Annotated in this window: 54 protein-coding genes, 1 tRNA gene and 1 pseudogene; 31 read left to right on the forward strand and 25 right to left on the reverse strand. The window is 64.6% G+C overall.

Annotation, left to right across the window (positions count from 1 at the left end):
- Positions 1–132: 132 nt before the first annotated feature.
- The 5 genes from yddG to BAC01S_RS27255 all read right to left on the reverse strand — a co-directional run bounded on the left by yddG (position 133) and on the right by BAC01S_RS27255 (position 5,743).
- A complete protein-coding gene (gene yddG / locus BAC01S_RS27235; protein ID WP_027797598.1) occupies positions 133–1,059 on the reverse strand; it encodes an aromatic amino acid DMT transporter YddG in 927 nt (308 codons plus the stop codon).
- Positions 1,060–1,123: 64 nt separating this feature from the next.
- Positions 1,124–2,032 carry a dihydrodipicolinate synthase family protein gene (locus tag BAC01S_RS27240; protein ID WP_027797599.1) on the reverse strand — a complete coding sequence of 303 codons (909 nt, stop codon included), beginning with the start codon at positions 2,030–2,032 and terminating at the stop codon, positions 1,124–1,126.
- Between the two features lie 85 nt (positions 2,033–2,117).
- Positions 2,118–3,449, reverse strand: coding sequence for an MFS transporter (locus BAC01S_RS27245; protein WP_027797600.1), 1,332 nt, complete (start codon positions 3,447–3,449; stop codon positions 2,118–2,120).
- A 156-nt stretch (positions 3,450–3,605) separates the two neighbouring features.
- Positions 3,606–4,925 carry an NAD(P)/FAD-dependent oxidoreductase gene (locus BAC01S_RS27250; RefSeq protein ID WP_027797601.1) on the reverse strand — a complete coding sequence of 440 codons (1,320 nt, stop codon included), beginning with the start codon at positions 4,923–4,925 and terminating at the stop codon, positions 3,606–3,608.
- Positions 4,926–5,011: 86 nt separating this feature from the next.
- Positions 5,012–5,743, reverse strand: a complete 732-nt coding sequence (locus BAC01S_RS27255; protein ID WP_027797602.1) for a GntR family transcriptional regulator — start codon at positions 5,741–5,743, stop codon at positions 5,012–5,014.
- A gap of 268 nt (positions 5,744–6,011) precedes the next feature.
- On the opposite strand from BAC01S_RS27255, the gene BAC01S_RS27260 reads away from it, so the two are divergent.
- Entirely contained in the window at positions 6,012–6,239 is a 228-nt protein-coding gene (locus BAC01S_RS27260; protein WP_027797603.1) for a hypothetical protein, read from the forward strand.
- A 30-nt stretch (positions 6,240–6,269) separates the two neighbouring features.
- Here the strand turns inward: BAC01S_RS27260 and BAC01S_RS27265 are convergent, their stop codons facing one another.
- Complete coding sequence (locus BAC01S_RS27265; RefSeq protein ID WP_027797604.1) at positions 6,270–9,572, reverse strand: autotransporter outer membrane beta-barrel domain-containing protein; 3,303 nt, start codon at positions 9,570–9,572, stop codon at positions 6,270–6,272.
- 327 nt (positions 9,573–9,899) lie between these two features.
- On the opposite strand from BAC01S_RS27265, the gene imuA reads away from it, so the two are divergent.
- Genes imuA through BAC01S_RS27280 form a run of 3 tightly spaced genes read left to right on the forward strand, consistent with a single transcriptional unit; the run spans position 9,900 to position 15,751 of the window.
- Complete coding sequence (gene imuA / locus BAC01S_RS27270) at positions 9,900–10,748, forward strand: translesion DNA synthesis-associated protein ImuA (protein WP_027797605.1); 849 nt, start codon at positions 9,900–9,902, stop codon at positions 10,746–10,748.
- Entirely contained in the window at positions 10,642–12,255 is a 1,614-nt protein-coding gene (locus BAC01S_RS27275; protein ID WP_043203875.1) for a Y-family DNA polymerase, read from the forward strand. Before imuA ends, BAC01S_RS27275 begins: the two co-directional genes overlap by 107 nt.
- Positions 12,256–12,265: 10 nt before the next feature.
- Positions 12,266–15,751 carry an error-prone DNA polymerase gene (locus tag BAC01S_RS27280; RefSeq protein ID WP_043203878.1) on the forward strand — a complete coding sequence of 1,162 codons (3,486 nt, stop codon included), beginning with the start codon at positions 12,266–12,268 and terminating at the stop codon, positions 15,749–15,751.
- Here the strand turns inward: BAC01S_RS27280 and BAC01S_RS27285 are convergent.
- Positions 15,745–16,659 (reverse strand): dTDP-4-dehydrorhamnose reductase family protein, encoded by a 915-nt coding sequence (locus BAC01S_RS27285; RefSeq protein ID WP_027797608.1) that lies wholly within the window; start codon positions 16,657–16,659, stop codon positions 15,745–15,747. The genes BAC01S_RS27280 and BAC01S_RS27285 overlap by 7 nt on opposite strands.
- An 11-nt stretch (positions 16,660–16,670) precedes the next feature.
- The gene (locus BAC01S_RS27290) at positions 16,671–16,895 is read right to left on the reverse strand and encodes a heavy-metal-associated domain-containing protein (RefSeq protein WP_027797609.1); all 225 of its coding nucleotides are present in this window, start codon (positions 16,893–16,895) and stop codon (positions 16,671–16,673) included.
- Between the two features lie 170 nt (positions 16,896–17,065).
- Between BAC01S_RS27290 and cueR the strand changes: the two genes are divergently transcribed.
- The 3 genes from cueR to BAC01S_RS34165 all read left to right on the forward strand — a co-directional run bounded on the left by cueR (position 17,066) and on the right by BAC01S_RS34165 (position 18,531).
- Positions 17,066–17,491: a Cu(I)-responsive transcriptional regulator gene (cueR, locus tag BAC01S_RS27295; protein WP_027797610.1), complete on the forward strand. Its 426-nt coding sequence runs from the start codon at positions 17,066–17,068 to the stop codon at positions 17,489–17,491.
- Positions 17,492–17,782: 291 nt separating this feature from the next.
- Complete coding sequence (locus BAC01S_RS34160) at positions 17,783–17,929, forward strand: DUF3563 family protein (protein ID WP_084168922.1); 147 nt, start codon at positions 17,783–17,785, stop codon at positions 17,927–17,929.
- A 248-nt stretch (positions 17,930–18,177) separates the two neighbouring features.
- On the forward strand, positions 18,178–18,531 hold the full coding sequence (locus tag BAC01S_RS34165) for a hypothetical protein (RefSeq protein WP_084168924.1): 354 nt from the start codon (positions 18,178–18,180) through the stop codon (positions 18,529–18,531).
- A 12-nt stretch (positions 18,532–18,543) separates the two neighbouring features.
- On the opposite strand, the gene BAC01S_RS27305 is transcribed toward BAC01S_RS34165, so the two are convergent.
- Positions 18,544–19,389 carry a 23S rRNA (adenine(2030)-N(6))-methyltransferase RlmJ gene (locus tag BAC01S_RS27305; RefSeq protein WP_027797611.1) on the reverse strand — a complete coding sequence of 282 codons (846 nt, stop codon included), beginning with the start codon at positions 19,387–19,389 and terminating at the stop codon, positions 18,544–18,546.
- Between the two features lie 238 nt (positions 19,390–19,627).
- Entirely contained in the window at positions 19,628–20,599 is a 972-nt protein-coding gene (locus BAC01S_RS27310) for a potassium channel beta subunit family protein (RefSeq protein WP_027797612.1), read from the reverse strand.
- Positions 20,600–20,803: 204 nt separating this feature from the next.
- Here BAC01S_RS27310 and BAC01S_RS27315 point away from each other — a divergent pair, with 204 nt between their 5' ends.
- Positions 20,804–21,607, forward strand: a complete 804-nt coding sequence (locus BAC01S_RS27315) for a 3-hydroxybutyrate dehydrogenase (RefSeq protein WP_027797613.1) — start codon at positions 20,804–20,806, stop codon at positions 21,605–21,607.
- 13 nt (positions 21,608–21,620) lie between these two features.
- Positions 21,621–22,883: a patatin-like phospholipase family protein gene (locus BAC01S_RS27320; protein ID WP_027797614.1), complete on the forward strand. Its 1,263-nt coding sequence runs from the start codon at positions 21,621–21,623 to the stop codon at positions 22,881–22,883.
- A 98-nt stretch (positions 22,884–22,981) separates the two neighbouring features.
- Here BAC01S_RS27320 and BAC01S_RS27325 read toward each other — a convergent pair whose 3' ends face one another.
- Positions 22,982–24,181 (reverse strand): amino acid aminotransferase, encoded by a 1,200-nt coding sequence (locus BAC01S_RS27325; protein WP_027797615.1) that lies wholly within the window; start codon positions 24,179–24,181, stop codon positions 22,982–22,984.
- A 268-nt stretch (positions 24,182–24,449) separates the two neighbouring features.
- On the opposite strand from BAC01S_RS27325, the gene uvrB reads away from it, so the two are divergent.
- From uvrB to BAC01S_RS27355, 6 genes are all read left to right on the forward strand, one after another.
- Positions 24,450–26,531 (forward strand): excinuclease ABC subunit UvrB, encoded by a 2,082-nt coding sequence (uvrB, locus tag BAC01S_RS27330; protein ID WP_027797616.1) that lies wholly within the window; start codon positions 24,450–24,452, stop codon positions 26,529–26,531.
- 213 nt (positions 26,532–26,744) lie between these two features.
- A complete protein-coding gene (locus tag BAC01S_RS27335) occupies positions 26,745–27,293 on the forward strand; it encodes an iron transporter (protein WP_027797617.1) in 549 nt (182 codons plus the stop codon).
- 28 nt (positions 27,294–27,321) lie between these two features.
- On the forward strand, positions 27,322–27,666 hold the full coding sequence (locus BAC01S_RS27340) for a cupredoxin domain-containing protein (protein ID WP_027797618.1): 345 nt from the start codon (positions 27,322–27,324) through the stop codon (positions 27,664–27,666).
- A gap of 62 nt (positions 27,667–27,728) precedes the next feature.
- Positions 27,729–28,571, forward strand: a complete 843-nt coding sequence (locus tag BAC01S_RS27345; protein WP_027797619.1) for an FTR1 family iron permease — start codon at positions 27,729–27,731, stop codon at positions 28,569–28,571.
- Positions 28,568–29,986 (forward strand): 4Fe-4S binding protein, encoded by a 1,419-nt coding sequence (locus tag BAC01S_RS27350; RefSeq protein ID WP_027797620.1) that lies wholly within the window; start codon positions 28,568–28,570, stop codon positions 29,984–29,986. The genes BAC01S_RS27345 and BAC01S_RS27350 overlap by 4 nt, the downstream gene beginning before the upstream one ends.
- 30 nt (positions 29,987–30,016) lie before the next feature.
- Positions 30,017–30,424, forward strand: coding sequence for a GlcG/HbpS family heme-binding protein (locus tag BAC01S_RS27355; RefSeq protein ID WP_027797621.1), 408 nt, complete (start codon positions 30,017–30,019; stop codon positions 30,422–30,424).
- Positions 30,425–30,573: 149 nt separating this feature from the next.
- On the opposite strand, the gene hemP is transcribed toward BAC01S_RS27355, so the two are convergent.
- The 4 genes from hemP to BAC01S_RS27375 all read right to left on the reverse strand — a co-directional run bounded on the left by hemP (position 30,574) and on the right by BAC01S_RS27375 (position 32,871).
- Complete coding sequence (gene hemP, locus BAC01S_RS27360; protein WP_027797622.1) at positions 30,574–30,852, reverse strand: hemin uptake protein HemP; 279 nt, start codon at positions 30,850–30,852, stop codon at positions 30,574–30,576.
- A gap of 144 nt (positions 30,853–30,996) precedes the next feature.
- Complete coding sequence (locus tag BAC01S_RS27365) at positions 30,997–31,479, reverse strand: SRPBCC family protein (protein WP_027797623.1); 483 nt, start codon at positions 31,477–31,479, stop codon at positions 30,997–30,999.
- A gap of 45 nt (positions 31,480–31,524) precedes the next feature.
- The gene (locus BAC01S_RS27370; RefSeq protein WP_027797624.1) at positions 31,525–31,926 is read right to left on the reverse strand and encodes an OsmC family protein; all 402 of its coding nucleotides are present in this window, start codon (positions 31,924–31,926) and stop codon (positions 31,525–31,527) included.
- A gap of 63 nt (positions 31,927–31,989) precedes the next feature.
- Positions 31,990–32,871, reverse strand: coding sequence for a pirin family protein (locus BAC01S_RS27375; protein ID WP_027797625.1), 882 nt, complete (start codon positions 32,869–32,871; stop codon positions 31,990–31,992).
- 122 nt (positions 32,872–32,993) lie between these two features.
- On the opposite strand from BAC01S_RS27375, the gene BAC01S_RS32810 reads away from it, so the two are divergent.
- Positions 32,994–34,073: a LysR family transcriptional regulator gene (locus BAC01S_RS32810; protein WP_084168912.1), complete on the forward strand. Its 1,080-nt coding sequence runs from the start codon at positions 32,994–32,996 to the stop codon at positions 34,071–34,073.
- A 372-nt stretch (positions 34,074–34,445) separates the two neighbouring features.
- Here BAC01S_RS32810 and BAC01S_RS27385 read toward each other — a convergent pair whose 3' ends face one another.
- From BAC01S_RS27385 to BAC01S_RS27425, 9 genes are all read right to left on the reverse strand, one after another.
- Complete coding sequence (locus tag BAC01S_RS27385; protein WP_027797626.1) at positions 34,446–34,865, reverse strand: ExbD/TolR family protein; 420 nt, start codon at positions 34,863–34,865, stop codon at positions 34,446–34,448.
- A 14-nt stretch (positions 34,866–34,879) separates the two neighbouring features.
- The gene (locus BAC01S_RS27390; protein WP_027797627.1) at positions 34,880–35,599 is read right to left on the reverse strand and encodes a MotA/TolQ/ExbB proton channel family protein; all 720 of its coding nucleotides are present in this window, start codon (positions 35,597–35,599) and stop codon (positions 34,880–34,882) included.
- A 52-nt stretch (positions 35,600–35,651) separates the two neighbouring features.
- Positions 35,652–36,380 carry an energy transducer TonB gene (locus tag BAC01S_RS27395; RefSeq protein ID WP_027797628.1) on the reverse strand — a complete coding sequence of 243 codons (729 nt, stop codon included), beginning with the start codon at positions 36,378–36,380 and terminating at the stop codon, positions 35,652–35,654.
- Between the two features lie 238 nt (positions 36,381–36,618).
- The gene (locus BAC01S_RS27400) at positions 36,619–36,870 is read right to left on the reverse strand and encodes a (2Fe-2S)-binding protein (RefSeq protein ID WP_027797629.1); all 252 of its coding nucleotides are present in this window, start codon (positions 36,868–36,870) and stop codon (positions 36,619–36,621) included.
- 246 nt (positions 36,871–37,116) lie between these two features.
- Positions 37,117–37,986: a glutamate racemase gene (murI, locus tag BAC01S_RS27405; protein WP_027797630.1), complete on the reverse strand. Its 870-nt coding sequence runs from the start codon at positions 37,984–37,986 to the stop codon at positions 37,117–37,119.
- A 70-nt stretch (positions 37,987–38,056) separates the two neighbouring features.
- Positions 38,057–38,536, reverse strand: a complete 480-nt coding sequence (gene bfr / locus BAC01S_RS27410) for a bacterioferritin (RefSeq protein WP_027797631.1) — start codon at positions 38,534–38,536, stop codon at positions 38,057–38,059.
- A gap of 214 nt (positions 38,537–38,750) precedes the next feature.
- Entirely contained in the window at positions 38,751–40,274 is a 1,524-nt protein-coding gene (locus BAC01S_RS27415) for a fumarate hydratase (RefSeq protein WP_027797632.1), read from the reverse strand.
- Positions 40,275–40,326: 52 nt separating this feature from the next.
- Positions 40,327–40,935 (reverse strand): TIGR00645 family protein, encoded by a 609-nt coding sequence (locus BAC01S_RS27420; protein ID WP_062859427.1) that lies wholly within the window; start codon positions 40,933–40,935, stop codon positions 40,327–40,329.
- A gap of 196 nt (positions 40,936–41,131) precedes the next feature.
- The gene (locus BAC01S_RS27425) at positions 41,132–42,019 is read right to left on the reverse strand and encodes a DMT family transporter (RefSeq protein WP_027797634.1); all 888 of its coding nucleotides are present in this window, start codon (positions 42,017–42,019) and stop codon (positions 41,132–41,134) included.
- A gap of 275 nt (positions 42,020–42,294) precedes the next feature.
- Between BAC01S_RS27425 and acs the strand changes: the two genes are divergently transcribed.
- From acs to BAC01S_RS27450, 5 genes are all read left to right on the forward strand, one after another.
- Positions 42,295–44,277: an acetate--CoA ligase gene (gene acs / locus BAC01S_RS27430; RefSeq protein WP_027797635.1), complete on the forward strand. Its 1,983-nt coding sequence runs from the start codon at positions 42,295–42,297 to the stop codon at positions 44,275–44,277.
- 90 nt (positions 44,278–44,367) lie between these two features.
- A complete protein-coding gene (locus tag BAC01S_RS32815; RefSeq protein ID WP_027797636.1) occupies positions 44,368–44,733 on the forward strand; it encodes a DUF4212 domain-containing protein in 366 nt (121 codons plus the stop codon).
- Positions 44,730–46,748: a sodium:solute symporter family protein gene (locus BAC01S_RS27440; protein WP_027797637.1), complete on the forward strand. Its 2,019-nt coding sequence runs from the start codon at positions 44,730–44,732 to the stop codon at positions 46,746–46,748. The genes BAC01S_RS32815 and BAC01S_RS27440 overlap by 4 nt, the downstream gene beginning before the upstream one ends.
- Before the next feature lie 144 nt (positions 46,749–46,892).
- Positions 46,893–47,726 carry a MoaF C-terminal domain-containing protein gene (locus BAC01S_RS27445; RefSeq protein WP_027797638.1) on the forward strand — a complete coding sequence of 278 codons (834 nt, stop codon included), beginning with the start codon at positions 46,893–46,895 and terminating at the stop codon, positions 47,724–47,726.
- A complete protein-coding gene (locus tag BAC01S_RS27450) occupies positions 47,723–48,526 on the forward strand; it encodes an SDR family oxidoreductase (protein ID WP_027797639.1) in 804 nt (267 codons plus the stop codon). The genes BAC01S_RS27445 and BAC01S_RS27450 overlap by 4 nt, the downstream gene beginning before the upstream one ends.
- 62 nt (positions 48,527–48,588) lie before the next feature.
- Here BAC01S_RS27450 and BAC01S_RS27455 read toward each other — a convergent pair whose 3' ends face one another.
- Positions 48,589–49,374 carry an SDR family NAD(P)-dependent oxidoreductase gene (locus BAC01S_RS27455; RefSeq protein ID WP_027797640.1) on the reverse strand — a complete coding sequence of 262 codons (786 nt, stop codon included), beginning with the start codon at positions 49,372–49,374 and terminating at the stop codon, positions 48,589–48,591.
- 181 nt (positions 49,375–49,555) lie between these two features.
- Between BAC01S_RS27455 and BAC01S_RS27460 the strand changes: the two genes are divergently transcribed.
- The 10 genes and pseudogenes from BAC01S_RS27460 to BAC01S_RS27505 all read left to right on the forward strand — a co-directional run bounded on the left by BAC01S_RS27460 (position 49,556) and on the right by BAC01S_RS27505 (position 55,137).
- The gene (locus BAC01S_RS27460; RefSeq protein WP_027797641.1) at positions 49,556–50,284 is read left to right on the forward strand and encodes a helix-turn-helix transcriptional regulator; all 729 of its coding nucleotides are present in this window, start codon (positions 49,556–49,558) and stop codon (positions 50,282–50,284) included.
- A 179-nt stretch (positions 50,285–50,463) separates the two neighbouring features.
- Positions 50,464–51,402 (forward strand): helix-turn-helix domain-containing protein, encoded by a 939-nt coding sequence (locus tag BAC01S_RS27465; RefSeq protein ID WP_027797642.1) that lies wholly within the window; start codon positions 50,464–50,466, stop codon positions 51,400–51,402.
- A 245-nt stretch (positions 51,403–51,647) separates the two neighbouring features.
- On the forward strand, positions 51,648–51,836 hold the full coding sequence (locus BAC01S_RS27470) for a hypothetical protein (protein ID WP_027797643.1): 189 nt from the start codon (positions 51,648–51,650) through the stop codon (positions 51,834–51,836).
- Positions 51,836–52,105 (forward strand): annotated as a pseudogene (locus BAC01S_RS27475) (MFS transporter); the annotation flags it as partial. The gene BAC01S_RS27470 and the pseudogene BAC01S_RS27475, both read left to right, overlap by 1 nt.
- An 86-nt stretch (positions 52,106–52,191) precedes the next feature.
- Positions 52,192–52,282 (forward strand) — tRNA-Ser (locus tag BAC01S_RS27480).
- 218 nt (positions 52,283–52,500) lie between these two features.
- Positions 52,501–52,875, forward strand: a complete 375-nt coding sequence (locus tag BAC01S_RS27485; protein ID WP_027797645.1) for a hypothetical protein — start codon at positions 52,501–52,503, stop codon at positions 52,873–52,875.
- A gap of 135 nt (positions 52,876–53,010) precedes the next feature.
- Positions 53,011–53,412: a hypothetical protein gene (locus tag BAC01S_RS27490; protein ID WP_027797646.1), complete on the forward strand. Its 402-nt coding sequence runs from the start codon at positions 53,011–53,013 to the stop codon at positions 53,410–53,412.
- Positions 53,413–53,543: 131 nt separating this feature from the next.
- Positions 53,544–53,828: a hypothetical protein gene (locus BAC01S_RS27495; protein WP_245616707.1), complete on the forward strand. Its 285-nt coding sequence runs from the start codon at positions 53,544–53,546 to the stop codon at positions 53,826–53,828.
- Positions 53,829–54,419: 591 nt separating this feature from the next.
- Positions 54,420–54,623, forward strand: a complete 204-nt coding sequence (locus tag BAC01S_RS27500) for a cold-shock protein (protein ID WP_027797648.1) — start codon at positions 54,420–54,422, stop codon at positions 54,621–54,623.
- 289 nt (positions 54,624–54,912) lie between these two features.
- Positions 54,913–55,137: a hypothetical protein gene (locus BAC01S_RS27505; protein WP_027797649.1), complete on the forward strand. Its 225-nt coding sequence runs from the start codon at positions 54,913–54,915 to the stop codon at positions 55,135–55,137.
- The last annotated feature ends 68 nt before the right edge of the window (positions 55,138–55,205 follow it).

Consider the following 55,205-nt stretch of genomic DNA (forward strand, 5'->3'; position numbering starts at 1 on the left):
AACGCCCGAACTCACCAGCAAAGGAAGAATCGCGATCTTCCACCTTCCTGAATTCATGCCATCCTCCTGATATATTTTGTATTGCTAATAAATTGAAACCATACGCAACGAAAATGGTGCATGACGGATCTTTCAAGAGTGCTTTTCGGCCCGAATGGACATTGGCGCCGAGGTCCGCCGGCCGCGCGTTGCGATCCAGCACAGGATGGACCCGCCGCACACCATCAACGCCCCTTGCCAGAACTGAACGGGGAGAGGAGTGCGCAAGAGCGTTGCAGCCAGGGCAGCCGAGAAAACGGGAATGAAATACGAAGCTCCGGCAAGGATCGTGACATTGCCGTGCAGGATCCCCACGTTCCATGCGGCATAACCGAAGCCCAAGGCAGCCGCGGCCAGCACGAGATAGACGATCGCATGGAGACTGAACGCCATGCCACCGCCGCCTTCAACAACGTGACTGATCCAGAGCACGCCGGCAGCGAGCATGAAGAAAGGCGTAACGCCGCTCTTGCCGCGAGCAATACGTGCCGTCACCGTACAGTAGGCCGCCCAGATCAAGGCACCGAGCAATGCCAGACCGTAACCCAGAGGGTTGTCCCTGACGTTCTCCAGCATGCCTGCCGGATCCACGCCCTGATCGCCGCCCAGCACCCAGCCAATCCCGAGCATCGAAAGCAGGAAGCCGGGCACGACCCACAGGGTTGCCTTCTGCTTGTTGAACACGATGGCCGAGACCAGGGTGAAGGTCGGCCACAGGTAATTGACCATGCCGACTTCAATAGCCTGCCTGCCGGTGTTGGCATACCCGATAGAGAGTGACAGGCATAGTTCGTAGGCAACGAAGAGCAGGCTTCCCCATGCCAGGTAGCGTCGCGGAAACTCGCTGAGTCTGGGGAAGCCGGCCGTGAACAGCAGAAACACGGATGCCACCGTATAGATCATGGCGGCCCCGCCGGTAGCACCAAGGCTTTCGCTGACCCCCCGGATGAGGGCGATAATCGAGGACCACAACAGGACTGCGATGAACCCGACGAGCGTTGCGTTCTTGCTGCTCTTCATATTCCCCACCTGCTTCAGATGATTCGGTCTGCCGCGTACCCCGAAGCAGCGAGCGGTTGCGACATCAGGCTTTGCTTCCGGTGACCGACGCCACCTCGCGCTTGAGCTCGACAACGATGACCTGCAAGCGCTGCTTCTCTTCTTCACCCAGCCCTTGCAGAGGCGCCCGCACGCCGCCCGTGCTCAGTCCCGCGAGCTCGCAGCCATACTTGATGGACTGGACGAACTTGCCTTCCTCCAGGAAGTCCATGAGCGGCAGCATCGCGGACATGATGCGGCGCCCCTTGTCGAAGTCCTTCTCGACGGCACACGCCTCGTACAGCGCAATGTGCTCACCCGGGAGGAAGTTCGAGCCCGCGCAGACCCAGCTGCGGGCGCCCCATGCGAAGAACTCCAACGCCTGATCGTCCCAGCCGCACGAAACGCTGATATGCGGGAACTCGCGCACCAGCATGTGCAGTTGTCCCGACTGACCGGAACTCTCCTTGATGGCCACGACGTTCTTCGACGCTTCGCAGACCGTACGGAAGAACTCGCGTCCCATCGAAACGCTCATCCGGCCCGGATAGTTGTAAAGCATGATGGGCAGGCCGGCCGCACGGTCGATCGTCAGCGCGTGCGCGGCGTTTTCCTGCTGGGTGGGCAGGGCATACGGCGGCGTGCCCACGAGAATCGCATCTGCCTTGATGGCTTTCGCCGCTTTGGCGTACTCGACGGAATCCTCGGTGCGGATGGCGCCGGTACCGATGATAAGCGGCACGCGCGCGCCGATGACTTCCCTGGCCCAGGTGCCGAGTTCGAAGCGCTCTTGCGCGGTGTGCGCATAGTATTCGCCGGTCGAGCCGCCAATGATGATGCCGTGCACCTTCGCCGCGATCAGTGACTCGAGCACCTCGGCAAATGCTGCCTTGTCGATTTCCCCTTCTGCGTTCAGGGGGGTGATAGCCGGGGTGTAGATACCTTCAAACGTCATGATGTTCTTCCGAAAAAGTGGAAATTGGCGTTCAAGCGAACGAGGTGCCGACGCATCGTTGACGGCGGCACGAAGAGGGTAGGTGTTAGTGATTGAGCGAAGCAGCTTCTTGCAGGCTGAGCGAACGTGTCTCCGGCGCCAGCGCCAGCGAGGCGATCAGGCCAACGAACGAAACCGCGGCGGCGGCATACATGGTGTTGCCTATGCCGATGCTTTGCAGTGCCATGGGCACGAGCCACGTTCCGATGGCGGCACCGATGCGCGAGAGCGAAGCGCCCATGCCCACGGCGAAGGCGCGAATGTCCGTCGGGAAGATTTCGTTCGGGTAGACCAGTTGCAGCACCTGAGCGCCGCCGATGAGCACGGCGTAGGCGCCGAACAGGACGAGGATCAGCAGCGCCGAGCCGTTCGAGCATGCACCCAGGGCCACCAAGGCCAGTGCCGACCAGAGGAAGCTGTGGATCACCATGGCGCGGCGTCCCATCTCGTTGATGATCCGGGTGGCGATGATGCAGCCCACCACGAACAGCAACGTGATGGCGACAGAGCCGAGCGATTCCCACTGCCCCGTCAAATGCAGCGCTTCAAGCACGCGTGGTGCGAACGAATAAACCGCGAAGACCGGAATCACCGAGCAGCTCCAGAACACCGAGACAAAGAGCATGCGCTTGCCATAGCCGGAATGCAGGAGCGACCAGAGCGAAATCTTCCTTTCGGCTTGCTCCTCGGGCAGGTTCGCCAACGAGAACGACGGCCCATAGACTTTTCCGATGACGGCCTCGGCTTCGGCGACGCGGCCTTGACTGAGCAGCCAGCGAGGCGACTCCGGCGTGCCGATGCGCACGATGAACAGCACGAGACCGATGACGGCCGGGCTGGCAAGCACCCACCGCCACGCCTCTTGTCCACCGGCGCTCAAGATGATGTTGCCGACGATATAAGCGAGGGCGGCGCCAAGGAACCAGATGATCGTCAGCATGGCGAGACGGGGGCCGCGGTACTTGCGGGGCATGAATTCGACAAGCAGCGAACCTGCCACGGGGTATTCAATGCCGACGCCGATACCGATGAGGAAGCGCAGAAAGAACAACGCCTCCCCCGACTGCACCCAGAACTGCGCGAGTGAGCAGACGAAGAAGATGACAGGACCGAAGAAATAGGGCTTTTGGCGGCCGATGCGGTCGCTCAGCCAGCCGCCGACGAATCCACCGAAGAAAATGCCGATCAGCGCCGATGCAGCAACCATGCCTTGCCAGAAATCGGTCAAGCCGAGGGCAGTGGAAAACTGCACCATCGCCACGCCAATAATGCTCAGTACGTAGCCGTCCATGAGCCAGCCGCCGCTGGAGCGGACAGTAAGCAGCTGGTGGAATCCATTGAGCGGAACGTCCTCAATGGACATGTGTATCTTCGACATCGCTTGTCTCCTTCGATGAAATGGGTACAAAACGCCGCATCGTCTCGCTGTAAGTAGTCCTTATCTTGTTGTGCGAAGCGTTCGATCGTTTTGCGGATTTTTTCTATTCGGCGTGGTCATCGTCGCCTCCCTGCGGAACCGACAACCGAAGTGTGCTCAGCTTTCGAGTCCTGCCTTACGCTGGCCCCACCAAAGGGTGGCGTTGACGCCGATCGAAAGGAACGGCTCTGGCGGGTTCCTGTTCGGTCCCGACGTCGCAAGCAGAAAATCAATCAGGTCGGTCTCTTTGCCGGCCAGCCAGTCGGCCAGGAGCGTACCCGTGACGGTGCCGCGCGTGATGCCGAGGCCGTTGCAGCACAGCGCGCCATAGACGTTCGGGGCGAGTTGCCCGAAGAAACCCTTGTGGTTTTGCGCGAGCGCCAGCGAACCGCTCCACGTGTATTCGAACTCGACGTCCGGCAGCATCGGGAAGCGCCGTTCGAACGACAGCCGGTGCCGCTCGACGAAACGGGAAAGATACTGCTCCCTGGGCCGCCCGTCCGGGTTGAAGCTGAAGCTGTTGCGCACCAGGATGCGGTTGTCATGCGTGCGGCGCAGCGTGCTGCCAAACGGATCCGCTGGAATGACACCCCAGAACGGCTTGCCGCCAAGCTGTGCCTGTTCGGCTGCGGTAAGCGGCCGTGTCAGGCTCGCATACAGAAAAACGGGCAGCATCGTGCGCTGGAGGAAGCCGAAGCGCATGCCGAAGGCGTTGTTCGCCAGCACCAGTTTGTCTGCCGTAATGCGGCCGTTGCGATGCGCCAGCACGATCTTTTCACCGTATTCCACCTCGGTAATGGGCGTGTTCTCGTACAAGGTGACATTGGGCGGCAGGCAGTCGGCCAGGCCTTTGACGAGCGCCGACGGCTGAATCAGCACCGTGCCGGGCGTGAACAGCGCCTGACGGTAGAACGATGTGCCGATGTGGCCCGGCAGGTCCTTGCCTTCGATGACCTCGTACGGTTGGCCGAGCTTGTCGAGGCCACGTCGATAGGCGTCGAGGACAGCCACGCCGCGCTCCTCCACGGCTGCCTGGTATTTTCCGGAGGCGCTCATATGGCAGTCGATGCCATGCTGGACGACGAGGTCGCGCAGGATCGTCTGCCCCAGCACATTGAGCTTCAGCGTGGTTTTCGCCGTAGCGATGTCGCCGATATAGTCGTCGGCGCCAATGTCATGCGGCAGATCGATCGCAAATCCCGCGTTTCGCCCCGACGTACCGAACCCGATCTCCTGGGCTTCGACGAGAATGACTTCATCATCCGGGAAATTCAGCGCGAGTTGCCGCGCGGCGGCGAGACCGGTGAAGCCCGCACCCACTACCGCCCAACGCGCTTTCGATTCCCCGGCGTGAGCCGGACGCGGCTTGCGGGGCTGGCTCGTGTGATACCAACCGCACATCCTGTCGTCTGCGGGGAGCGATGTAATCCTTTGCATTCCTAAATTCCAATTCCGCTTGTGAATCTTCACCGCCCTCGGACTGGCGGTGCACGACTGATGACGTGCACCGTCCCGCGCGGCCTTTAAAACTGGATGGGTACGTTCAACCCCTCCGGGATCACATACTCTGCCATGCGCCGCCGTGAGAGCTCCATATGGCTGCGGACCAGTTCGCCGGCGCGCTCGGGGTCTCCCGCTGCGATGGCTTCAATGATCTGGTCGTGCTGTTCGACCGCTTTTTCCAGATCCTTTTGCATGTCGCTCGTGGTCGGCGAGCGATAAAAAATCTTCCCGAGGCGTGCGTGGTCGATCAAAACGCGGCGCAAACTTGGCATCAGGTACGCGTTGCGCGCGATCCGGCCAATCTCGAAGTGAAATTCGTCGTTGTGCAATACGCGCGACTGCAGATCCTGTTCCTCGATCGCTTTGCGAAACTGCGTCTGGATCTGCTTCAGACGCTCCACCTCGCCGGCGGTGGCGTGGCTGGCGGCCAACTGCGTCGTGGCGACGTAGATGAGCGGCGCCGCCAGAAAAAAGCTCCGCAACGACTGATAGCTCATCGGCGACACCCGCGCCGGCCGGTTCGGCTCGAGCTCGAGATAGCCCTCGGCCGCCATCTGACGCATCAATTCGCGTACCGGCGGGCGAGAGAGCCCGAATTCCTCGCTCAGCGCGAGTTCGTCAACGACCGCGCCGGGCGCGAGTTCCATGCTCACGATGCGGCGCCGAAGCGCCTCCGCCATCACATTCTTTCGGTCCGATGACGGGCCGGAATCGGCGTCCACAGTAGCGAGTTGAAGCTTTTGTTTGGGCATGGCCGGTTTGTCTACAAACTGTAGACATAGTATAGGTTGATGATAGACGTAGCAAAAATAAGGGTTTACGCTCGCCAGATCGGGTCGAGCCGTGGCCAGGGCGCGCCGGGTTGCAGCGCCCGGATGGCGATAGCTTACGGGGGCGCCAGCGATTTTTCAGGAATTCGCCGTGACTATGAAAAATGCGAAAGAATCGGGCGAAACGCCGGTCCCGCCATCCGCCTCGTGCTAACTTGTTGGTTCCTCAACCACAAGAGACGGAGGCGGAATGAATATCGACATCCATATCAGGTACTCTGAGCGAGCCATTGCAGCTGTCGGGCCGTTGCCGCCCACGCGGTTCTCCTATTCGGTTGGCATCCCCTTTCCTCAACCCGGCGACTTCATCGAAACGGAAACCGACTCCGGCCCCCTGGCGTTCAAGGTGGTCGAGCGAGTGTTTTCGTATGGGAACCGCTCGGTCGATATCCGCGTATTGCTCGACCTTCCGTCCTGAATGGATCGCTGCCCCCGGTTGGGCGTGCCCTCACCACGCCCACCGCACCCCCGCATTGCCGGTGATCGTGCGTTGATGCTCGCCGCCGAGATTCGCGAGATAGCTTCCCGTCGCATACACGCTGCCGCGCTTTGTCAACTGCGCGACCACCCCCACGCCGATCTGTCCCAGCGTCTGTCCGACCGGCGTGCCGAGCGTCGTCGTGCCGCCGAAGGTCGTCTGGTCGTCGGCGCCGAACGAGCGCAGCACGTTCAGGCGCAGCCAGGGCTTCCAGTCGATGCCGTTCGTCGAGGTCGCCCACTGCAGGCGCGCGCCGATTCGCGCGAGGAACGTGTTGCCGTTGTTCCAGCTCACGTTGGACACGCCGTCATTGAACTCGTCGAGCGATAGCCACTGCCACACCATCTGCGCCTGCGGCTCCACCGTGAAGCCGTAGCCGAGCGCGATCGGCAGTCCCGCTTCGAACGAGCCCGTGAACGCATTGCCGTCCGTCGAGCCGTTCACGTTATTGTTCGAGTTCGTGCGCACCGCGAGCACGCTGCCCATTGCGACGGCGTCCGTGTACCAGCCGCCGGGTCCGATGTGCGTCCAGTAGCCGGCGAGGTTATACGCGTTGACCTGGAGAGAACCGACACCCAGCCCCGGCTGCCCCAGCGCGAAGCCGTTCACGTCGCCCACGGCCCGCGAGAAGCCCGCGAAGAAGCCGTAGTGATTGTGCTGGCCGCCGGGCGTGCTGTCCGCATACAGGTCCTGGCCGATCTGCATACCCCATACCGTGCCGTCGAACGACGGCGCGACTTCTCCGCCCTGGTGCAGATTGCTGTAGCCGCCCCAGGCGCGCGCCCATGCCGCCGGCACGGATTCGTCGCCGGTCAGCAGTGCCTGGTCGCCCTGGCGATCATGGAACGTGTCGATCTGCAGGAGTCCCAATTGCCGTGCGACGCTCGGCGCTTCCGTATAGAGCGGCACCTCCGGCCGGTAGACCGGCACGGCAGACGTGTCGGAGCCGGCGTTCTCGACGGCCTCGGTGATCGGTGCGGGCGTGCCTTCCGCCGGCGTGATCTGCGGGCCGGTCGAGGGCGGCACGGTGGGCGAGGTCGTCGGGGGCGTCTCCGTCGTCTGCGGCGCGATCGTATTGCGCAGATACCAGTTCTCGCCGCTGCCGGCCGTCACGCCGCCCCTCACGAGGTAATAGGCGTAGGCGCCGGCCTCGACCGTGCCGCCCGACAGCGTGAACGTGCCCGCGTTCGTCGTTGCGCCGTTCGCGGCCTGCACCACCTCGATGCCGTCGCTGACCGTTTGCGCGCCGGGACCGTTCACGTTCGCGACCTTCAACATGCTCGTGCCGCTCGCGTTGCCGCCGCTGACGATCAACCGGTCCGAAGCGGCGCCGTCGCCGGCCAGGTAGGTGTTGAGCGCGATCGTCGCATTCTGGCCGATGTAGTTGCCCACGACGGTCAGCGTATTGCCCACGCCGCTGCCGCCCAGTTGCACGAGCCCCGCGTTGGTGAGGTTGCCGTCGATCTGGAAGTTGCCGGTCGTGCCGCTCGCAAGGCTCGCCAGTGCGTTGGCAACCGCGATCGTGCCGTCGTTCGTCACGTTGCCCGTCACGCTGCCGTAGCCGCCGAGCGTCGCACCCGACGCGACGAGCACGGCCCCGCCGCCGGAGAGCGACGGCGGATCGCTGGTGCCGTCGCCGACGATCAGCGTGCCCTCATCGACATTCGTTCCGCCTGTGTAGCTATCCGTACCATTGAGTGTCAGCGTGCCGGAGCCGAGCTTGGTCAGCGACCCCGCCCCCGTGATGTTCTGCGCGATCGTCGAGTCGTAGCCCTGCGTGTCGATCGTGCCGTTGTTCGACGTGATCGATATCGCGCGGCGGGTCGCCAGATCGAAGGCGCTGCCGAACTGCAGCGTGCCGCCGTTGAAGGTCAGCCCGCCCGACGAGGCGCCGAGCGCGTTGTCGGCCGCAACCGAGAGCGTGCCCTGCGTGATCGTCGTGCCGCCCGAATAGGTGTTGCCGCCCGAGGCGGAGGGCGTGAGCGTCAGCGTGCCGGCGCCGGTTTTCTCCACCGCGCCCGTGCCGCCAACGAGGCCTGTGTAGGTGCCCGCGCTGTCCTGCTGGAAGCGCACGAGCCCGTTGTCGGTCACGGAGAGCGGCAGGTTCGAGGCATTCGCCTGCAGCGTTGCGCCGCTATTGACCGTGGCGACGACCGTTGCGGTGGTCGTGCCGAGCGTGCCGGTCAGGTTCAGCGTGCCGCTCTCCACGAGCGCAGTCGAGAACGTGCCCGTGCCGGCCCAGGTCCAGGCGTCGCCCTCCATCGTCAGGCTCTGATAGTTCGCGAATGCGTTCGACGCGGTGCCGGTGCCCTGCAGCAGCACGACATTGTTGCCGCCGCCACCATTAGCAATGCCGACGATCTGCGAGCCGGTCTGCAGGATCAGTGTGTCGTTGCCGTTGCCGTTCTGGATCGCGGTGCCGCCGCCGCCTTCGATCAGGCCGGCGTTGGTGATGGTCGTGTTGCCGTTGGTCGAGCGCACGCCGATCCCGTTGTTGCTGATGATCTGGCCGCCGGCCTCGTTGGTGATCGTTGCGGTGAACGAACTGCCCACCGTGTTCGACACGACCGCGTCGACGTTGCCGCTGCTCGACGCGGTGCCGGTGGTCTGGATCGTGCCGCCGTTGATCAGCGTGTCGTTGTTGCCTTGCATGTAGACGGCGCTGCCGTCCTTGCCCGTTGCCATTAGCGTGCCGCTGTTGTCGATGGTGCCGCTGCCGCCCAGCAGCGAGGCCGAGCGGGCGTTGTTGCCCGAGGTCGTGACCGTTCCCGTGTTGATGAGCGTATTGCCCGACGCACCAGTGTTGCTTTGCCCCCACGCAGCCGTCATGCCATACGAGTTGCTGCCGCTCGTCGTGATCTTGCCGTTGTTGACGAGCGTATTGTTGTTGCCGTTCGCCGCGATGCCGTCGTTGTAGGCGCCTGTCGTGGAGATCACGCCCGTTGCGCCGTTGGTGATGGTGTTGCCGTTGTTCGTGCCGATCAGCATCGCGCCGCGGTTCGCCACCCCCGTGCCGTTGCCGGAGAGCGTAAGCGTGCCGTTGTTCGTGATCGTGCTCGAGGTGTCCACGGAGAACGGCGTGGGCGTGCTCGAGAGCGTATAGCTACCCGTCGCGCCCTGGGCGATGTTGATGGTGACGCCGGTGCTGCCGCTCGCGGCCACGACCGCAGGAATGCCCGCGCCCGTGCAGGTCACGGTCGTGTTGCTGGGCGGCGCCGTTGAGTTACAGGCCGCATGGCCCGCGGCCGGTGCCGCACCAGTCAGGATTGCCAATCCTCCCATACGCAACTTCCACGCTTTGTTTTTCATGGTCTGTTGGCCTTTTTTAGTGAAGCCGGCTGCACAAACGGGCTGCAAGGGGGCGTGTGATTCGCGTTATAGCACCGATCTCAAAAACGGCCTCGTTTCTGGTCTGTCGTAAAGATGTGCGCGGACACTCCTATCTCCGCTTTCCAAAATCCCAAAAAATACTGTATAAATATACAGGTGAAGGCGCGCTGCAGCGCCAGATAGCCATCCCGTCATGCCCCCTTTTTCTGGCCGGGCAGGGGGATCTATTGCCCTTTTGATCCGAGCCTTTTTGACCGAGCGCACTCACTCATGGCAGCAGCACTCCAGCTTGCGGCGACGCATCTGCCGCCCCGGCTGCAAAGCCGGATCTGGCAAGGCGACCGGCTGGCGCACGCGGGCGAGCGCACGGTGCGAAGCGGCCACGCCGCGCTCGATGCGCTCCTGCCCGGTGCGGGCTGGCCCGCAGGCAGCCTGACCGAACTGCTCGTCGAGCAGGGCGGCATCGGCGAGATGCGGCTCGTCGCGCCCGCGTTGCGTACGCTGACGGCCACGGCCGGGCAGCACGTGCTGCTCGTCGCGCCGCCGTGGCAGCCCTATGCGTGCGCGCTCAAGCGTTGGGGGCTTGCGCTCGATCGCGTGGTCTGGGTGCGCGCGGGCGAAGCCGAGGCGCCCTGGGTGGCCGAGCAGGCGCTGCGCCAGGAGGGCATTGGCGCTGTGCTGCTCTGGCAGGCGAAGGCGCGTGCCGACGCAGTGCGGCGCCTGCAGGTCGCCGCCCAGGATTCGCGCGCGCTCGCATTCCTGATCCGGCCGCCGGCCGCGCGCAACCAGTCGTCGCCGGCGCCGCTGCGCATGGTCTGCACGCCGGTGCCGCCGCCCGCCGACGCGAATCTCAACCGGCGCCAGTGGATGCAGCTCACCGCCGTGTCCGTCGATATCTTCAAACGCCGCGGGCCGCCGCCCGCCCAGCCACTCGTCGTTACGCTGCCGCTGCAGGACGCCGTGCTGCCCCCCACGGGCCCGGCATCCGCCGTGCCGCGGCCCGGGGTCAATCATGTTGTGGATCGCCGTTACCTTGCCGCTCTTGCCGCTGGAGGCCGTGAGGCCGCCGCTTCTGCCGGCCCCGCTCCCGTCGGACCCAATCTGGCCTCATCACGCTGACACGCCGCCGCAAGACAGGCGTTGCTACGCGCTGGCCGATTCCCTGCGTGTCCTGATTCCCGATCTCGATGCCTTGAGTCTCGGCGTGAGCGCGGGCAGCACGCGCGCCCATGCGCTTGCCCTCGCGCCGGGACTCGTGCTGCTCGAGCCCGATCCGTCGCGCGAGACCCGCGCGTTCGAGGCGCTTGCGCTCGCGCTGCTCGCCTACACGCCGAAGGTGTCGTTCGCGCCCTCGCATACGCTGCTGCTGGAGGTGGGCTCCGGGCTGAGGCTCTTTGGCGGCGTGCGCGCGCTGCTCGCCAAGGTGGCGGCGACGGCGGCCGGCTGCGGCCACGCCGCGCGCATTGCCTGCGCGCCCACCGCCTGGGGCGCGTGGACGCTCGCGCAGGCGCGCGCCACGCAGCGCGGTTCGAATACTCCGCGCCGCTGGCGCGTACTCAAGGAGCAGACGCTCGCGAACGTGCTCGACACGTTGCCGGTCACGCTCGCGCCGTTCGCCGCGCAGCACGAGCACGCGCTCACGCAGATCGGCTGCGCGACGTTTGCCGATTTGCGCCGCCTGCCGCGCGACGGCATCGTGCGGCGTTTCGGCGACGGCGTGCTCAACTGGCTTGCACAGGCGCGCGGTGAAGCGCCCGACCCGCGCGCTTCGTTCAGCGCGCCGCCGTCGTTTTGTGCCGGGCTCGAACTGCAGGCGCGCGTGGAAAGCGCCGAAGCGCTGCTGTTCGCCGCGCGGCGGCTCGTGATGCAGCTGGCAGGCTGGCTCTGTGCGCAGCACGCGGCGTTGACGGCCTTCGAGCTGCGGCTCGAACATGAGCTGGCGTCGCGGCACGCGCCGCGCACGTCGAGCCTCACGCTCGCGTGGTCGGCGCCCTCGCGCGATGCCGAGCACCTGCTCTGGCTGTTGCGCGAGAAGCTGAACCAGACCGAACTGGCCGCGCCGGTGATCGGGCTTGCGCTCGTTGCCACCGGGGTGAGCGAGTACGCCGCGCCTAACGACACGCTGTTCCCGATGCCCGAGACTTCGGAAGCCTCGCTCGCGCAGCTGTTCGAGCGCATTGGCGCGCGGGTGGGCGAGCAGAACGTGCTGCAGCTCTTCGTCGAGGACGATCACCGGCCCGAGCGAGCGATGGCGGCGCGCGCGTACCGTGCAACGCCTGGCAAGGCGGGCAAGGCACGCAAGCCGCGTGACCCGAAGCCGAAGGAAGCGCAAACGGCGGCCTCCACGCAGTGCGCGCTCGATCTGCCCGACGTGCCGCTGCCGTCCCAGCCGCGCCCGGCATGGCTGCTCGAAAAGCCGCTGAAGCTGGCGGTGCGCAACGACCGTCCCGTGTACCGGCGGCCGCTGAAGATGCTCACGCGCGCCGAGCGCATCGAAACCGGCTGGTGGGACGGCGAGGAGGTGGAACGCGACTACTATGTCGCCGCCGACGACCAGGGGCGCACGTTCTGGCTCTATCGCGAGCGCATGGGCGGCGAGTGGTATCTGCAAGGGCTCTTCGGCTAAGGCGGCGATCATGTCGACGTTGCCCGCGCAGTTGCCGCGTAATTTGCCTGGTCATTTGCCCATCCATTTGCCCGAGTATGCGGAGCTGCACTGCCTGACCAACTTCACGTTCCTGCGCGGCGCCTCGCAGCCGGGCGAACTGGTCGAGCAGGCGATCCAGCACGGCTACCGGGCGCTCGCCATCACCGACGAATGTTCGTTCGCCGGCGTCGTGCGCGCGTTCAGTGCCTTGAACGAGCATGACGAGCCACGCAAGAAGGCGCACGAAGAAGCCGTGCGCGAAGCGCGCGCGAGCGGTGGGGCGGCGGCTGTGGCGAAGCTGGGGCCGTTCGTGCCGTCGCTGCACCTGCTGATCGGCAGCGAGCTGAATCTCGTCGAGCAGCCCGGCGACGACCCGGACAAGAGGGAAGAAAAACCGTTCTGCACGCTGGTCGCGTTCGCGATGAACCGCGAGGGCTACGGCAACCTTTGCGAGCTGATCACGCTTGCGCGCGCGCGGGCGGAGAAGGGCCACTATCGCGTGTACCCCGATGATTTCACCGATCCCGAGCCCGGCCTCGAACATCTGAAGCATCTGCGCGACTGCGTCCTGCTGCTCGTGCCGCAGCGCACGGCGACGCTGGCACAGACGCTGCGCGCCGCACACTGGCTGGCAGGTTTCGCGGCGGAGCGCGCGTGGCTCGCGCTCGAGCTCTGGCGCACGGGCGGCGACGATACGCAGGTCGAAGCATTGCGCTATGTCTCGCAGGAAACGGGCTTGCCGCTCGTCGCGGCGGGCGGCGTGCTGATGCATGCGCGTTCGCGCAAGCCGCTGCAGGACACGCTGAGCGCCATTCGCATCGGTCAGCCGCTCTCGACATGCGGGCGTGCACTGGAGCCGAACGCCGAGCGGCATCTGCGCTCGCGCGTGCGCCTTGGCTGGCTGTATCCGCGCGATACGCTCGACGCGACGCTCGATGTCGCGCGCCGCTGCACGTTCTCGCTCGCCGAGCTGGCCTACGAGTATCCCGAGGAACTGGTGCCCGCCGGCGAGACGCCGGCCACGTGGCTGCGCAAGCTCGTGATGGAGGGCGCGCTGGAACGCTGGCCCGATGGGATGAACGAGAAGCGCAGCAAGCAGGTTGAAAAGGAGCTCGAACTGATCGCCGAGCTGAAGTACGAAAAGTACTTCCTGACGGTTCACGACATCGTTCGCTATGCGCGATCGCAGGGCATTTTGTGCCAGGGGCGCGGCTCGGCGGCGAATTCGGTGGTCTGCTACTGCCTGGGGATCACCGAGATCGATCCGGTACAGATGAACATGCTCGTCGCACGTTTTCTGTCACGCGCGCGCAACGAGCCGCCCGATATCGACGTCGATTTCGAGCATCAGCGGCGCGAGGAAGTTATTCAGTATGTCTATCGAAAATACGGCCAGCGCCGCGCGGCACTGGCCGCGACGCTCATCACGTACCGCTCGCGCAGCGCGCTGCGCGACGTCGGCAAGGCGCTCGGGCTCGACGTGGCGCTCGTCGAAAAGCTCTCGGGCGCGCAGCAGTGGTGGGACGGTCCCGATTCGATCGCGCATCATCTGAAAGAGGCCGGTTTTTCGCAAGACTCGCACGTCACGCAGCAGCTCATCCGCCTCACGCGCGAGCTGCGCGGTTTTCCGCGCCATCTCTCGCAGCACGTGGGCGGCTTCGTGATCGCGAAGGACAAGCTTTCGCGCCTCGTGCCTATCGAAAACGCCGCGATGAAAGATCGCTATGTGATCGAGTGGGACAAGGACGATATCGATACGCTGCGGCTTCTGAAAGTCGATGTGCTTGCGCTCGGCATGCTTTCGGCGATCCGGCGCTCGCTGGAATTCGTCGCGCTGCGGCGCGGGCTGCCGCAGTTTCGCGTGCAGGACATTCCGCGCGAAGACCCCGCCGTCTACGAGATGTGCTGCCATGCGGATACGATCGGCGTGTTCCAGATCGAGTCGCGCGCGCAGCAGAGCATGCTGCCGCGTCTCAGACCGCGCGGATACTACGACCTCGTGATTCAGGTGGCGATCGTGCGGCCAGGGCCGATTCAGGGCGATATGGTGCATCCGTATCTGAAGCGCAGGCGCGGGGAGGAGAAGGTCGAATATGCAAAGCCGGAGTTGAAGCCGGTGCTCGGGCGCACGTTCGGCGTGCCGATCTTCCAGGAGCAGGTGATGCATCTGGCGATGGTGGCCGCCGGTTATAGCGATGAGGAAGCCGACAGGCTGCGCCGTGCGATGGCCGCGTGGCGGCGTCACGGCAACCTGCGCCCGTATCAGGACGACCTCAAGCGCCGGATGATGAAGAAGGGCTATGAGGAGGCGTTCGCGGACCGCATCTGCAGGCAGATCGAGGGCTTCGGCGACTACGGCTTCCCGGAAAGCCACGCGGCGAGCTTCGCGCTGCTCGTCTACACGAGCTCATGGCTCAAGCGTTACGAGCCGGCCGCTTTTCTCGCAGGACTGCTGAACAGTCAGCCGCTGGGGTTCTATTCGCCGTCCCAGCTCGTGCAGGACGCGAAGCGCCACGGCGTGGAGGTGCTGCCGCCCGATATCGGACTGAGCGACTGGGAGGCGGTGCTGGAGCGGCGCGGGAAGCCGGGCGTGCGGCTCGATGCCGATGCGACACGTGCCCGCCGCGCCAGGGTGGCACGCTGCCAGCAGCGGCTGCGCGCCGCATGGCCGGCGGACCGGCCGAGGCTCGCGTGTTGTTTTCTGCGCCGCTTTGCGCGCAGGCTGCGTGCGCGCGTCGAGTTGCCGCCAGGTTGCTATGGCAGCAGCGGCCCGGCCGTGCGGCTCGGCTTCAGTCTCGTCAAGGGCTTTTCTGAAGACGCCGCGCAGCGCGTGATGAAGGCGCGTGCGCAGGCGCCGTTCGCGGACGTGGACGATCTCGCGCGGCGTGCCGCGCTCACGCGGCGCGAACTGGAGGCGCTTGCGGCGGCGAATGCGCTCGCGAGCATCGCGGGGCACCGGCGCGAGGCGTGGTGGGCCGTGACCGCGCAGCATGCGGTGCCGGCGCTGTTGCGCGACGCACCGCTCGCCGAAGCGCCGCTCGCGCTGCCGCGCGCGTCCGAAGGCGCGGAGATCGTCGCCGACTACGCCAGTCTGCGGCTTACGCTGAACCGCCATCCGCTTGAACTGCTGCGGCCGGGGCTCGCGCAGCAGCGCTTCCGCACGGCCGCGCAACTGGCGCATTGCCGACACGGCAGGTTCGTGCGTGTATGCGGCATCGTCACGGTGCGGCAGCGGCCGGGAACGGCAAAAGGGACGATCTTCGTTTCGCTGGAGGACGAGACCGGCACGATCAACGTGATCGTGCATGCGACGCTCGTGGAGGCGCAGCGCAAGGAACTGCTCGGGTCTTCGCTGATGGCGGTGGCGGGCGTCGTGCAGCGCGAAGGCGAAGTGATCCACCTCGTCGCGCGGCGGCTGGAGGATCACAGCCGGCTGCTCGGTCGGCTGGCGACCGAGAGCCGGAATTTTCATTGAGCAGGACGCGTCTCGAAGCCGCCGAGCACGGCGCCGATCGCCGCATCGAACGGCGTGCGCCGGCCGATGCCAAGGCCTTCGAGGCGGCTCGAATCGAGGTGACAGTCGCGCGGGCGCGGCGTTGCATCGGCGGGCGTTGTCTGGGCGAGAAGCCGCGCGTCCACGTCGAGTGCCCGGGCGAGATGCTGCGCGATCTGATACTTTGTCATCGGCTCGTCGCCCGACCATTGCGCGAGGCCGTTGACCGCCTTGCCGTCCGCGTGCCGCGTCAGCAGCTCGCGGATCACGAACGCGACGTCGGGCGTGAATGTCGGGTAGCGCGTGGCCCACGCATCCATGACGGCCGGCCGCGCGCCCGGTTGAGCCGACGCCAGCACGGCCGGCACGAGACTCGTCACGGCCGACTCCTGCCAGTCCACGACCGGGCCGTAGAGCAGCGGCAAACGCAGCACGAGCGCATGGCCCGTCTCCTCGAGCAGCGCGCGCTCGCCTTCGAGCTTGCTGTGACCGTAGGCGTTGAGCGGATTCGGCGTGTCGTCGCAACGGTAGGGCGGCCTGGTGCCGTCGAACACGTAGTCGGTCGAGATCGACAGCACCCACGCGCCGTGCGGGCGTGCCGCCCGGGCGATGCTGCGCACCGCGCCCACGTTCAGCGCGTGCGCCGTAGCGGGATCGTTTTCGCACACGTCCGGACGGCGTTCCGCGGCGGCGATCACCATCGCATCGGGCGCTTCACGTGCGACGAAGGCCGCAACGGCATGCTCGTCGCGCACGTCGAGCGAAACGTGTTGCGGCCCGGCGTGGCGGAAGGCGGTCGGCACGACCCGCCAGTCCGTCCCGGCGCCAAGCTCGCGCATCACCGCGCGTCCGAGCAATCCCGACGCGCCAATCACTGCGACCTTGAACATGGCGCGGCGCGTCACGCGTTCGCCGTGCCGGCGTCTTTTACCGCGCTCTTGACGGTATAGCCCGCCTCGTCGATGGCGGCCTTTAACACGTCGGCGCTCTGGTTCGACTCGACCGTCACGCGGCCCGCGGCCAGATCGACCTCGACCTTCGCGGCGGCGTCATGCTCGCGAATCGCGCGGGTGACGGCGCCCACGCAATGCTGGCAACTCATGCCTTCTACGTTGAACTGGATCATCGTGTCTTCCTTTTCTGAACTGAATGAGCTGAAGGGGAAACTCAACTGCTGCTTGCTGCGGAGATGAGGCCGTCGCCGGATTATGCCAGCCGGTCCGGCGACGGATGCTGGACCTTCCCATAATGGGAAGGTGTACGATCAGGCCATCGATCGAATACGGGGAGGGGCCCATGAATATTGGCGAAGCGGCGCGCGAATCGGGCGTCACGGCGAAAATGATTCGCTATTACGAGAGCGTTGGACTGCTCGCGCCCAAAGGGCGTACGGAATCGGGTTACCGCGTGTACGGCATGGACGAGGTGCACACCCTGCGCTTCATCCGACAGTCCCGTCGGCTGGGCTTTCTCGTCGAAGATATTCGCCGGCTGCTGGCGCTCTGGCACGACCGCTCGCGCGCGAGTGCGGAGGTCAAGTCCATTGCGCTTGCGCATGTGATCGAACTGAACCAGCGCATTGCCGAGTTGACCCAGATGCGGGACACGCTCGCGCATCTGGCCGACCACTGCCATGGCGACGACCGGCCGGATTGCCCGATTCTCGAAAACCTCGCCGACTCCGGGCCGTCGATCGGCGAAGCCGGTGCTTGCCGCCACTGACACCGCCGCGACTGTGCCAGGCAAATTGTCGCAACTTGTTTCAGGGAGAGCCCCGACATGGTGCATTTCAAGGTTTTCTCGAAATAGTCGCTGGTGATTGGAAAAAATACGCTGATAAATCATGGGATTGTGAATTCTTCAAAGTGGTGCATTCCAATTTGGAATGCACGGCATTCGGGCAATTCACTAGCAAAGCTCCAAAAGATCGCTATAATGCGGGTTATCCCTTACTAGGGTAATCCCTGATGTAAATCCACCGGGGATACATACCGATCCTTGGAGAACAACATCATGTTTGCATACATCCTCGAAGCCCTGAGCAACTGGTTTGAAGTCAGCGAGCGTACCCGCCGCGAAGCCTATCTCGCATCGTCGACGGACATCGTGCAGCTCGAACAGCGCATCCGCTCGCTCGAATCGACCGGCTACTCGAACTAAGCCAGCGTTTTCCGGCGTGCGTGGGTATTGACCGGCGCTAGCCGGCACCACGCCAAAGCTGCCTCAAGCCCCGCATTGCGGGGCTTTGTCGTATCTGGCGCCCACGTTGCCGGTGCTTTCATTGCCAACCCCACGAAGAGTCTGAACCTTGACACCGCGGTAAGGTAAAGTCCTTTTTGAGATTGGCCGACATATAAGCCAGGCAGCGAGTCAAACTGCGAGTGAAGCTTTTTTTTCGGGGACTGTTCATGGTGTCAGACCGCATCTTTCGCAAGTCTTTGGTTGTCTGGTCGCCCGCCGCCGCACTGGCGTGCGTGCTGGCGCTGGCACATGCCGCCGCCTGGGCGGACGGCCCGCCCTTGATACTCGATACGCAAAAGGGAATCAGCGATGGCCAGAAGGGGCTCGTGCTGCAGAACGCGCCGCTTTCGCACGAGCCGATAGTCACGGCCCGGCAGCCGGCGGGGAGCGCGACGGATTCGTCGCAGTCGTCGCAGCCTTATATCGTCGCACCATATATCGAGGTGCCGGGCGGCGGCGGGTCACGGCCCAATCCGCCTCGACCGCCGTACCCTCGGCCGACGCCCTCGCCAGCTCAATGAGCACACCGGCGATCAGTCGCCGCGCGATTCGATCTTGAACTGCGCCGATTGATCCTGGCCCAGCGTTTTCACGAGCCAGGGCAACGTTTCCTTCATGGATGCCGCCAGCGTGTAGGGCGGATTCAGGATGAACATACCGCTGCCGAAGAGCCCGTAGCCGTCCGCGGGCGGCTGGCTGACCGCGAGCGTGACGTGCAGCCAGTTCTTGTCCTGCAGGCGCTTGAGCTGATCCGGGAAGCGTTGCGATTCCGGTCGCGTGACCTGCGGATACCAGATCGCATAGGTGCCCGTGGCGAAGCGCTTGAGGCTTTCCTCCGCGCAGGCGATCGTGCGCGCGTAATCGCGCTTGTCCTCGAACGACGGGTCGATTAGAACCAGCGCGCGGCGCGGCGGCGGGGGCAGCAGCGCCTTGCTGCCTTCGAAGCCGTCGCCGTCGTAGAGCATCACGCGGCGGCCGGCGTCGCGAAAGCGATGGCGCAGCACTTCGATTTCGGTGCTATGCATCTCGAAGAGCCGCATGCGGTCCTGCTCGCGCATCAGCCGCCACGCGAGATAGGGCGACCCGGGATAGAACTGCAGTTCGCCGTCCGGATTGAGCGCCGCCACTTCGTCCACGTATTCGGCCAGCGCCGGCGGCAGGTCGGTGCGGCCCCAGAGCTTGCCGATACCCGTTTCGAATTCGGCGGTCTTCGTGGCATAGCCTTCGCGCAGTGCGTAGGCGCCCGCGCCCGCATGGGTGTCGATGTACCAGTAGGCCTTGTCCTTTTTGCCGAGATAGCGCAGCAGCTGCACGACCACGGTGTGTTTCAGGACATCGGCATGGTTGCCTGCATGGAAGGCGTGGCGGTAGCTCAGCATGATGGGCGGAACGGAAAGTCGGAAGAAAACGGGCGGCGGATCGGGCGATGCCGTCGCCGCCGGACGTGCCGCGCCGCCCGCGTGGGCAGGCGCAAGGGCCGGGCGTGAGCCAAGGCCGCGTATTGTACGCGACCCCCGGTACGCGACCCCCGGTACGCGACCCCGGTACACGCCCCCAGTGCGCAACCCGGCATGCGCCCTCGAGCACTTCAACTGCGTACCGGCGCCGCCGCAAACCTCAGTCGTGCTCGTCGCCGACAATCGCTTCGATCTGCGCCTTGATCTCCGGCGTGATCTTTTCGGCAATCTCGCTCGCCGCCATGTTCTCGCCGATCTGCCCCACACGCGAGGCCCCGGTGATCACGGTGCTCACATGCGGGTTCTTGAGGATCCACGCGATAGCCAATTGGCCGACCGTGCAGCCGAGCTGCGCGGCCAGATCGGCGAGCTTTGCGACAATGGCGTTCCGTTTCACGTCCGTGAGCGACCCGCGCAGCCAGTCGTAGCCTTGCAGCTGGGCGCGGCTGTCGGCCGGCACGCCGCTCTTGTACTTGCCCGTCAGCAGGCCCGAGGCGAGCGGGCTCCAGGTGGTGAGCCCGAGGCCGATGTCCTCGTAGAGCCGCCGGTATTCGTTTTCCACGCGGCGCCGGTGGAACAGGTTGTATTGCGGCTGTTCCATGACCGGCTTATGGAGGTGATGCCGTTCGGCGATTTCCCACGCGGCGCGAATTTCGTCGGCGCTCCATTCCGAAGTGCCCCAGTACAGCGCCTTGCCGCGCGTCACCATATCGCTCATCGCCCAGACCGTTTCCTCGATGGGCGTGTTCGGGTCGGGCCGGTGGCAGAACGCGAGATCGACGTAATCGAGCTGCAGGCGCTTGAGCGAGCCGTCGATGGCGTTCAGCAGGTATTTGCGGTTGAGCGTGTGGTACTGGTTCGGCGCCTCGTTCAAGCCCCAGAAGAACTTGGTCGAAACCACGTAGCTCACGCGCGGCCACGCCAGCTCCTTGAGCGCCGTGCCCATGATCGTCTCGGACTCGCCGCCCGCGTAGGCTTCGGCGTTGTCGAAGAAGTTGACGCCCGCGTCCCGCGCCGCGGCGAGCGATTCGCGCGCCAGGTTGCGATCGACCTGGTTGCCGTAGGTGACCCACGAGCCGATGGACAGTTCGCTGACCTGCAGGCCCGAGCGGCCCAGTCGCCGATAGTTCATGAATGTCTCCAGAGGGGAAGAAGCCCGATATTAGCGCCAGCGCAATCAGCGTGTGCCGGACTCGATGCGTGAGATTGCCGGCTTCATGCACAATAGCGCGGTTGGCCGCGGTGCAGCATTCTGCCGAACGGCATACGCCGTCCGGTCGGTTTGACACTGTCCGCGAGTCGAGGTCTGATCTCATCTACTACCTGGAGGTGCTCGATGTCGTCTCTTTCCCTCAACACCAAACTGGACGGCAAGGTCGCCGTCGTCACCGGCGCGGCTAGCGGCATCGGCAAGCAGATCGCCCTCACGCTCGCGCAGGCGGGCGCGGCGGTCGCCATTGCCGACCTGAACCAGAGCGGCGCGGACGCCGTGGCCGAAGAGATCAAGGGCGCGGGCGGCAAGGCCATCGGCGTGGCCATGGACGTCACGAACGAAGACGCCGTGAACCAGGGGATCGACCGCGTGGCGGCCGAACTGGGTTCGGTGGACATCCTGATTTCGAACGCCGGCATCCAGATCGTGAATCCGATCGAAAACTACGCGTTTTCCGATTGGAAGAAAATGCAGGCCATCCACGTGGACGGCGCGTTCCTCACCACCAAGGCCGCGCTCAAGCACATGTACAAGGACGACCGCGGCGGCGTGGTGATCTACATGGGCTCGGTTCACTCGCACGAGGCCTCGCCGCTCAAGTCGGCCTACGTCACGGCCAAGCATGGCCTGCTCGGCCTTGCGCGCGTGCTCGCCAAAGAGGGCGCGAAGCACAACGTGCGCTCGCACGTGGTTTGCCCGGGCTTCGTGCGCACGCCGCTCGTCGACAAGCAGATTCCCGAGCAGGCGAAGGAACTCGGCATTTCCGAAGAGGAAGTGGTCAAGCACGTGATGCTGGGCGGCACGGTGGACGGCGTGTTCACGACCGTCGAAGACGTCGCGCAGACGGTGCTGTTCCTCTCCGCGTTCCCGACGGCGGCGCTTACCGGCCAGTCTTTCATCGTCAGCCACGGCTGGTTCATGCAGTAAGGGGGGCGCGGCCATGGCGCAACGCAAGAAAGGGCAGGTCCAGTCCAGCGCGGTCGATGAACAGGCGGGCGTGCATACCGGCGCCGCGCCGCGGCCGCATCCCCACCACTGCGGCGAAGAAACCGCCCAGTGGGAAACCGTCGCGCTGACGCTGCAGGGCGGCGGCGCGCTCGGCGCCTACCAGGCCGGCGTGTATGAAGGTCTTGCCGAGGCCGGTATTGCGCCGAACTGGCTTGCGGGCATTTCCATCGGCGCGCTCAACACGGCGATCATCGCCGGCAACGCGCCCGAGCACCGCGTGGCCCGGCTGCACGAGTTCTGGGAAACGATCTGTCAGCCGGCCTATACGCCGCCGCTGCCGGGTTTTGTCGAGCGCGCATTCTTCAACTCGGGCGATGCGATTCGCAAGACGTTTACCGCGATGCAGGCGGCAGGCGCGGTCGTGGAAGGGCAGAAGGGCTTTTTCGTGCCGCGCTTTCCGCCGCCGTTGCCGCACGGTTCCGGGCACCCCGAAAAAGCCAGCTATTACGACACGCGGCCGCTCAAGGCCACGCTCGAGCGGCTGTGCGATTTCGACCGGATCAATTCGAAGGAGATTCGCGTTTCGGTTGGCGCCGTCAACGTCGGCACCGGCAACTTCGCCTACTTCGACAACACCACCACGAAGCTGCGGCCGGAGCATTTCATGGCTTCGGGCGCGCTGCCGCCGGGCTTCGCGGCTGTGGAAATCGATGGCGAGTACTACTGGGACGGCGGCCTGATGTCGAATACGCCGCTCTACGAGGTCATCCAGACCACGCCGCGCCGCGACACGCTCGCGTTCCAGGTCGATCTCTGGAGCGCGCGCGGGCCCGTGCCCGACAACATCACGGACGTCCAGGGTCGCGTGAAGGACATTCAGTATTCGAGCCGCACGCGTCTCGTGACCGACATGCTGCAGCGTTCGCAGCGCTTTCGTCACGTGTTGCGCGAGGTGCTGGAGCGCGTCGCGCCCGAACATCGGCAGGATGCGTGGGTTGAAGTGGCGAATGAACTGTCGTGCTCGAAGAAGTACAACGTCGTCCATCTGATCTACCGGCAGAAGGAATACGAAGGGCACTTCAAGGACTTCCAGTTCGGCGTTTCGACCATGCGCGAGCATTGGGCGAGCGGGCTGCAGGACATTCGCGCGTCGCTTGCGCAGCCGGGGTGGCTGGAGAAGCCCGACAACGACGCCGGCTTCGTCACGCACGATATTCATCGAGACGCGCGCGGCGGTCATCGAAAGCCGGAGTAGGGCACACGCGATTTGACGCAAACCAGCGCTAAAGCACAAACGGCGTCCGTTCGATAAGAACGGACGCCGTTTTGATTTGCTCGCGTGCGAGCGACTGCTTACTTCAGCACTTGCGCAACCGCGCCCGCGACCACGTCGAGGTTGCGCGTGTTGAGCGCGGCCACGCAGATGCGGCCGGTGCTCACGGCATAGATGCCGAACTCTTCGCGCAGGCGGTCAACCTGGGCAGCCGTGAGGCCCGAGTACGAGAACATGCCGCGCTGCACGTTGATGAAGTTGAAGTCGCGGTCCACGCCGGCGGCCGTCAGGCGCTCGACGAGGCCCGTGCGCATTGCGCGGATACGGTTGCGCATCTCGCCCAGTTCGTTTTCCCACATCGCGCGCAGTTCCGGCGAACCGAGCACGGTGGCGACCACCGAACCGCCGTGCGTCGGCGGGTTCGAATAGTTCGTGCGGATCACGCGCTTCAGTTGCGAGAGCACGCGGGCCGATTCTTCCTTGCTGTTCGTGATGACCGACAGCGCGCCCACGCGCTCGCCGTACAGCGAGAACGACTTCGAGAACGACGACGAAACGAACACGTTGAGCTCCGAAGCGGCGAACAAACGCACGACTTCGCCGTCTTCCGCAATGCCGTCGCCGAAACCTTGATAGGCGATGTCGAGGAACGGCACGAGGTTGCGCGCCTTCACGACTTCGACCACCTGCTTCCACTGGTCGATCGTGAGATCGACGCCGGTCGGGTTGTGGCAGCACGCGTGCAGCACGACGACCGTGCCTGCGGCGTAGCTGTTCAGCGCGGCCAGCATGCCTTCGAAGTTCACGCCGTTGGTCAGCGCGTCGTAGTACGGATAGGCGGCCACTTCGAAGCCGGCGCTCTCGAAGAGGGCGCGGTGGTTTTCCCAGCTCGGATCGCTGATCGCGACCTTCGCGTTCGGGTTCACGCGCTTGAGGAAATCGGCGCCGATCTTGAGCGCGCCCGTGCCGCCCAGTGCCTGGGCCGTCACCACGCGGCCTGCCGCGATCAGCGGCGAGTCGTCGCCGAGCAGCAGCTTCTGCACGGCGGCGTCGTAGGCGGCGAGGCCTTCGATCGGCAGATAGCCGCGCGGCAGACCGGCTTCGACGCGGGCCTTTTCCGCCTCGCGCACGGCGCGCAGCAGCGGGATCTTGCCTTCCTCGTTGGTGTACACGCCCACGCCCAGGTTCACCTTGGTGGTGCGCGCATCGGCGTTATAGGCTTCGTTCAGGCCCAGGATGGGGTCGCGAGGGGCGAGTTCGACGGCGGAAAAGAGGGACATGATGGTTCGGCTATAGTCAAGGATGGACAATCCGGTTGGCCGCTGCGCTGGCTTGAACGCCGCCGCGCGTCTGCCGCGGGCGGCGCAGCCGGCCGGCCACGCAACGCGCTATTGTAGCGAATCCGGGGGGCGTTTTCGCCTGCCTCGGCGAAGGCGGTAGGGCTTTTGCGGTCCGCGCCCCGCGACCGGCGCCCCTGGATCACCCCCGGCTCGTCCGGGCGCAAGACGCTAGAATAGTCGCTTGCTCCAGGCACAGGATGTCGTTTCCATGTCCGACCATACCGTGGCCGATGCGCCCACGCTCGACGAGTCGAAGTTCGTCCATTACGAGGACTCGCCGTTCCAGCTCTATCAGCCGTACCCGCCGGCCGGCGACCAGCCGACGGCCATCGAAACGCTCGTCGAGGGCGTGGGCGACGGCCTCTCGTTCCAGACCCTGCTGGGCGTGACCGGCTCGGGCAAGACCTACACGATGGCGAACACGATCGCGCGTCTGGGGCGCCCGGCCATCGTGTTCGCGCCGAACAAGACGCTCGCCGCGCAGCTTTATTCCGAGTTTCGCGAGTTCTTTCCGCGCAATGCGGTCGAGTATTTCGTCTCGTACTACGACTACTACCAGCCGGAAGCCTACGTCCCGCAGCGCGACCTTTTCATCGAAAAGGACTCGTCGATCAACGAGCACATCGAGCAGATGCGGCTTTCGGCGACCAAGAGCCTGATGGAGCGGCGCGACGTGGTGATCGTGGCGACGGTTTCGGCGATCTACGGTATCGGCAATCCGTCCGAGTATCACCAGATGATTCTCACGCTGCGCCAGGGCGACCGTGTCGGGCAGCGCGACATCATCGCGCGCCTCATCGCGATGCAGTACACGCGCAACGAGCAGGACTTCCAGCGCGGCACGTTCCGCGTGCGCGGCGACACCATCGACATCTTCCCGGCCGAACATGCGGAGATGGCCGTGCGCGTCGAACTCTTCGACGACGAGGTGGAGACGCTGCAGCTCTTCGATCCGCTCACGGGCCGCGTGCGGCAGAAGATTCCGCGCTTCACGGTCTATCCGTCGTCGCACTACGTCACGCCTCGCGACACCGTGCTGCGCGCCGTCGAGACCATCAAGTCCGAGTTGCGCGAGCGGCTGGAGTTTTTTCATACCGAAGGCAAGCTCGTCGAGGCGCAGCGGCTCGAGCAGCGCACGCGCTTCGACCTCGAAATGCTGCAGGAGCTCGGCTTCTGCAAGGGCATCGAGAATTACTCGCGGCACTTCTCGGGCGCGCTGCCCGGCGAGCCGCCGCCCACGCTCGTCGACTACCTGCCGACCGATGCCGTGATGTTCCTGGACGAATCGCACGTATTGATCGGCCAGCTCAACGGCATGTACAACGGCGACCGCGCGCGCAAGGAAAATCTCGTCGATTACGGCTTCCGGCTGCCTTCGGCGCTCGACAACCGGCCGCTCAAGTTCAACGAGTTCGAGCGCAAGATGCGCCAGGTGATTTTCGTCTCGGCAACGCCCGCCGACTACGAGAAGAAGGTGACGGGCCAGATTGCGGAGCAGGTCGTGCGCCCCACGGGACTCGTCGACCCGGTGATCGAGGTGCGGCCCGCCTCGACGCAGGTGGACGACGTGCTAGGGGAGATCAACGAGCGGGTGGCCGTCGGCGAGCGCGTGCTCGTCACCACGCTCACGAAGCGCATGGCCGAGCAGCTGACCGAATTCCTCGCCGATCACGGCGTGAAAGTGCGCTATCTGCATAGCGACATCGACACGGTCGAGCGTGTGGAGATCATTCGCGACCTGCGGCTTGGCACCTTCGACGTGCTCGTGGGCATCAACCTGCTGCGCGAAGGTCTCGACATTCCCGAGGTCTCGCTCGTGGCGATTCTCGACGCCGACAAGGAAGGTTTCCTGCGCGCGGAGCGCTCGCTGATCCAGACCATCGGCCGCGCGGCGCGCAACGTGAACGGCAAGGCGATTCTCTACGGCGACCGCATGACGGATTCGATGCGCAAGGCCATCGACGAGACGGAGCGCCGCCGCGCCAGGCAGATGGCCTTCAACGAGGCGAACGGCATCGTGCCGCGCGGGGTGGTCAAGCGCATCAAGGACATCATCGACGGCGTCTACAACGTGGACGAAGCGCGCGCCGAGCTGCGCGAGGAACAGGAGCGCGCGAAGTTCGAGGACATGTCGGAAAAGCAGATCGCGAAGGAGATCAAGCGCCTCGAGAAGCAGATGATGGATCACGCGAAGAATCTCGAATTCGAGAAGGCCGCGCAGACGCGCGATCAACTGGCGCTGCTGCGCCAGCGCGTGTTCGGCGCGAACGTGGGCGATCACCCGGTCTGAGCGCATCGACTTACGTTTCCTGCATCCTGTAAGGCGCCGCCCGGCGCCTTTTCCTTTATGGGCAAGACCCTTCTGCTATTGGGTTTGTCGCCGACTTTCAATTGTTACGAATCCCTATCGGTGCTACACTCCTGCAATATTGAGAATTGTTCGCATTAGCGTTTCTCGTTGATGCGCTGTTTTTGTGTCTCCAATAAAAAACCAGGAGTTTCGATGCGGATTCACTCTCTCTTGCGCGGCACGGCGCTGATCGCCGCTGCGGCGGCCGCATGCGCGGCCAGCGCCGCCGAATACCCGATCGGCAAGCAACAGATCCAGGGCGGCATGGAAATCGGCGCGGTCTATCTGCAGCCGATCACCATGGAACCCGAAGGCATGATGCGCAAGGCGGCGGATTCGGACGTCCACCTCGAAGCCGACATTCACGCGGTCAAGAACAATCCGACCGGTTTCGCCGAAGGCGACTGGATGCCTTACCTGCAGGTCCACTACGAACTCTCCAAGCCGGGTTCGAGCTACGTGCAGAAGGGCGACCTCATGCCGATGGTCGCGAACGACGGACCGCACTACGGCGACAACGTCAAGCTGGCCGGCCCCGGCAAGTACCACCTGAAGCTGATCGTGGAAGCGCCGATGCAGACCGGCCACATGGCTTTCGGCCGCCACGTCGACAAGGAAACCGGCGTAGGCCCGTGGTTCAAACCGTTCACGCTCGAATACGACTTCCCGTTCGCGGGCATCGGCAAGAAGGGCGGCTACTGATCGCGCAGCACTCAGGCAGGAACAACGCATGACTGGAATCAGAAAGATCGCGGCGCTCGCATTCGTCGCGGCGCTCGTTGCGCCGCTCGCGGGTGTCGTGCACGCCGAGGATCTGCCGACGTTCCGGCTGGAAATGGCCGACGGCAAGCTGAACCCCGCGCGCATCGAGGTGCCGGCGGGCAAGCGCGTCAAGATCGAGGTGCGTAACACGGGCAAGGGCGCGGTGGAGTTCGAGAGCGTTCAGTTGCGCAAGGAGAAGGTGCTGGCGCCGGGCGCGGAATCGTTCGTCGTGATCGCGCCGCTCGATCCGGGCGAATACAAATTCTTCGACGATTTTCATCAGCAGGCGCAGGGCGTGATCGTTGCCAGATGAGCAGTGCGAAATAAGCGTTGCGGCATGACCGGCGCCGCCAGCGCCGGTTGCAGGAGAGTGGAATGGGTCAGGTGATGTTCATCGTATGGCGGGAGAGCGTCGAGGCGCTGCTCGTCGTCGGCATCCTCCATGCGTGGCTGAAGAACGGCGACGCCGGCGCACGGCGCGGCCTGCCCTATCTGTGGGGCGGCGTGGCGCTAGGGATCCTCGCGGCGGTTGCGCTGGGCGCGGCATTGGTCGGGTTCACCGAAGTGCTTTCCGGTGATGCGCAGGACGACTTCCAGATTGCGATGGTGCTCGTCGCTTGCGTACTGATCGTGCAGATGGTGCTGTGGATGAAGCAGCACGGGCGCACGCTCAAGCGCGAGATGGAGGCGTCGCTCGAAAAGACCGCGCGCGACGCGAACTGGTGGGGCGTGACCGTGCTGGTCGCGCTCGCCATCGCGCGCGAGGGCAGCGAAACGGTGATTTTCCTCTATGGCCTCGGCTTCGGGCAGTCGGGGCACGTAGCGGCGAGCCAGTACTTCGCCGTACTGATCGGCCTCGCACTCGCGTTCCTCACGTTCTATGTGCTGCAGTTGGGCGGCAAGGTGTTCTCGTGGCGCCAGTTCTTTCGCGTCACCGAAATCATGCTGCTGTTCCTCGGCGCGGGTCTGTTCCAGACCGGTGTGGACAAGCTGATCGACAAGGAGATCCTGCCGACGCTCGTCGATCAGATGTGGAATTCCTCGGCACTGCTTGATGATTCGAGCACCGTCGGCTCGCTCGTCGCAACGCTCACCGGCTATCGCGCGCATCCCGCGCTCATGAACCTGGTGGCGTATGCCGCGTACTGGTTCGTGGTGGGGTGGCTCGTGCGGCGCGCCGGCGGCCGCGCCGCCGCAAGCCAAAGGAAGACGGCATGAACTGCGGTTCGGCCCGGCCGGTCGCGCCGCGAGGCAAGCTCGCGCTGGCCGGGCAGTGGATGCGCCGGCACGGCGCCGCGATCCGCGCCGTGCAGTGGGCCGTGGTTGCCGTGTACGCATTCCTGATCCTCGTGCCCGCCGCGATGCCGCTGCCCGACGACACCGCGCATCTCTGGAACAATCTCACGCTTGCCGCCCAGTTCGTGTTCTGGGGCATCTGGTGGCCGTTCGTACTGCTTTCGATGGTGATGCTCGGGCGCGTGTGGTGCGGCGTGCTGTGCCCCGAAGGCGCCCTCACGGAATTCGCGAGCCGCCTCGGCCGCGGCGGCGCGATTCCGCGCTGGATGCGCTGGGGCGGCTGGCCCTTCGTCGCCTTCGGTCTCACCACGATCTACGGGCAAATGGTGAGCGTCTATCAGTACCCGAAGGCGGTGCTGCTCGTGCTGGGCGGATCGACGCTCGGCGCCATGGTGATCGGCTTCCTGTACGGACGCGAAAAGCGCGTCTGGTGTCGTTACCTGTGCCCCGTCAACGGGGTTTTCTCGCTACTGGCGCGTCTCGCACCGTTTCACTACAAGGTCGACGAAGACGCCTGGCGCCGTTCGTACACGGCGGGCGAGCACGGCGGCCAGCGTGTCATACCCATCAACTGCGCGCCGCTCGTGCCGCTGCGCAACATGAAGGGCGCCGCCGCCTGCCACATGTGCGGCCGCTGCGCCGGGCATCGCGACGCCATCGATCTTGCGTGGCGTTCGCCGGCCGAGGAGGTGGTCGAGCCAGGGGACGGGCAGGCAAGCGGCTGGGATACGGCGCTGATTCTCTACGGACTCCTGGGTATTGCCATCGGCGCGTTTCACTGGACCGCCTCGCCGTGGTTCGTCGGTCTCAAGCAGGCTGTTGCGGGATGGCTCATCGACCGCAACATCGTCTGGCCGCTCGATACGAACGCGCCGTGGTTCCTGCTCACGCACTATCCTGAGCAGAACGATGTGTTTTCGTGGCTCGACGGCACGATGATCGTCGGCTACATCGTCGCGACGGGGCTAGTCTACGGTACCGTGCTGTTTGCCTTGCTCGCGGGTGCGAGTGCGCTTTTCGGGCGCTTCGACATGCGCCGCGTGCACCATTTTGCTCAGGCGCTGATTCCGCTCGCGGGCGCGGGCGTATTCCTCGGACTTTCGGCGACCACGCTCTCGCTCCTGCGCGCGGAGCACGTGCCGCTCGGCTGGGCATCGGACGTGCGACTTGCGATTCTCGGCATATCCAATATGTGGAGTGGCTGGCTTGCGTGGCGCGTGAGCGGCCGATACAGTCAATCGCTCCGGCAACGCGTTCTGGCGACGACGATCTTCGTCGCCGCGCTTGCCGTGGTCGACAGCGCGTGGTGGCTCATGTTTTGGGGCTGGGCGCGCTGACCGGCCGTTCAACCGATCGGAGAGCGAACCATGCGTACCAGGGTGGCACTGACTGACGAAGACATCGTGAAAATGGGTGACGCGGCCGTTGCGCACGCGCGCGCCAACGAGTGGAACGTGACGATTGCAATCGTGGACGAGGGCGCGCACCTGCTGTGGCTGCGCCGTCTCGACGGCGCAGCGCCCGTGTCGGCCGAGATCGCGGCGTCCAAGGCCCGCACCGCGGCGCTCGGGCGTCGCGAAAGCAAGGTCTACGAAGAAGTGATCCGCCAGGGACGCACCGCGTTTCTTAGCGCGCCGCTGCCGGCCATGCTGGAGGGCGGGGTGCCCATCGTCGTCGACGGCGACGTGATTGGCGCAATTGGCGTCTCGGGCGTGAAATCCGATCAGGACGCGGCCGTGGCGCGCGCCGGCATTGGCGCTATCGGCGTCGAATGAGAACAAAAAAGTGGCGTGGCTGGCTGCGACGGCTGCCTTGAAGAATGTCTGCACGAAGGGGTCTAGGTCTCGCGTGCAAGCCGTCGTGACTGGCTAATGCCCCAACGCCTCTCAGGGAGGCGGTCCCCACAATACCCGGTACGTACTGCTTACTTGGTGAGGATCAGCTTGCCGAGGCGTGTGGCCCGCAGCTGATACGTCTCGCCGTTGTGCAGGATGCTCACGTGGCTGCGGCCTTGCAGCAGCGCCGCGCTCTCGAGCGGCCGCTCGCGGTTCGCGGTCTGCGCTGTGTCGGACGGCTTGTGCGCCGGTGCCGTTCTGGCTGGCGCGCTGCGCGCGGCGGTCAGCGTCGGGCCGGCCGAACTGCCGGTGGAATTACCCGACGAGCGGCGCACGCTGAGCGTGGATGAGCGGTTGAAGTCGGTCATGGCTGTGACGTCTTTCTCGATAGGATGGAGTGATTCTAAATGATAACCATTCCTATTTTCAACTGTAAGAAATCGATCGGATTGGCGCGGCGATAGTCTTTGGGGACAGGCGTGCGCGGCACGAGAGGCCGCGCACCGGGATGTTCAGTGCCGCGCCTCGGGGTCGTCGAGACCGAGCACGTATTGGCGGATCAGCCGCACGGTGTCGATATCCGATTCGCGATAAGCCGACTTCACGATTTCGGACGTCTGCCGGTCGTCTTCGGTATCGGCGGTGGGCAGCGTGGTGCGGTAGTCGAAGCGCAGGAACAGTTGCTCCTCCTCCGGCTCTTCGATCGTCATGGTGAGCGAGCCGCCCACGTAGGTCTCGGTCGCGGCGATGTCGTAGCGCACGCTCTGGTCGGGCGTGAGCGTGACATGGTCGCGCACCGTGGCGTGACCGTAGTGCAGTTCGCGCTCCAGCGTGTTGCCTTCGCGCGCGAGAATCGTGCAGCTGTCGAGGCCGAGCACGAACAGCTGCGGCTGCTCGGCGCGCAGTACGAGACCTTCCCAGAGCTGCTCGCGCGTCATGGGCTGGACGAGCGGATTCGACGGGTCGTTGATCTGGACAAGATGTTCGAAATTCAAGGTCGGCGGTTTCCTGTGGCTAGGTCTCGGGGTCTGCACCGCCGCTCATACGGCGGCCATGAGGCCCGTGCGGATCGCGATCGTGTTCGTGAGCACCTTGTGGACCGGGCAGGCGTTCGCGATCTGCAGCAGCCGTTCGCGCTGCTCGTCGCTAAGCGCGCCTTCCAGCACGATCTGGCGGTCGATGGTCGTGCCTGCGCTGCCGGTTTCCATCGAGAGCTTCACGCGCACGCCTTCCAGCGGCCATTCCTTGCGCTGCGCGTACATCTTCAGCGTGATCGAGGTGCAGGCGCCGAGGCTCGACAGCAGCAGCGAGAACGGCGAGGGGCCGCGGTTGCCGCCGCCTACCGAGGCGGGTTCGTCGGCGATCCAGGTGTGGGTGCCGTCGTCGAATTGAACCTGGTAGTCGGTCGAGCCGATCTGGGCGGTAACGGTGGGTTCGGCCATGCGCTCCTCGCGGGCGGTGCGGACAGGGGACGGGGCGCACGATGCGCCCCCGGAACCCCTATTTTAGTGCGAGATGCGTCCCATGCGCCCGGCCTGGTAGTCGAGCACGGCCTGGCGGATCTCGGCTTCGGTGTTCATCACGAACGGGCCATAACGCACGACCGGCTCGTTGAGCGGCACACCGCCGATCAGCAGCACCTCGAGCGGCTCCGCGGCGTCATCTGGCGCGGCGAGCACGACCGTATCCCCGTCGTTGGCGAAGGCCACCATCTGCTGTGCCTCGATGCGCTCGCCCGCGGGCCCATAGCTGCCGCTGCCCGAAAGACCATAGGCAAACACGCGCCACTCGCTCGGCACCGGCTGCTCGACGCGGCCGCCCGGCGCGATCGTGAAGTGCTGGTAGAGGATGGGCGTGCGCGTCTCGATCACGGCTTTCGCGCCGAGCGCCTCGCCGGCGATCACCTTCACCGAGACCTTGCCGTCCGCCGATCGGCCTACCGGAATGCGCGCGCTGGGGATTTCCTGATAGCGCGGCGCGATCATCTTGTCGCGCGCCGGCAGGTTGACCCATAGCTGCAGGCCGTGCACGCGGCCGCCCGTGCGCGCGAATTCGGGGTCGGGCATTTCGCTGTGGATCACGCCGGCTCCGGCCGTCATCCATTGCACGTCGCCGGGGGCGAGCGTGCCCGAATGGCCCGCCGAATCCTTGTGGCCGAAGCGCCCTTCGAGCGCATACGTGACCGTTTCGAAGCCGCGGTGCGGGTGGTCCGGCGCCCCCTTGGCCGTGCCCGGCGCATAGTCGACCGGGCCCATCTCGTCGAGCAGCAGGAACGGATCGAAGTCCATCAGCGTCCGGGTGGGAAACGGACGATGGACGATGAATCCAGCGCCCTCGGTGGTGCGAACGGCGGGAAACACGCGTTCGATCGTGCGGGTGGTCGTCATGGATATCACCTCGGAAAAATGGGAATTACGCGATAAGCGAAACAAAACGCTATTATAGGTAGCCGTTTTGGGCAGTTCGACGGCCTTGACGCAATGGATTGTCCCATCGCTGGAACGACGACATGAAGATCGACTCGCATAACCTGAACGACCTGATGTACTTTTCGCAGGTGGTCGAGCACGGCGGCTTTTCGGCCGCCGAACGCGTGCTCGGCATCTCGAAGTCGCGTCTGTCGAGACGGGTGAGCGAGCTGGAGGCGTCGCTCGGCGTGCGTCTTCTGCAGCGCTCCACGCGCAAGCTTGCGCTCACCGAAGCGGGCGAGCTCTTCTACCAGCATTGCCGCGCGATGCTCTCCGAAGCGCAGGCGGCCGTGAACGTCGTTCAGTCGCTGCGTTCTTCGCCGCGCGGCACGGTGCGCGTGAGCGTGCCCGTCACGCTTTCGCAGACGATCTTTTCGCAGATCATCCCGGAGTTCATGCACCGCTTCCCGGAAGTGCGCGTGGTGATGCGCGTCACCAACCGCGTGATCGACCTGTTCGAGGATTCCGTGGATATCGCGCTGCGCGTGCGCTCCGAGCCGCCGCAGAACGCGAACATCGTGGTGCGGCCGCTGTGGCGCACCGAGCAGATGCTGGTGGGCGCGCCGAGCCTCCTCGCGCAGAACGCGCCGCCGCTCACACCCGACGACCTCACACGTTTCGAAACACTCGATACGCCGACGGGCGACGGCCGGCATGTGTTCCATCTGATCGCCCCGGACGGCACGCGCCACGCACACGAACACGAGCCACGCCTCATCACCGCGGACCTCACGACGATCCGCGAGGCGGCGCTGGCGGGCCTCGGCATCGCGGCGATGCCGGAGATGATGTACGGCGCCGCGCTGCGCTCGGGCAAGCTCTCGCCGGTGATGCCGGGCTGGACGCTGCCGGTGCCGCAGCTCTATGCGGTATTTCTCTCGCGGCAGGGGATGGTGCCCGCGGTGCGCGCGTTCGTGGATTACCTTGTCGAGGTGCTCGACGCGGACAAGCACCTGCAGCAAGAATGCCCGCTGCGCAGCGAAATCGAGCCGCTGCTGGAGCAGCATCGCAAGGCGCGGGACGAAGAACGACGTGAAGCACGTGGCGAGGTAAAGGGCGAGGCACGAAGCGAAGCAGGCATTGCACGCCCTATATCGCGCAGCAAGATCGAAACCGCATGAAGCGTAATGCTCGCCGCTACGCATTACGCTAATGACTTTTCGCATTTAAGCGTGGCCGGCAATCGTTACTTTCAATGGGCGAAGTCTTGAATGCGAGAGGCGAGAGGAATATATTGAAATCCTTCTCGCCAAGACCGGTCTTGAGCGGGAATTGATGGCCGCTATCATAGCGAGCCTTCAGGGTCGGTAGCGCTGTCCGTGTTGCCCACGGCATGTCGCATGTGTCGACGCGAACTGGCCGACGGTGAGTGTCGATACCGCCCGAATGCGCCGCGTGCGCTCGAAAAAAGGCCTTCATCCGACGATGAAGGCCTTTTACTTTGCACTGCGGAAAATAGATGGGCAGGGGCAGGCGCCCTGCCGCTTAATCACTTAACGATGCGCGGGATCGGTAACGAAGCCGAGCTTCGTGAGACCGCCGCTCTGCGCCGCGGACATCACCTGCGCCACTTTTTCGTAGGCGACCTTGCGGTCCGCGTTCAGATGCAGTTCCGGTTGCGGCTGAGTTTGTGCGGCGGCGATGATCTTCGCCTGCAGCGTCTTGTCGTCCACGGCCGTGCCGTCCCACAGCACGGTGCCGTCCGCTTCGATCGCAACGTTGATCTGCGCGGGTCTGGTGTCTTCCTTCTGGCTGCTCGCATGCGGCAGGTCGATTTTCACGGCATGACGGATCACCGGAATCGTCACCATGAAAACGATCAGGAGAACCAACATGACGTCGACGAGCGGCGTCATGTTGATTTCGTTCATCAGGCCATCGTCTTCGTCGCTCACAAAAGGGCTCATCGCCATGGTGCGCCTCCGTTTCAGTGCGCGCGCGCGGCGACGCGCAGATTGCCCTTCGTCGAGGAAAGGCGCGCGCCGGTCACGAAGAACGCGTGCAGGCCGTGTGCGAAGCGGTTGAGCTTCGTGACGATGGCCTTGTTGGCGCGCGTGAGCGCGTTATAGGCGAGCACGGCCGGAATCGCGACGAAGAGGCCGAAGGCGGTCATGATGAGCGCCTCGCCCACCGGACCCGCGACGGCGTCGATGGAAGTCTGGCCCGTCGCGCCGATCGTGAGCAGTGCATGATAAATGCCCCATACGGTGCCGAACAGGCCGACGAAGGGTGCCGTGCTGCCGATCGAAGCGAGGATCGCGAGGCCGCTCTGCATCTTTGCGATCGCCTCGTCCATCGAGTCCTTCAGGCAGCGCGTGATCCAGTCGGAGACGTCCATGCGGTCGTGCAGATGCGGCTGCGTCTGGTGATGATGGTCGGCGGCTTCCTGGCCCGAGAGCGCAAGCGCAAGGAACGGGTTGTCGTCGCGGGTGCCGCTGCCGAGCTTCTTGACGCCGTCGTCGAAGTCGCCCGAATGCCAGAACGACTGCTCGGCGTTCTTCGTGAGGCGCTTCAGACGCATGACGTTCCAGCCCTTCACGAGAATCACGCACCAGGACAGTACCGACATGACCAGCAACGCGAGCGCGATGCCGCGCGTCACGAAATCCCCTTGCGCCCAGACGTGGGCGATACCGTAGTTCTGCATTCTCGAGTCCTCGTTATTCAATTCATGAAAGTGGTGTGCGGTGTCGGCGGCTTCAGTCGCTCAGGCTGAAGTCGAAAGGCTGCGTGTAGGCCGCGCGCACCGGCTGGCCGTCTTCCAGGTAGGGCTTGCACGAGCTTTCGTGCATGGCGGCGAGCGCGGCGTCGTCGAGGCGGCCGTAGCCGCTGCTCTTCTTCAGTTCGATGCTTTCGACCTGGCCGTTCAGGCCCACCACGAAGCGCACGTAAGCCACGCCCGTTTCGCCGCGGCGCCTCGACAACGCCGGGTAGTCCGGCTGCACGATGCGGCAGTCGAGGTGCGACACGTTTTTCGGCGCATTGAGCGCCATGGTCGGCTTGCCTGGCTCGGGCGCGGCTGCCGCAGCGGGAGCCGGCGCGGCGGGGGCGGGCGGCGTCGTGGCGGCGGGCGTTTCGACGGCGTGCTGCGACGGCGCATCGGCGACCGGCAGCGGCGCGGGCACTGGCTTCGGCCGCGGCTGGATCACCGGCTTTGCGCGCGTCACGTGCGGCACCGGTTTCGGCGGCGGCGGCGTGGGCGTGGACTGGATCGCGGCGGGCGCGGCCACGGGTTCGGGCTGGATCAGCTCGGCCGTGATCGTGTGCGATTCGAGCGCGAGAGGGGCGGCGGCGTCGCGCCTGGTCAGGACGATCGCAATGAGCGCCGCGTGCAGGGCCACCACGACGGCAGTGGCGGTGATGATACGGCGGTTCATGCGGACGGCGGAACCCGGCAACGGGCCGGCGGTGGTGGTGAGAGCCTGCATGTTAGCGAGTTTGCCGGACGAAAGACGGCACACCGGCAGGCCAACGCACCGTGTCGGACAGCTTCATTTGCGGAATATCAACAGCGAGATGCACAGGGTAGTCACGAATCCGATCAGCAATTCCATCCCGACCTCCGGAAGAGGGGAACGCGAACTAGCTGGCTGGTCGTGAAACTGGCTTGCTGTCGGCAGGAAGGTGGCGCGCGATGCCGTGGGAGCCCGGTGCGCGCCGCGGTAGTCAAGCGGCCTTGCGCTCGTAGAACGTGAGGGGTTGCACGGCAGGCACGGCCACCGCATGGGCGTGAGCTACGCCGCAGCGGGTTGCGCAGACGCCGCTTTGCGCCATCACGTCACGAACCGATTCTTCGCACTTGCCGCAGCAGGTCGCCACGCCGAGTTCGAACTGAAGCTCGTCGAAAGAGTCCATGCCTTCAGCGATCGAGGCACGGATCGTCCGGTCGGAAACGGACTTGCAGACGCAGACAATCATGATGAAGCGCGATAGAAAGGGTTAATGCGAATTATTATCATTTTGTTTGATGCGTTTGGCAAGCGCCTTCGCGGAATTTTTGTAACAAAACCGGGCCCTTAGCAGGGATTTTGCTGGCGGCGCCGGTGGAGGGAAAGGCGGAGAATCGGGGGCGGAAGGGAGAGCGCCGCGGGTCGGGCGGGCAGGGCTCAGGGCATTAAAGTGGCCAAAGAGGGGCCAAAGATGAACCCGGGAGCAGGGTGCGTCTCAGGTTGTCGACGCTTCCAGCGCGAGCGTGCGCCGCGACGGGATCTGTACCGTCTCCACCTTGGCGTCGATGCCGAGCAGCGCGGCCGCGAGCGTGCGCAGGTGCGCGCCGTCGCTCGTCGAACAGAAGCGCACGGGCGCCTCGTCCACCGACCTTGCCGCGCCGTTGGCCGTCTGCGCCAGCAGGCCGTGCTGGGCGAGCACCCGTTCGAGCTGCCGCGCAATGGCGACGCTGGTGTCGATCAGCGTCATGCGCTCGCCGACGATCGAGCGAATCGCCGTATCGAGAAACGGATAGTGCGTGCAGCCGAGCACGAGCGTATCGGCGCCGGCGTCGAGCATGGGCTGCAGATAGCCGCGCAGCAGCGCGAGCAGCTCGGGCGAACCGATGTCGCAGCGCTCGACCGCCTCCACGAGCCCGTGGCCGGGCTGGCTGAGCACGCACAGGTCGCCGGCGTGGCGTTCCACCAGCGCCTGAAAGCGCGCGCTGCGCAGCGTGACCTGGGTGGCGAGGACGCCCGCCACGCGCGAGCGCGACTGCAGTGCGGCGGGCTTCACGCCCGGCTCCACGCCCACGAGCGGAATCGGCAACTGCCCGCGCACGAGCTCGATCGACTGGGCGGTGGCCGTGTTGCAGGCCACCACCAGTGCCTTCGCCCCTTCTTTGACGAGCCGTTCGCCGATCGCGAGCGTGCGGTCGGCGATGAAGTCGTCGTCGCGCTCGCCGTAGGGCGCATAGCGCGAATCGGCGACATAGACGAGTCGCTCGGCGGGCAGCAGGGCGCGCACCGCGCGCAGCACGGAAAGGCCGCCAAGGCCGGAATCGAAGATGCCGACGGGCGCGGCGCCGGCGAGGGGCGAAGGGTTCAAGGGATTCGGGGCAGATGGAAAAAAGCGCAGGTTCCGCTCAGGAAAATGCGCCGTGTCGCGAAGACGGCGATCAGGATTCTACCGAACCCATGGCCGACTGCTGGTAGTTCTGGATGCCGACCTTGTCGATGAGGTCGATCTGCGTTTCGAGCCAGTCGATATGTTCTTCGGTGTCGTCCAGAATCTTCACGAAGATTTCGCGCGACACGAAATCGCGCACCGACTCGCAGTACGCAATGGCTTCCTTGCAGGTGGATTGGGAAATCTGTTCGAGCTTCAGGTCGCATTCGAGGATCTCCCCGGTTTCCTCGCCAATCAGGAGCTTGTGCAGGTCTTGCAGATTCGGCAGGCCATCGAGCATGAAGATGCGTTCGATGAGCCAGTCGGCATGTTTCATTTCCCCGATCGATTCGTCGTATTCATGCTTGCCGAGCTTTTCGAGGCCCCAGTGCTTGTACATGCGGGCATGGAGGAAGTACTGGTTGATTGCCGTGAGCTCGTTCTTGAGTTGGGCGTTCAGATATTCGATGACCTTTTTGTCGCCTTGCATGATTTATTCCTTACCTGGTAGGGCGGAGGTGGGTTCTGGTTCTGAACAATAAACGCTGTGCCTGCAAATGCCAAGACCAAACCGGCATTCTGATCGGACATTCGCGTTGTGCTGAGAATTAATCTCAATCCTTTTCGCGTTAATCAAAAAGGCAAATGAAAAACCGGGGTGCGGAGCCCCGGTTTTGCATATCGGCGTGAGCCGATTAATGAGCTCAGGCCGTCGCGACGGGAATCTTGCCGATCTTCGCCTGCCATTCGGCGGGGCCGGTCTTGTGCACCGAGGTGCCCGACGAATCGACGGCAACCGTCACCGGCATGTCCTGCACGTCGAACTCGTAGATGGCTTCCATGCCGAGGTCTTCGAACGCGAGGACCTTCGAGCCGCGGATCGCCTTCGAAACGAGGTAAGCCGCGCCGCCCACGGCCATCAGATACGCAGCCTTGTGCTGCTTGATCGCCTCGATCGCGACCGGGCCGCGCTCGGCCTTGCCGACCATCGAGATGAGGCCCGTTTGCGCGAGCATCATTTCCGTGAACTTGTCCATGCGCGTGGCCGTGGTGGGACCGGCCGGGCCGACCACTTCGTCGCGCACCGGATCGACCGGGCCAACGTAGTAGATCACGCGGTTCTTGAAGTCCACCGGCAGCTTTTCGCCCTTGGCGATCATGTCGGCAATGCGCTTGTGCGCGGCGTCGCGGCCCGTGAGCATCTTGCCCGAGAGCAAGAGCGTCTGGCCCGGCTTCCACGAAGCGACTTCTTCCGGCGTGAGCGTGTTCAGGTCCACGCGCTTGCTCGTTTCCGTGTTCGGTTCCCAGTTGACCTTCGGCCATGCGTCGAGCGCGGGCGCTTCCAGCTTTGCCGGGCCGGAGCCGTCCAGCACGAAGTGCGCGTGGCGCGTGGCGGCGCAGTTCGGGATCATCGCGACGGGCTTCGAAGCCGCGTGCGTGGGCGCGGCATGAATCTTCACATCGAGCACGGTCGCGAGACCGCCCAGGCCCTGCGCGCCGATGCCGAGCGCGTTGACCTTCTCGTGCAGTTCTACGCGCAGCTCTTCGATCCAGTCCTTCGGGCCGCGCTTGATGATGTCCTGAATGTCGATGGACTCCATCAACGATTCTTTCGCCATCAGCATCGCCTTTTCAGCCGTGCCGCCGATGCCGATGCCGAGCATGCCCGGCGGGCACCAGCCCGCGCCCATCGTCGGCACGGTCTTGAGCACCCAGTCCACGATCGAATCGGACGGGTTCAGCATGACGAACTTCGACTTGTTCTCCGAGCCGCCGCCCTTGGCCGCCACCTGCACGTCGACCTTGTCGCCCGGCACGATCTCGTAGTGGATCACGGCCGGCGTGTTGTCCTTCGTGTTCTTGCGGCCGCCTTCGGGCGGCGAAACGATCGAGGCGCGCAGCACGTTGTCCGGGTTCAGGTAGCCGCGGCGCACGCCTTCGTTGATCATGTCGGTCACGCCCATCGTCGCGCCGTCCCAACGCACGTCCATGCCGACCTTCACGAAGATCGTGACGATGCCGGTGTCCTGGCAGATCGGGCGGCGGCCTTCGGCGCACATGCGGCTGTTCGTGAGGATCTGCGCGATGGCGTCCTTCGCGGCCGGGCTCTCTTCGAGCTCATAGGCGCGGCCGAGCGCTTCGATGTAGTCCTGCGGATGGTAGTAGCTGATGTACTGCAGCGAATCCGCGATGCTCTGGATCAGGTCTTCCTGTTTAATGACGGTCATGGCTGGCTTCAGTGGGGACGGGGTGTATTGAAATCTTGTCGGAGGCGCCGCGCTATTCGACGGCGTCGGCCGGCACCGGATGGCGCGCGGCAAGTTCCTGGTAGTGCTGAGGATGCGTGTGCGTGGCGAGGCGGTCGATCCACGCCATCACCAGCGCGGAGACGAGGAACGCGGCATGGATGATCACCTGCCACATCACGGTATGGCTGGAGACCGCGTCGGGATTGATGAAGGTCTTCAGCAGATGAATCGACGAAATGCTGATGAGCGCCATGGCGAGCTTCACCTTCAGCACGCCGGCGTTGACGTGATCGAGCCATTCGGGCTCGTCGGGATGGCCTTCCAGACCCATGCGCGAAACGAAGGTCTCGTAGCCGCCCACGATCACCATGATCAGCAGGTTCGAGATCATCACCACGTCGATGAGGCCGAGCACGGCGAGCATGATGCTCGTCTCGTCGAGCGTCATCGAGTGGGTGACGAGGTGCCAGACTTCCTTCACGAACAGCACGCAGTACACCGCCTGCGCGACGATCAGCCCGAGGTAGAGCGGCACCTGGAGCCAGCGGCTCATGAAGATGACGCGCGGGAGAATCCGCGTGCGGCGCGGCGGACGCCGCGTCTCAGGCGCTCGGTACGATGGGGGACGTGCAGCGGACATGGGCAATCACGTTGGCGTAAATCGGGCAGCGCCGCCGTGCCGCGCGCTCGACGCCCGGCGGTGCCCCGGGGTGTACCTGGGCGCCGCCGGCGGATGCGCGCCGCATGGGCTGGGCGCGCGCTATTGTACAGCCTCGGCGCGCGGGCCCGCCGCGAGCCCCGCAGCCTGGCGGCCCGGTTGCCCGGATACCGTGGCGTCAGGACGCGACGGGCGGCAGCCGCTTCGTCTTGACGCTCGCGAGCGCGACGCCCGTGATCACGCAGGCGAGCGCGATGCCATGCGCGGGCGTGGGCCGCTCGTCGAGGAACGCGATGCCGTAGAGCGCGGCGGCGACGGGCAGGACGGCCGTGAAGACGCCCGCGATGCTGCCCGGCACGTGGCGGATCCCCTTCATCCAGAGCCAGAACGAGAAGATGCTGGCGGAGAGCCCGTACCAGAGCGAGAGGCCCCAGATGCCGGCGGGCACGGCCGAATAATCGAACGACAGTGCGTAAGGCAGCCCGACCGGCAGCATCAGCAGTAAGCCGAACAGGTGCGTGTACGCGCAAATGTCGATGGGTTCGAGGGTTTGCGTGAGACGGCGCGAGAGGATCACGTAGAGCGATTCGCAGCAGACCGCGCCCAGCACCATCAGATTGCCGGCGAGCGATTGCGGCGTGCCGCCGCCGGCATGGGCGAGGTTGACGACCGCAATGCCCGCGATGGCGAGCGCGATCGACGCCAGCGCGCGAGCGTCGGGCCGCTCGCGCAGGAAGCACCACGAGAAGAGCGCGACCACGGCCGGAATGGTGCTCGTGATGACGCCCGCCGCGACGGCGCTCGTGCGATGGACGCCGCCGAGCATGAGCAGCGTAAACCCGAATGTGCCGAACAGCGCCTGCAGGAACAGATTGATCCATTCGCCGCGTTTCACGTGCCGCATTTTCGCGGCGCGCAACAATGGCGCGAGCACCGCGAGGGCAATCACGAAGCGCAGCAGCGCAAAAAGCGGAACGGGGATGAAGGCGACGATCGATTTGCCGATGCCGACATTGCTGCCCACGAGGAGCATCGCGGCGACGAGGAAAAGAGAATAGCGATTCAAGCTGGAATCCGGGCACACAGTTCAGTTAGCATTCTAAATGCCCGCTTACTACGGCGTCACACACTTGCCCGGCACCCGTCCGGCATTTGCCTTGCGCGATTGCACTGCTACATGCGTAAGTGGCCGGTAAGTTGCTACGCTTAACCTAGTCGAAATAGACGGGGCGGCCATGCCGGCTGTCCATGTATGCTGCATTGCCGCATCGCCATGCGCGCAAATCGGGGCGAGCGGCGCGTCCACGGCTTTTACGTTTCATCTTCACCAAGGGGTTGTCGATGTCTGCGATTGAATCGGTTCTTCACGAGCGCCGCGTTTTCGCGCCTTCCGCGCAAGCGGTGGCCAATGCCACCGTGTCCGGCATGGACGCTTACAAGGCGCTCGCCGCCGAAGCCGAACGCGATTATGAGGGCTTCTGGGCGCGGCTCGCGCGCGAAACGCTGACGTGGCAAAAGCCCTTCACGAAGGTGCTCGACGAGTCGAAGGCGCCGTTCTACACGTGGTTCGAGGACGGCGAGCTCAACGCCTCGTACAACAGCCTCGACCGTCACGTCGAAGCGGGCCTGGGCGAGCGTGTCGCGGTGATCTTCGAAGCCGACGACGGCACCGTCACGAACGTCACCTACCAGGATCTGCTCGCGCGCGTCTCGCGCTTCGCGAACGCGCTGAAAAAGCGCGGCGTGAAGAAGGGCGACCGCGTGGTGATCTACATGCCGATGTCGGTCGAAGGCATCGTCGCGATGCAGGCCTGCGCGCGCATCGGCGCGACGCATTCGGTGGTGTTCGGCGGGTTCTCCTCGAAGTCGCTCAACGAGCGCATGGTGGACGTGGGCGCCGTGGCGCTCATCACGGCCGACGAGCAGATGCGCGGCGGCAAGGCGCTGCCGCTCAAGAACATCGCCGACGAGGCGATCGCGATGGGCGGCTGCGAGGCCGTGCAGAGCGTGATCGTCTACCGGCGCACGGGCGGCAAGGTCGCGTGGCACGAGGGCCGCGACTGCTGGATGCACGAGCTTTCGGCCGCCGAGAGCGACACCTGCCCGCCGGTGCCGGTGGGCGCCGAGCATCCGCTCTTCATCCTCTACACCTCGGGCTCGACGGGCAAGCCCAAGGGCGTGCAGCACAGCACGGGCGGCTATCTGCTGTGGGCCGCCCAGACCATGAAGTGGACCTTCGACTGGAAGCCCACGGACGTGTTCTGGTGCACGGCCGATATCGGCTGGATCACGGGGCACAGCTACATCGCCTACGGGCCGCTCTCGATCGGCGCGACCCAGGTGGTGTTCGAGGGCGTGCCGACGTATCCGAACGCGGGCCGCTTCTGGGACATGATCGCGAAGCACAAGGTCACGGTGTTCTACACGGCGCCCACGGCGATCCGTTCGCTGATCAAGGTCTCGGAAGCCGATGCGAAGGTGCATCCGAAGAGCTATGACCTCTCGTCGCTGCGCATTCTCGGCACGGTGGGCGAGCCGATCAATCCCGAAGCCTGGGTCTGGTATTACGAAAACGTGGGCGGCGCGCGCTGTCCGATCGTCGACACCTGGTGGCAGACCGAAACGGGCGGCCACATGATCACGCCGCTGCCGGGCGCGACGCCGCTCGTGCCGGGCTCGTGCACGCTGCCGCTGCCGGGCATCATGGCCGCGATCGTCGACGAAACGGGCCAGGACGTGCCGAACGGGCAGGGCGGCATTCTCGTGGTGAAGCGGCCGTGGCCCTCGATGATCCGCAACGTGTGGGGCCAGCCCGAGCGCTACAAGTCGGGCTACTTCCCCGAGGAACTGGGCGGCAAGCTCTACCTCGCGGGCGACGGCAGCGTGCGCGACAAGGACACGGGCTACTTCACGATCATGGGCCGCATCGACGACGTGCTGAACGTCTCGGGCCACCGCCTCGGCACGATGGAGATCGAGTCGGCGCTCGTGGCCAACCCGCTCGTGGCGGAAGCGGCCGTGGTGGGCCGCCCCGACGACACGACGGGCGAAGCCGTGGTGGCGTTCGTGGTGCTCAAGAGCGCGCGCCCGCAGGGCGAAGCGGCGGTCAAGCTTGCCAGCGAACTGCGCGCCTGGGTGGGCAAGGAGATCGGGCCGATCGCGAAACCGAAGGACATCCGCTTCGGCGAGAACCTGCCGAAGACGCGCTCGGGCAAGATCATGCGCCGCTTGCTGCGCTCGCTCGCGAAGGGCGAAGCCATCACGCAGGACGTTTCCACGCTGGAGAATCCCGCGATTCTCGATCAGCTCGGCGAATCGCTGTGAGTCCGCGGCCGGCGCCAGCGCCGGCCCGCGCAAACGGGTTCCCAGGTTTTTCCCGATTTCCGGCCATGCGTGTTTTTGCTACATAGGCGCATGGCCGCGCCACACTCCGCACCCCAGAACAACGTCAATCCCCTGCCTGAGCCGCCGCCGGTCAGCGAGGCGATGGCGCTCGCGCATCGGCGCTATTGGCGCTTCAACCTCGCGCTGATCGCGGCGCTCATGACGATCGGCTTCGTGGCCTCGTTCGTCGTCCCGATCTTTGCCCGCACCCTGGCCGACGTGAGCTTCGCGGGTTTTTCGCTGCCGTTCTATTTCGGCGCGCAAGGCGCGATTCTCATTTATGTGCTGCTCGTCGCACTCTATATCGTGCTGATGCAGCGCGCCGACCGCGTGCTGCAGGCCGCGCTCGAAGCCGACCTCGCGATACGCGAGGCCAGCAAGGCGCCGCCGCGATGAAGCTCGCACACCGGCTGATCCGCTCGTACGCGCTCTACACGCTCGGTTTTCTCGCGTTCGTGTTCGTGATGTGGCGCATCGAACTGTCCACCGGCCCCGGCATGTGGATCGGCTATGTGTTCCTGTTCGTGCCGATTGCCGTCTATGCCGTGATCGGGCTGCTCTCGCGCACCTCCGACCTCGTCGAGTATTACGTGGCGGGACGCCGCGTGCCGTCGTTCTTCAACGGCATGGCCACGGCCGCCGACTGGCTTTCGGCCGCCTCGTTCATTGGTCTCGCCGGCTCGCTCTACGCCACCGGCTACGACGGCCTCGCCTACATGATGGGCTGGACCGGCGGCTACTGCTTCGTGGCATTCCTGCTGGCGCCTTATGTGCGCAAGCTCGCGCGCTATACCATCGCCGACTTCCTCGGCACGCGCTTTTCGAGCAATCTCGTGCGCGGGCTCGCCGTGCTCGCGACCCTCATCTGCTCGTTCGTCTACCTCGTCGCGCAGATCCAGGGCGTGGGACTGATCGCGATGCGCTTCATCGGCGTGGACTTCGCCATCGGCATCTTCTGCGGGCTCGCGGGAATACTCGTGTGTTCGTTTCTCGGCGGCATGCGCGCGGTGACGTGGACGCAGGTTGCGCAGTACATCATCCTGATTGCCGCGATCCTGATCCCCGTTTCGCTGATCGCACATCGCGACGGACTGAGCTGGCTGCCGCAGGTCGATTACGGCCGCCTGATGGAGCGCATGGAAACGCTGGAGGGCAAGGTGCGCGATGCGAGCGCCGAGCAAAGCGTGCGCGACGCATACCGGCAGCGCGCCGCACTCTGGCAGGCGCGGCTCGACGCGCTGCCGCAGTCGTGGGTGGAAGAAAAGACCCATCTCACGGACTCGCTCGCGGACTTGCGCCGCCACAACGGACCGCTGCGCCAGATCGATACGCTCGAGCTCGATCTGGCGTCGTTTCCGCGCGATGCGGAAACGGCGCGCATCGTCTGGACGCAGCAGCGCGACGACCTGCTGGCGCGCGCCGCTACGCCCGTGCCGATGAACGAGCCGTTTCCGGCCGATAGCGAGGCGACGCGGCGCCTGCACGAACGCAACTTCCTGTCGCTGCTGCTGTGTCTCTCGCTGGGCACGGCGAGTCTTCCGCACATTCTCACGCGCTACAACACGACGACCACGGTGGCGTCCGCGCGGCGCTCGGTGGGCTGGACGCTGTTCTTCGTCGCGATCTTCTATCTGACCGTGCCGGTATTGGCAGTGCTGATCAAATACGAAATCCTTTCGCATCTGGTGGGACAGCGCTTCGACGATCTGCCGCGCTGGGTGATGCAGTGGCAGCGCATCGACCCGGCGCTCATCAGCATTACCGACGTGAACAACGACGGCATCATGCGCTGGAGCGATATCCGGATGCAGCCCGATATGGTCGTGCTGGCCGCGCCGGAGATCGCGGGGCTGCCATACGTGATGTCGGGGCTCATTGCCTCGGGCGCGCTGGCGGCCGCGCTTTCGACCGCCGACGGCTTGCTGCTCACGATCTCGAACGTCCTCTCGCACGACGTCTACTATCACATGGTCGATCCCGAGGCTTCGAGCCAGCGGCGCGTGACGATGTCGAAAATCCTGCTCCTCGGCGTGGCGCTCTTTGCCTCGTGGGTGGCCTCGCTCAATACGGGGAACATCCTTTTCCTCGTGGGGGCGGCGTTCTCGCTGGCGGCGTCGAGTCTCTTTCCGGTGCTCGTGCTCGGCGTGTTCTGGAAGCGCACCACGCGGCTTGGCGCCGTTGCCGGGATGACCGCGGGGCTCGCGGTGTGCATCTACTACATCGTCGCGACTTATCCGTTCTTCACGCAGCTGACCGGCTTCGAGGGCGGCCGGTGGTTCGGCATCGACCCCATCAGTTCCGGCGTGTTCGGCGTGCCGGCCGGCTTTCTGGCGGCGATCGGCGTGAGTCTGCTGGACCGGCGGCCGGATGCCTATACGGTCGCGCTCGTGGACTATATCCGGCACCCCTGAGCGGCGGCGGTGGGCGTCGCGTTGTCATCCTTCTGGTCGATGCCGCCGGATCGCGCCGCTTCGTAAAGTTGTCGTCATGCCGCATTGGCACGCGCGGCGCGTGCCGGATGCGCTGCCGTTCAACGACCTGCCGGAGTGTCCTCCATGTCATCGCAACCCGTTTTTATCCCGGTCGGCGCGCTCGCCGACGGCTTCGCTCCCGAGAGCAACATCCTCGCTCCGGTCAACGACCTGTCCGGTCGCACGCTCGAACTGGCGTTCAGCGACGGTACGCGCAGCACGCTCGCCTTTGCCGCGGACGGCACGCTCCGCGCCGACGCGGGCACTAGCACCCGCACCGCAACCGGGCCGCAACCGGGCCGCGTGACCTCGGTGCGCGACGGCATTTATTTCATCGACTACGTGGGCGGCGGTGACGGTACGCGGCCTTCGACGACCAGCATCGTTGTCGATGTCCGGCAGGGCCTCTGCACGTCGGTAACGGGCGGCCTGCCGACCGAGAGCGAGGCGCGCCTCGACGCCTTTACCCGCGTGGAGCGCGGCCTGCCGCTGACGGGCGTGGCCGTGCAGATCCGCCACGGCCGGATCGTGCAGGAAGGCGCCGACGCGTCCGCCGCGCTGCATGCCCCGACGACCGAGCTGATCGGGATGCGCAACCTGTACACGTATAGCCCGACCGAACGCTACGAGCACATCTATCTGAACGAGAACTTCTATACCTGGCAGTGCCTGGCGGGCGTCGAGGCGGGGCTTGCCGACGTCGACCGCTGCTACATGATCGGGATTGCCAACAAACTCACGCTCTTTGTCTGGTGCGAGAAGATCGTCCCGACCCTCGGCGTCGTGATGATCGATCTGGAGCGGATGAAGACCGACGGCAAGATCTTCGGCTATCAGGGCAGCAATTTCGGCGCGCTGTCGAATTTCCCGGTCGGCGCGTTCGCGCAGATTCTCAATGTGACGCGGTATCCGGAATGAGCGGCGCCGCGCAACGCGAACCGCTCGCGCGCGAATTCGCGGGCAGGACGGTGCTGATCACCGGGGGCGCGCAGGGAATAGGGCGCGGCATTGCCGAAGCGTTCGCGGCGTGCGGGGCCGCGGTCGCGATCGCGGATCTCAGGATCGACGTCGCCGAGGAGGCGGCGAGCCGGATCGCGGGCACGGGCGCGCTCGCGCGCGCGTGGCAGGCCGACGTCGCCGCGCACGCACAGATCGAGGCGCTCGTTTCCGGCGTCGAATCCGCGTTCGGCCGGCTCGACATCGTGATCCATAACGCGGCGTATTTCCCGCTGACCCGCTTCGAGGCGATTACTCCCGAGATTCTCGGTCGCACGCTCGATGTGAACCTCGCTGCGCTGTTCTGGCTCGCGCAGGCCGCGCTGCCCGCGTTCCGCAGGCAGGGCGGCGGGCGATTCCTGGCGACGTCGTCGGTGACGGGGCCGCGCGTCGCGTATCCGGGGCTCGCGCATTACGCGGCCTCGAAGGCCGGCGTGAACGGCTTCATTCGCGCCGCCGCGCTCGAACTCGCCAAGGACCGCGTCACGGTCAACGGCGTCGAGCCGGGCATGATCCGCACGCCCGCGATGGACAATCTCGGCGACGCCGCGCACAACGCGCGCATTGCGGCCGGAATTCCGCTGGGGCGCCTGGGCGAGCCGGCCGATATCGCGGCGGCGATGCTTTTTCTCGCGTCCGACGCGGCTTCGTATGTGACCGGGCAGACGATTGTCGTCGACGGCGGCGCGACGTTGCCGGAGTCGACTGCTGCCCTGGCGTAAGGGCGCGCTGGCTCGAATACGCAGCGCGCGGCGCCGCCGGCCGCCACGCTATGGCTTTCCTCTCACATGTGCTCGAACGCGAGGGTAGGCACGTCGACGATCGTCGAACCGCCATCCGCGACGATCGTGGCGCCCGTGACGATCGACGCCGCGGGCGAGGTCAGGAACGCGCAGACCGCCGCGATTTCGTCGGCCTCCGCCGGGCGGCGCAGCAGCACGTCCGCGCAGACGCGCGCGTAGGCGGCGTCGAGCGGCTCCTCGTAGCGATGCATCAGCGGTTCCATTTCCGCATCGGCCATCGGCGTGCGCACCCAGCCCGGGCACACCGCGTTGACGCGCACGCCGTGCGGGCCGTAATCGCGCGCGAGCGAGCGCGTGAGGCCGATCAGCGCGTGCTTCGCCGTCGTGTAACCGCACACGGCAGGGCCGGCGACGAGCGAGGCGATGGAGGCGACGAGCACGATCGCGCCGCGCCGCGCGATCAGCCCGGGCAGGCACGCGCGCGCGCTGACGAACGCAGTGTCGAGGTTCGCGCGCATCGCGGCGGCCCAGTCCGTATCGCTCATCTCGGCCGCGGTGCCGAGCCCGTGGCCGCCCGCGCAGGCGACGAGCGCATCGATGCCGAGGCCTCCGGCATCGAGCTGGCCGACGATGCGCGCCCAGTCGTCGGCGCTCGCGGCATCGGCGGCGAAGGCAAGGCCGCCCGTTTGCGCGGCGATGCGCTCGAGCGGCTCGCGCCGGCGGCCGATCAGCACGACCCGGTCGCCGTGTGCCGCGTAGCGCTTCGCGCAGGCTTCGCCGATGCCGGTGCCGGCGCCGGTGATGAGAATGGTGCGTGACGTGGACATGCGTTTCGTTCCTTGTCGAAGGACATGCGGGCTTCCAGTCTAGGCCGGCCCCCTCCATCGGCGGAATCGGACAAAAGGATGACAACGCGGCCGGATTGCCGATCCGGTTGCCGATTCGTGCTACCGGCCGGATTTTCGCGCCGGTAGCATCGAACGGATGCATGTTTATCGTGAGGCCGCCATGTCGACCCTGTTTTGCGACGCCGTGCGCGGCGCGGTACGCGCGCGCGCTTGCGACGGCGCCGCGTCGTCCGCGGCGCTCGACGCCGGGGTGAGCGCGCTCGCGCAGCTCGTGAGGCCCTCCGCGACGGTGTTCTACCGCATTGGCGAGGATCAGGAACCTTCGGGCTTCGAACTGTTCGGCATGGCGGAGACGATGCATCGCACCTGGCTCCAGCGCTATTGCCCGCTCGACCCGCTGCATCCGTCACGCTTCGCGGCGCGGCAGGCCAATGTACTGACGCTCGACAGCGAATTGCCGGCGACCGTGCGCGGCGGCTCGATCTACTGGCAGCGCTTTCTGAACGCGTACCAGGTGGTCGACGTGATGGAAGTGCTGCTGCGTGACGGCGCTCGCCCGGCTGCCGCGTTCTCGCTGTTGCGCATGGCGCCCGCGGAGCCGTTCGCCGTCGAAGACCTCGGTCGCGCGCGCGCCGTGCAGCCGCTGCTCGAGGCCGCGCTGATTCCGGCCGTGCGCGACGAGCGCCCGTTGCGCACGGCGGCCGGCGGGCCGCGCCTCACGCATCGCGAGCAGCAGATCGCGCAGCTCGTGCGCGACGGGCGCGCGAACAAGGAGATCGCTCGCATGCTCGATCTGTCGCAGCCCACCGTGAAGACCCACCTGCTGCGGATGTATCGCAAGCTGGGCGTGTCGAGCCGCACCGAACTGATCGGCATGCTCTTTCTGTGAGAGTGCGGCGAATTATGTAAGGTGAACGTAGGGTTTCGGCCGGCACTGCGCCGGCGTGCATTGCGCGCCGCCGGCGCTCCCGTTATGCTGATCCGGCGCGGGATGGCCGCCTGGCGGAATCCGCATAATCGGCCTGTGGCGAGTCGCGCGCGTCGCGTTTCGTTTCGCAGGAGAGAAAGATGGAGTTCCGGGTTGTCGCTCTCGCCGATACCCACGATCTGTCGCACGCAGTGGATGGCTGGGAGCAGACGTATCGGCAAATCACGCCTGGCCGGTTCGAATGCACGCTGTTCCAGGCGAGCGGCGCGGATTTCCAGTTCTTCCGCGAAACGACGAACCGCCGCGTCGTGCAGGCGGGCCTGTCGCCGCAAGGGCTGTGGTCGATCGCGGTGCCGCTGCATGCGCCGATGCAGGGCACGTTTCAGGGGCGGTTCGTTGACGGCTTCGCGATCATGTCGCTTGGCGAGCGCGAGGAATTTCGCCTCTACACGCCCGAATCGATGCACTACGTCGGCGTGAGCCTGCCGGGCAGCAAAATGGAGGAACTCGTCGCGCTGACGATCGGCGAGCACGCCGTGCGGCAGCTTGCGCAGAACGTGCTGCCGATTCCCGGCGACGGCGGGGCGGAGCAGCGCGCACGTCTCGCACTCCTGATCGAGTCGGCCGAGCGGAGTCTGGCCGGCCTCGTCGATCCGGCGGGCACGAAGCCCTTCCAGGACGAAATCGTCAGTTTGCTGCTGAGCTTGCTGGAAGGCGCGACCGGCGGCACGCGCGACCTCACGCACAGCACCTACAGCGATATCGTCCGGCGTTCCGAGCGCCTCTTGCAAGAGCACGCCGACCATCCGCTGACCGTGCTCGACCTGTGCGTTCATCTGCGCTGCAGCCGTCGCACCCTGCAGACGAGCTTTCAGCGCGTCGCGAACGTGACGCCCGTCGAATACCTGCGCTCGATCCGCCTGAACGCCGTACGGCGGTTGCTGCGCTCGACGAACCCCGAAGAACTGCTGATAGGCGACGCGGCCGCGCGCTGGGGCTTTACGCATCTGAGCTATTTCGCGCGCGAGTACCGTGACCTGTTCGGCGAATTGCCCTCGCAGACGCAGCGCAAGTTCTGAATCCTGCAGTTCCTTCGTTTTCCTGTCTATTCCTGGCGCGCAGCGGGCGTTCGGCGCCCGGGTTTTCCCGCGACTCGCCACACGTTGCCGATTTGTGCTGCCGGCCTTTCCTTTTGGCTTCCTACAGTGTTCGGATCGCTGTCACGGCATGCCTTGCGCGTGCCGCGCGCACCCCGCGTGCTGCGAGCGGCACCCAATTTCCGGGGCGAAAAGCGCATCGCAAGCGGTTACGGGGACAGACTTACATGAGAGACATTCAGGCAGAGGGCCTGTATAACGGCGCGGCCGCGACGCCCGCCATGCCGTCGAACCGGCAACTCATCTTTGCGATCACGATCGGCAACGGACTCGAGTTTTTCGACCTGACCGTCTACAGCTTTTTCGCGGTGCTGCTGGGCAAGCTGTTCTTTCCGGCCGTCTCCGCTCAGTGGTAGGTGTGCTCTCCGTGATGCATTCGTTGAACGCGGGCGCGACCGGTATTCTGCTCGCCGAACTGTTCCCGAAGAGCACGCGTGCGACCGCGCTTTCGCTTGCTTATGCGGGCGGCGTGTCGATTTTCGGCGGCTTTGCGCAGTTCATCGTGACCTGGCTGATCGGCGCGACCGGCTGGCCCACTTCGCCTGCGTGGTACGTGATCGTGTGCGGGGTGCTCTCGCTTGTCGCGCTTGCATTCACCACTGATCGCTCGCGGATCGATGGGTGAGCAGAGGCGCTGTGGCACGTGATGCGAGTCAAAGCGATAGCTGGTTTCCCCTGCCGCCCGGACTCTGCTATAATTCGCGTCCCGCCGGAGAGATGGATGAGCGGTTTAAGTCGCACGCCTGGAAAGCGTGTATAGGTTAATAGCCTATCGGGGGTTCGAATCCCCCTCTCTCCGCCAGAACTTGGCGGAAAACCCCGTAAAATCAATGATTTGCGGGGTTTTTTGTTTTCCGGCTCACAATTCGACTATCAATCAGGCATTGCGCATGCTACTCCGCAGCAAGCGAGGAACTCCAACGGGCAAATGTCGGCCAGAACCGGTCAGTCGACCGCATTGCCCAGATCGTCAACAATCGAGGCAGCGACAAGCTTGGATGTAACTCGCGTGGGACCGAAATGATGAAAGAGCACTGGCAACTACCGGTGGCGGCTTCGGCATTGCTGCTGAGTCCAGAATTTGTATTTCTTCAGCGCCGCGAATGCGTATTGAGGCTGTTGATCGAAGCTGACGACGGGACCCCCAAGCCGATTGCACTCCAGTTCAGCGGGGTGGAATCATGCAAATGTACATTCTTGGCGTCCTGCACTGCAGAAATGTTCAAGCTTGCATACGGCAAGCTAATTTCTATTGAGAGTCCGTGGCTAACCGAGGTCCGAGGCACGGGAAGGAAGGATCAAGCGACCATCGATGCATTACAGCACTTTATGATTACCTTCGATGATGGGCCCTGCTACGAGATCATTTGCCGTTCTTGGACTGTCAGTGACTGATCGGTTTCGTACCAGAGGCAATCGTCGTACTCAACCGTGGGCGTAGTGCGGTCATGAGCTGCCGTTCGACTACCCCCGCAAATCGGCGACAATCCGTCGAGATCGACCGTTTTCTCAGAATCATGGAAGAGTCCAATGAAACCCGGTGAGTTGAGGTCGCTTGGCCACAATATCGCCGATTCGCTGGCTAGCGGAATCGGCTTAATGATTGGCATGTACGACTTCGATATATTTGCAGAGGCTTCAGCAAGCGCCCAAAGTTTTATCACCGTCAACTTTCTTGACGGAACGACGTTTGGTGGTCCGGTTTCTGTAACGTTGCAGCGCGCGATTCATCTTTATCGTGATGCGCTCCCGACTCTTTGCGACAAGCATTGCATCGCGTTTTCAACCATCAAAACGCTGACCGCTCGATATGGAACGGATCAGGTATACGGTCGACACTTTTCCGTCACGGTCGAAAATATAGACGGAAAGAAGACAGCAGACCAGTATGTCGGGACCTCGGGGAGATGGTTGCGCCGACTTGGATCCTGATGTTCGTCTTGGCTGCGGAGCCAGATTTTGAGGAGGCGCCGCTTAGCGCGCACGCATTGCCATGCACATGCAGGACTAGCGTCGGACGCAGTGCGGCCATAACCGGTCGATCGACATCGAAGCATAAATAGTTGACAATTCGCGATACCTCAGCAGCCGACAATTACAAGGGAGCTGGTCAATTTATCGATATGCAAAGCGAAAAGCAGAGGATCATTAAGCGCTTCATAAAAGTATATCTATCGCTATTTGCGATGATGCTGTTTGTTCTGACCGTATCGTTGATTAAGGGGGCCGGCTGGAAAGTTTTGCTGATTGGTGCGCCTCTCTTTGTTACGCTATTTCTAGGTATAACGTATCAACTAGCCAAAGAAATGCGCGGAGTCAAGCGACAGAATTCAACGTTTCCGAAGTAACCGAAATATCCCCGCGATTCCTGCGTCCTGCGTCCGCTTTGGAGACGCCTGGAGGTCCCCTGTGGGTCGGGTTATGCCCCTTGCATATCGCACACATCCGCGGCAGGTCCGTGGTCAAAGTGTGGGACTCGGTGCGGCCATGAAGCGCCCTTCAGTTGAACCGCGGGCCTGTCATCCCGGCGTCAGCTACGGATTGGAAAAGGGCCAGTCAATTCGCTGGTCTGGTGCAATTTTAGGGCGCGATACGCCGCTCCATCTGGCCGATCTCGTAGCAGTAGGTGCCGGGCAATCGCACGCTTGTTCTTACCCCCATCCTGTCTAACCTGTGCGCAATACCGTGCCAGGCTAGAGGGCGCAGCAGGATCGGGCCGCATCGCTTCGTCCGCGGAACGGACCGCCTGGTGGGACAGTTACAAGAGAAGTATTGACGCTACTCCATTCGGCGGGTAATGTTCGCCCCGAAGTTCAAGAGGTTCGATTGGTGTTCGTCAATTGCTCGCTCCCGCCGCGGTATTCGTTGTCCTCTCCCTCCTTGAAGCTTCACGCGCTCTCTAATCGAGCAAACATTCGTATTTTTCTCAAGGATTCTTCATGGAAACCGGTACCGTTAAGTGGTTCAACGACAGCAAGGGCTTTGGCTTCATCACCCCGGACAAGGGCGGTGACGATCTGTTCGCTCACTTCTCCGAAATCAGGAGCGAAGGCTTCAAGACGCTGGCTGAAAATCAGAAGGTGAGCTTCGAAACGAAGCAAGGCCCGAAGGGGCTGCAAGCGGCTAACATTAAGCCGCTGTAAAGTTGAAGAGCCCGGCCTCCTGCGACGGATGCCGGGTTGCAGCGACACCCTCGCGGAGCTTTGTCTCCCTCGTTGGCGCGATCACTCCTGATTGGCATCTGTTGATACAGCAGCGTGCCAGCGCCATACGCCTCGTTGCACCTCTTTTTCCCCTCAGGCTTCAACGCCATTTTTTTGCTTTTCGACTGCTGAAGAATTCGGCTCGAATGGCTTTGAGAATGGCTTTGAAGCGGCGCGCCCATGCACTTTTCGCACGGCGTGTGCCCACTCAAATATCATTAAAATTAAAATGAAAAACATACAAATTCAACATTACAACGGCTATGCCGTCCAATCCTCGGCGCATCGTTTGCCCGATGGCAGCTTTTCATCCAACCTGTTGCTCGAACTTATCGACGGCGAGCGAGCCGAAGGCCGCTACTCGTTCTATTCGCTCGATTACTTCAAGAGTGAAGCGCAAGCGTTGCAGCACTCGGCCCAGTGGGCACGCAACTGGGTCGACACGCGCGGTTAAAGGCGACGCCACAGTTCGAAATCCTCAACGCACCTGAAGCGCCAGGGCGCGTGCAACAAGATGCGCCC

Source organism: Paraburkholderia acidipaludis NBRC 101816, assembly GCF_000684975.1.
Classification (GTDB): Bacteria; Pseudomonadota; Gammaproteobacteria; order Burkholderiales; family Burkholderiaceae; genus Paraburkholderia; species Paraburkholderia acidipaludis.

What these genes read in the sequence shown, in the direction of transcription:
- yddG (WP_027797598.1), bottom strand. Translation starts at nt 1,059, where the DNA reads ATGAAGAGCAGCAAGAACGCAACGCTCGTCGGGTTCATCGCAGTCCTG.
- BAC01S_RS27240 (WP_027797599.1), bottom strand. Translation starts at nt 2,032, where the DNA reads ATGACGTTTGAAGGTATCTACACCCCGGCTATCACCCCCCTGAACGCA.
- BAC01S_RS27245 (WP_027797600.1), bottom strand. Translation starts at nt 3,449, where the DNA reads ATGTCGAAGATACACATGTCCATTGAGGACGTTCCGCTCAATGGATTC.
- BAC01S_RS27250 (WP_027797601.1), bottom strand. Translation starts at nt 4,925, where the DNA reads ATGCAAAGGATTACATCGCTCCCCGCAGACGACAGGATGTGCGGTTGG.
- BAC01S_RS27255 (WP_027797602.1), bottom strand. Translation starts at nt 5,743, where the DNA reads ATGCCCAAACAAAAGCTTCAACTCGCTACTGTGGACGCCGATTCCGGC.
- BAC01S_RS27260 (WP_027797603.1), top strand. Translation starts at nt 6,012, where the DNA reads ATGAATATCGACATCCATATCAGGTACTCTGAGCGAGCCATTGCAGCT.
- imuA (WP_027797605.1), top strand. Translation starts at nt 9,900, where the DNA reads ATGGCAGCAGCACTCCAGCTTGCGGCGACGCATCTGCCGCCCCGGCTG.
- BAC01S_RS27275 (WP_043203875.1), top strand. Translation starts at nt 10,642, where the DNA reads ATGTTGTGGATCGCCGTTACCTTGCCGCTCTTGCCGCTGGAGGCCGTG.
- BAC01S_RS27280 (WP_043203878.1), top strand. Translation starts at nt 12,266, where the DNA reads ATGTCGACGTTGCCCGCGCAGTTGCCGCGTAATTTGCCTGGTCATTTG.
- BAC01S_RS27285 (WP_027797608.1), bottom strand. Translation starts at nt 16,659, where the DNA reads ATGTTCAAGGTCGCAGTGATTGGCGCGTCGGGATTGCTCGGACGCGCG.
- BAC01S_RS27290 (WP_027797609.1), bottom strand. Translation starts at nt 16,895, where the DNA reads ATGATCCAGTTCAACGTAGAAGGCATGAGTTGCCAGCATTGCGTGGGC.
- cueR (WP_027797610.1), top strand. Translation starts at nt 17,066, where the DNA reads ATGAATATTGGCGAAGCGGCGCGCGAATCGGGCGTCACGGCGAAAATG.
- BAC01S_RS34160 (WP_084168922.1), top strand. Translation starts at nt 17,783, where the DNA reads ATGTTTGCATACATCCTCGAAGCCCTGAGCAACTGGTTTGAAGTCAGC.
- BAC01S_RS34165 (WP_084168924.1), top strand. Translation starts at nt 18,178, where the DNA reads ATGGTGTCAGACCGCATCTTTCGCAAGTCTTTGGTTGTCTGGTCGCCC.
- BAC01S_RS27305 (WP_027797611.1), bottom strand. Translation starts at nt 19,389, where the DNA reads ATGCTGAGCTACCGCCACGCCTTCCATGCAGGCAACCATGCCGATGTC.
- BAC01S_RS27310 (WP_027797612.1), bottom strand. Translation starts at nt 20,599, where the DNA reads ATGAACTATCGGCGACTGGGCCGCTCGGGCCTGCAGGTCAGCGAACTG.
- BAC01S_RS27315 (WP_027797613.1), top strand. Translation starts at nt 20,804, where the DNA reads ATGTCGTCTCTTTCCCTCAACACCAAACTGGACGGCAAGGTCGCCGTC.
- BAC01S_RS27320 (WP_027797614.1), top strand. Translation starts at nt 21,621, where the DNA reads ATGGCGCAACGCAAGAAAGGGCAGGTCCAGTCCAGCGCGGTCGATGAA.
- BAC01S_RS27325 (WP_027797615.1), bottom strand. Translation starts at nt 24,181, where the DNA reads ATGTCCCTCTTTTCCGCCGTCGAACTCGCCCCTCGCGACCCCATCCTG.
- uvrB (WP_027797616.1), top strand. Translation starts at nt 24,450, where the DNA reads ATGTCCGACCATACCGTGGCCGATGCGCCCACGCTCGACGAGTCGAAG.
- BAC01S_RS27335 (WP_027797617.1), top strand. Translation starts at nt 26,745, where the DNA reads ATGCGGATTCACTCTCTCTTGCGCGGCACGGCGCTGATCGCCGCTGCG.
- BAC01S_RS27340 (WP_027797618.1), top strand. Translation starts at nt 27,322, where the DNA reads ATGACTGGAATCAGAAAGATCGCGGCGCTCGCATTCGTCGCGGCGCTC.
- BAC01S_RS27345 (WP_027797619.1), top strand. Translation starts at nt 27,729, where the DNA reads ATGGGTCAGGTGATGTTCATCGTATGGCGGGAGAGCGTCGAGGCGCTG.
- BAC01S_RS27350 (WP_027797620.1), top strand. Translation starts at nt 28,568, where the DNA reads ATGAACTGCGGTTCGGCCCGGCCGGTCGCGCCGCGAGGCAAGCTCGCG.
- BAC01S_RS27355 (WP_027797621.1), top strand. Translation starts at nt 30,017, where the DNA reads ATGCGTACCAGGGTGGCACTGACTGACGAAGACATCGTGAAAATGGGT.
- hemP (WP_027797622.1), bottom strand. Translation starts at nt 30,852, where the DNA reads ATGACCGACTTCAACCGCTCATCCACGCTCAGCGTGCGCCGCTCGTCG.
- BAC01S_RS27370 (WP_027797624.1), bottom strand. Translation starts at nt 31,926, where the DNA reads ATGGCCGAACCCACCGTTACCGCCCAGATCGGCTCGACCGACTACCAG.
- BAC01S_RS27375 (WP_027797625.1), bottom strand. Translation starts at nt 32,871, where the DNA reads ATGACGACCACCCGCACGATCGAACGCGTGTTTCCCGCCGTTCGCACC.
- BAC01S_RS32810 (WP_084168912.1), top strand. Translation starts at nt 32,994, where the DNA reads ATGAAGATCGACTCGCATAACCTGAACGACCTGATGTACTTTTCGCAG.
- BAC01S_RS27385 (WP_027797626.1), bottom strand. Translation starts at nt 34,865, where the DNA reads ATGGCGATGAGCCCTTTTGTGAGCGACGAAGACGATGGCCTGATGAAC.
- BAC01S_RS27390 (WP_027797627.1), bottom strand. Translation starts at nt 35,599, where the DNA reads ATGCAGAACTACGGTATCGCCCACGTCTGGGCGCAAGGGGATTTCGTG.
- BAC01S_RS27395 (WP_027797628.1), bottom strand. Translation starts at nt 36,380, where the DNA reads ATGCAGGCTCTCACCACCACCGCCGGCCCGTTGCCGGGTTCCGCCGTC.
- BAC01S_RS27400 (WP_027797629.1), bottom strand. Translation starts at nt 36,870, where the DNA reads ATGATTGTCTGCGTCTGCAAGTCCGTTTCCGACCGGACGATCCGTGCC.
- bfr (WP_027797631.1), bottom strand. Translation starts at nt 38,536, where the DNA reads ATGCAAGGCGACAAAAAGGTCATCGAATATCTGAACGCCCAACTCAAG.
- BAC01S_RS27415 (WP_027797632.1), bottom strand. Translation starts at nt 40,274, where the DNA reads ATGACCGTCATTAAACAGGAAGACCTGATCCAGAGCATCGCGGATTCG.
- BAC01S_RS27420 (WP_062859427.1), bottom strand. Translation starts at nt 40,935, where the DNA reads ATGTCCGCTGCACGTCCCCCATCGTACCGAGCGCCTGAGACGCGGCGT.
- acs (WP_027797635.1), top strand. Translation starts at nt 42,295, where the DNA reads ATGTCTGCGATTGAATCGGTTCTTCACGAGCGCCGCGTTTTCGCGCCT.
- BAC01S_RS32815 (WP_027797636.1), top strand. Translation starts at nt 44,368, where the DNA reads ATGGCCGCGCCACACTCCGCACCCCAGAACAACGTCAATCCCCTGCCT.
- BAC01S_RS27440 (WP_027797637.1), top strand. Translation starts at nt 44,730, where the DNA reads ATGAAGCTCGCACACCGGCTGATCCGCTCGTACGCGCTCTACACGCTC.
- BAC01S_RS27445 (WP_027797638.1), top strand. Translation starts at nt 46,893, where the DNA reads ATGTCATCGCAACCCGTTTTTATCCCGGTCGGCGCGCTCGCCGACGGC.
- BAC01S_RS27450 (WP_027797639.1), top strand. Translation starts at nt 47,723, where the DNA reads ATGAGCGGCGCCGCGCAACGCGAACCGCTCGCGCGCGAATTCGCGGGC.
- BAC01S_RS27455 (WP_027797640.1), bottom strand. Translation starts at nt 49,374, where the DNA reads ATGTCCACGTCACGCACCATTCTCATCACCGGCGCCGGCACCGGCATC.
- BAC01S_RS27460 (WP_027797641.1), top strand. Translation starts at nt 49,556, where the DNA reads ATGTCGACCCTGTTTTGCGACGCCGTGCGCGGCGCGGTACGCGCGCGC.
- BAC01S_RS27465 (WP_027797642.1), top strand. Translation starts at nt 50,464, where the DNA reads ATGGAGTTCCGGGTTGTCGCTCTCGCCGATACCCACGATCTGTCGCAC.
- BAC01S_RS27470 (WP_027797643.1), top strand. Translation starts at nt 51,648, where the DNA reads ATGAGAGACATTCAGGCAGAGGGCCTGTATAACGGCGCGGCCGCGACG.
- BAC01S_RS27485 (WP_027797645.1), top strand. Translation starts at nt 52,501, where the DNA reads ATGATGAAAGAGCACTGGCAACTACCGGTGGCGGCTTCGGCATTGCTG.
- BAC01S_RS27490 (WP_027797646.1), top strand. Translation starts at nt 53,011, where the DNA reads ATGAAACCCGGTGAGTTGAGGTCGCTTGGCCACAATATCGCCGATTCG.
- BAC01S_RS27500 (WP_027797648.1), top strand. Translation starts at nt 54,420, where the DNA reads ATGGAAACCGGTACCGTTAAGTGGTTCAACGACAGCAAGGGCTTTGGC.
- BAC01S_RS27505 (WP_027797649.1), top strand. Translation starts at nt 54,913, where the DNA reads ATGAAAAACATACAAATTCAACATTACAACGGCTATGCCGTCCAATCC.